At 64.3% G+C, this 55,367-nt stretch carries 58 protein-coding genes; 27 read left to right on the plus strand and 31 right to left on the minus strand.

The window, feature by feature from the left end; genetic code table 11:
- From EQZ23_RS18780 to EQZ23_RS18815, 8 genes are all read right to left on the minus strand, one after another.
- The coding region (locus tag EQZ23_RS18780; RefSeq protein WP_206364321.1) for a type IV secretion system protein at positions 1–265 on the minus strand (265 nt) is incomplete at its 3' end.
- 35 nt (positions 266–300) lie between these two features.
- Entirely contained in the window at positions 301–618 is a 318-nt protein-coding gene (locus EQZ23_RS18785) for a hypothetical protein (RefSeq protein WP_128455999.1), read from the minus strand.
- Positions 618–1,337: a type IV secretion system protein gene (locus tag EQZ23_RS18790; protein ID WP_240663688.1), complete on the minus strand. Its 720-nt coding sequence runs from the start codon at positions 1,335–1,337 to the stop codon at positions 618–620. The genes EQZ23_RS18785 and EQZ23_RS18790 overlap by 1 nt, the downstream gene beginning before the upstream one ends.
- A gap of 30 nt (positions 1,338–1,367) precedes the next feature.
- Positions 1,368–3,758, minus strand: coding sequence for a VirB4 family type IV secretion/conjugal transfer ATPase (locus EQZ23_RS18795; protein WP_128456001.1), 2,391 nt, complete (start codon positions 3,756–3,758; stop codon positions 1,368–1,370).
- A complete protein-coding gene (locus EQZ23_RS18800) occupies positions 3,751–4,074 on the minus strand; it encodes a VirB3 family type IV secretion system protein (protein ID WP_128456002.1) in 324 nt (107 codons plus the stop codon). The genes EQZ23_RS18795 and EQZ23_RS18800 overlap by 8 nt, the downstream gene beginning before the upstream one ends.
- Positions 4,075–4,158: 84 nt before the next feature.
- A complete protein-coding gene (locus tag EQZ23_RS18805; protein WP_240663689.1) occupies positions 4,159–4,524 on the minus strand; it encodes a TrbC/VirB2 family protein in 366 nt (121 codons plus the stop codon).
- On the minus strand, positions 4,521–5,201 hold the full coding sequence (locus EQZ23_RS18810) for a lytic transglycosylase domain-containing protein (RefSeq protein ID WP_128456061.1): 681 nt from the start codon (positions 5,199–5,201) through the stop codon (positions 4,521–4,523). The genes EQZ23_RS18805 and EQZ23_RS18810 overlap by 4 nt, the downstream gene beginning before the upstream one ends.
- A gap of 195 nt (positions 5,202–5,396) precedes the next feature.
- Positions 5,397–5,684, minus strand: coding sequence for a hypothetical protein (locus tag EQZ23_RS18815; RefSeq protein ID WP_128456003.1), 288 nt, complete (start codon positions 5,682–5,684; stop codon positions 5,397–5,399).
- A gap of 92 nt (positions 5,685–5,776) precedes the next feature.
- Between EQZ23_RS18815 and EQZ23_RS18820 the strand changes: the two genes are divergently transcribed.
- From EQZ23_RS18820 to EQZ23_RS18830, 3 genes are all read left to right on the plus strand, one after another.
- Complete coding sequence (locus EQZ23_RS18820; protein ID WP_240663690.1) at positions 5,777–6,658, plus strand: toprim domain-containing protein; 882 nt, start codon at positions 5,777–5,779, stop codon at positions 6,656–6,658.
- Positions 6,655–7,254: a thermonuclease family protein gene (locus tag EQZ23_RS18825; RefSeq protein ID WP_240663691.1), complete on the plus strand. Its 600-nt coding sequence runs from the start codon at positions 6,655–6,657 to the stop codon at positions 7,252–7,254. The genes EQZ23_RS18820 and EQZ23_RS18825 overlap by 4 nt, the downstream gene beginning before the upstream one ends.
- Positions 7,255–7,451: 197 nt before the next feature.
- The gene (locus tag EQZ23_RS18830) at positions 7,452–7,709 is read left to right on the plus strand and encodes a hypothetical protein (RefSeq protein WP_128456004.1); all 258 of its coding nucleotides are present in this window, start codon (positions 7,452–7,454) and stop codon (positions 7,707–7,709) included.
- Between the two features lie 23 nt (positions 7,710–7,732).
- On the opposite strand, the gene EQZ23_RS18835 is transcribed toward EQZ23_RS18830, so the two are convergent.
- Together EQZ23_RS18835 and EQZ23_RS18840 are read right to left on the minus strand one after the other, a co-directional pair.
- Positions 7,733–10,720 carry a TrlF family AAA-like ATPase gene (locus tag EQZ23_RS18835; RefSeq protein WP_128456064.1) on the minus strand — a complete coding sequence of 996 codons (2,988 nt, stop codon included), beginning with the start codon at positions 10,718–10,720 and terminating at the stop codon, positions 7,733–7,735.
- Between the two features lie 103 nt (positions 10,721–10,823).
- On the minus strand, positions 10,824–11,390 hold the full coding sequence (locus EQZ23_RS18840; protein ID WP_128456005.1) for a hypothetical protein: 567 nt from the start codon (positions 11,388–11,390) through the stop codon (positions 10,824–10,826).
- A 68-nt stretch (positions 11,391–11,458) separates the two neighbouring features.
- Here EQZ23_RS18840 and EQZ23_RS18845 point away from each other — a divergent pair, with 68 nt between their 5' ends.
- Both EQZ23_RS18845 and EQZ23_RS18850 read left to right on the plus strand, forming a co-directional pair.
- Entirely contained in the window at positions 11,459–11,782 is a 324-nt protein-coding gene (locus EQZ23_RS18845; RefSeq protein ID WP_128456006.1) for a hypothetical protein, read from the plus strand.
- A gap of 3 nt (positions 11,783–11,785) precedes the next feature.
- Positions 11,786–12,163, plus strand: a complete 378-nt coding sequence (locus EQZ23_RS18850) for a hypothetical protein (protein ID WP_128456007.1) — start codon at positions 11,786–11,788, stop codon at positions 12,161–12,163.
- A gap of 174 nt (positions 12,164–12,337) precedes the next feature.
- Here the strand turns inward: EQZ23_RS18850 and EQZ23_RS18855 are convergent, their stop codons facing one another.
- The 3 genes from EQZ23_RS18855 to EQZ23_RS18865 form a co-directional block, all read right to left on the minus strand.
- On the minus strand, positions 12,338–12,820 hold the full coding sequence (locus tag EQZ23_RS18855) for a type II toxin-antitoxin system PemK/MazF family toxin (RefSeq protein ID WP_128456008.1): 483 nt from the start codon (positions 12,818–12,820) through the stop codon (positions 12,338–12,340).
- Positions 12,820–13,299 carry a helix-turn-helix domain-containing protein gene (locus EQZ23_RS18860; RefSeq protein ID WP_128456009.1) on the minus strand — a complete coding sequence of 160 codons (480 nt, stop codon included), beginning with the start codon at positions 13,297–13,299 and terminating at the stop codon, positions 12,820–12,822. Before EQZ23_RS18860 ends, EQZ23_RS18855 begins: the two co-directional genes overlap by 1 nt.
- A 305-nt stretch (positions 13,300–13,604) precedes the next feature.
- Positions 13,605–13,889 carry a hypothetical protein gene (locus EQZ23_RS18865; RefSeq protein WP_128456010.1) on the minus strand — a complete coding sequence of 95 codons (285 nt, stop codon included), beginning with the start codon at positions 13,887–13,889 and terminating at the stop codon, positions 13,605–13,607.
- 397 nt (positions 13,890–14,286) lie between these two features.
- Here EQZ23_RS18865 and EQZ23_RS18870 point away from each other — a divergent pair, with 397 nt between their 5' ends.
- Positions 14,287–15,219 carry a zincin-like metallopeptidase domain-containing protein gene (locus EQZ23_RS18870; RefSeq protein WP_128456011.1) on the plus strand — a complete coding sequence of 311 codons (933 nt, stop codon included), beginning with the start codon at positions 14,287–14,289 and terminating at the stop codon, positions 15,217–15,219.
- 113 nt (positions 15,220–15,332) lie between these two features.
- On the opposite strand, the gene EQZ23_RS18875 is transcribed toward EQZ23_RS18870, so the two are convergent.
- Positions 15,333–15,602, minus strand: coding sequence for a metal-sensing transcriptional repressor (locus tag EQZ23_RS18875; RefSeq protein ID WP_128456012.1), 270 nt, complete (start codon positions 15,600–15,602; stop codon positions 15,333–15,335).
- Positions 15,603–15,747: 145 nt separating this feature from the next.
- Between EQZ23_RS18875 and EQZ23_RS18880 the strand changes: the two genes are divergently transcribed.
- Complete coding sequence (locus EQZ23_RS18880) at positions 15,748–16,878, plus strand: nickel/cobalt efflux transporter (protein WP_128456013.1); 1,131 nt, start codon at positions 15,748–15,750, stop codon at positions 16,876–16,878.
- A 544-nt stretch (positions 16,879–17,422) separates the two neighbouring features.
- Here EQZ23_RS18880 and EQZ23_RS18885 read toward each other — a convergent pair.
- The 9 genes from EQZ23_RS18885 to EQZ23_RS18925 are packed head-to-tail and all read right to left on the minus strand — an operon-like array spanning position 17,423 to position 28,342.
- Positions 17,423–19,963 carry a heavy metal translocating P-type ATPase gene (locus EQZ23_RS18885; RefSeq protein ID WP_128456065.1) on the minus strand — a complete coding sequence of 847 codons (2,541 nt, stop codon included), beginning with the start codon at positions 19,961–19,963 and terminating at the stop codon, positions 17,423–17,425.
- On the minus strand, positions 19,960–20,568 hold the full coding sequence (locus tag EQZ23_RS18890; protein ID WP_128456014.1) for a cation transporter: 609 nt from the start codon (positions 20,566–20,568) through the stop codon (positions 19,960–19,962). Before EQZ23_RS18890 ends, EQZ23_RS18885 begins: the two co-directional genes overlap by 4 nt.
- Positions 20,565–21,248 (minus strand): transporter, encoded by a 684-nt coding sequence (locus tag EQZ23_RS18895; protein ID WP_128456015.1) that lies wholly within the window; start codon positions 21,246–21,248, stop codon positions 20,565–20,567. The genes EQZ23_RS18890 and EQZ23_RS18895 overlap by 4 nt, the downstream gene beginning before the upstream one ends.
- A 31-nt stretch (positions 21,249–21,279) precedes the next feature.
- The gene (locus EQZ23_RS18900; protein WP_128456016.1) at positions 21,280–21,660 is read right to left on the minus strand and encodes a hypothetical protein; all 381 of its coding nucleotides are present in this window, start codon (positions 21,658–21,660) and stop codon (positions 21,280–21,282) included.
- A complete protein-coding gene (locus EQZ23_RS18905) occupies positions 21,657–22,253 on the minus strand; it encodes an SRPBCC family protein (RefSeq protein WP_128456017.1) in 597 nt (198 codons plus the stop codon). Before EQZ23_RS18905 ends, EQZ23_RS18900 begins: the two co-directional genes overlap by 4 nt.
- The gene (locus EQZ23_RS18910) at positions 22,219–22,560 is read right to left on the minus strand and encodes a DUF190 domain-containing protein (RefSeq protein ID WP_128456018.1); all 342 of its coding nucleotides are present in this window, start codon (positions 22,558–22,560) and stop codon (positions 22,219–22,221) included. The genes EQZ23_RS18905 and EQZ23_RS18910 overlap by 35 nt, the downstream gene beginning before the upstream one ends.
- Positions 22,557–25,802, minus strand: coding sequence for a CusA/CzcA family heavy metal efflux RND transporter (locus EQZ23_RS18915; RefSeq protein WP_128456019.1), 3,246 nt, complete (start codon positions 25,800–25,802; stop codon positions 22,557–22,559). The genes EQZ23_RS18910 and EQZ23_RS18915 overlap by 4 nt, the downstream gene beginning before the upstream one ends.
- Positions 25,803–25,805: 3 nt before the next feature.
- Positions 25,806–26,969, minus strand: coding sequence for an efflux RND transporter periplasmic adaptor subunit (locus EQZ23_RS18920; RefSeq protein WP_206364324.1), 1,164 nt, complete (start codon positions 26,967–26,969; stop codon positions 25,806–25,808).
- Positions 26,969–28,342: a TolC family protein gene (locus EQZ23_RS18925; RefSeq protein ID WP_128456021.1), complete on the minus strand. Its 1,374-nt coding sequence runs from the start codon at positions 28,340–28,342 to the stop codon at positions 26,969–26,971. Before EQZ23_RS18925 ends, EQZ23_RS18920 begins: the two co-directional genes overlap by 1 nt.
- Before the next feature lie 194 nt (positions 28,343–28,536).
- Here EQZ23_RS18925 and EQZ23_RS19995 point away from each other — a divergent pair, with 194 nt between their 5' ends.
- Positions 28,537–28,857 (plus strand): hypothetical protein, encoded by a 321-nt coding sequence (locus tag EQZ23_RS19995; protein ID WP_164913528.1) that lies wholly within the window; start codon positions 28,537–28,539, stop codon positions 28,855–28,857.
- On the opposite strand, the gene EQZ23_RS18935 is transcribed toward EQZ23_RS19995, so the two are convergent.
- Complete coding sequence (locus EQZ23_RS18935) at positions 28,826–29,476, minus strand: cation transporter (RefSeq protein ID WP_128456023.1); 651 nt, start codon at positions 29,474–29,476, stop codon at positions 28,826–28,828. The genes EQZ23_RS19995 and EQZ23_RS18935 overlap by 32 nt on opposite strands.
- A gap of 69 nt (positions 29,477–29,545) precedes the next feature.
- Here EQZ23_RS18935 and EQZ23_RS18940 point away from each other — a divergent pair, with 69 nt between their 5' ends.
- The gene (locus tag EQZ23_RS18940; RefSeq protein WP_128456024.1) at positions 29,546–29,938 is read left to right on the plus strand and encodes a helix-turn-helix domain-containing protein; all 393 of its coding nucleotides are present in this window, start codon (positions 29,546–29,548) and stop codon (positions 29,936–29,938) included.
- A gap of 322 nt (positions 29,939–30,260) precedes the next feature.
- On the opposite strand, the gene EQZ23_RS18945 is transcribed toward EQZ23_RS18940, so the two are convergent.
- The 4 genes from EQZ23_RS18945 to copC form a co-directional block, all read right to left on the minus strand.
- On the minus strand, positions 30,261–30,644 hold the full coding sequence (locus tag EQZ23_RS18945; protein ID WP_128456025.1) for a MerR family DNA-binding protein: 384 nt from the start codon (positions 30,642–30,644) through the stop codon (positions 30,261–30,263).
- Positions 30,641–32,911: a heavy metal translocating P-type ATPase gene (locus EQZ23_RS18950; protein WP_128456026.1), complete on the minus strand. Its 2,271-nt coding sequence runs from the start codon at positions 32,909–32,911 to the stop codon at positions 30,641–30,643. The genes EQZ23_RS18945 and EQZ23_RS18950 overlap by 4 nt, the downstream gene beginning before the upstream one ends.
- Positions 32,912–33,317: 406 nt before the next feature.
- Complete coding sequence (gene copD, locus EQZ23_RS18955; protein ID WP_128456027.1) at positions 33,318–34,244, minus strand: copper homeostasis membrane protein CopD; 927 nt, start codon at positions 34,242–34,244, stop codon at positions 33,318–33,320.
- A gap of 4 nt (positions 34,245–34,248) precedes the next feature.
- Entirely contained in the window at positions 34,249–34,617 is a 369-nt protein-coding gene (gene copC, locus EQZ23_RS18960; protein WP_128456028.1) for a copper homeostasis periplasmic binding protein CopC, read from the minus strand.
- Positions 34,618–34,743: 126 nt separating this feature from the next.
- Here copC and EQZ23_RS18965 point away from each other — a divergent pair, with 126 nt between their 5' ends.
- The 14 genes from EQZ23_RS18965 (at position 34,744) to EQZ23_RS19030 (ending at position 49,669) form a co-directional block, all read left to right on the plus strand.
- Entirely contained in the window at positions 34,744–35,019 is a 276-nt protein-coding gene (locus EQZ23_RS18965; protein ID WP_010165215.1) for a hypothetical protein, read from the plus strand.
- Positions 35,016–35,456: a periplasmic heavy metal sensor gene (locus tag EQZ23_RS18970; RefSeq protein WP_128456029.1), complete on the plus strand. Its 441-nt coding sequence runs from the start codon at positions 35,016–35,018 to the stop codon at positions 35,454–35,456. The genes EQZ23_RS18965 and EQZ23_RS18970 overlap by 4 nt, the downstream gene beginning before the upstream one ends.
- Complete coding sequence (locus EQZ23_RS18975) at positions 35,453–36,022, plus strand: RNA polymerase sigma factor (protein WP_128456030.1); 570 nt, start codon at positions 35,453–35,455, stop codon at positions 36,020–36,022. The genes EQZ23_RS18970 and EQZ23_RS18975 overlap by 4 nt, the downstream gene beginning before the upstream one ends.
- 67 nt (positions 36,023–36,089) lie before the next feature.
- A complete protein-coding gene (locus EQZ23_RS18980; RefSeq protein ID WP_128456031.1) occupies positions 36,090–38,018 on the plus strand; it encodes a copper resistance system multicopper oxidase in 1,929 nt (642 codons plus the stop codon).
- On the plus strand, positions 38,015–39,235 hold the full coding sequence (locus EQZ23_RS18985; protein ID WP_128456032.1) for a copper resistance protein B: 1,221 nt from the start codon (positions 38,015–38,017) through the stop codon (positions 39,233–39,235). The genes EQZ23_RS18980 and EQZ23_RS18985 overlap by 4 nt, the downstream gene beginning before the upstream one ends.
- Before the next feature lie 39 nt (positions 39,236–39,274).
- The gene (locus tag EQZ23_RS18990; protein WP_164913529.1) at positions 39,275–39,859 is read left to right on the plus strand and encodes a DUF305 domain-containing protein; all 585 of its coding nucleotides are present in this window, start codon (positions 39,275–39,277) and stop codon (positions 39,857–39,859) included.
- Positions 39,860–39,936: 77 nt separating this feature from the next.
- Positions 39,937–40,311, plus strand: coding sequence for a DUF305 domain-containing protein (locus EQZ23_RS18995; RefSeq protein ID WP_128456067.1), 375 nt, complete (start codon positions 39,937–39,939; stop codon positions 40,309–40,311).
- 161 nt (positions 40,312–40,472) lie between these two features.
- Positions 40,473–40,817 (plus strand): hypothetical protein, encoded by a 345-nt coding sequence (locus EQZ23_RS19000; RefSeq protein WP_240663693.1) that lies wholly within the window; start codon positions 40,473–40,475, stop codon positions 40,815–40,817.
- A gap of 90 nt (positions 40,818–40,907) precedes the next feature.
- Positions 40,908–42,161, plus strand: a complete 1,254-nt coding sequence (locus EQZ23_RS19005) for a TolC family protein (RefSeq protein ID WP_128456033.1) — start codon at positions 40,908–40,910, stop codon at positions 42,159–42,161.
- Entirely contained in the window at positions 42,158–43,375 is a 1,218-nt protein-coding gene (locus EQZ23_RS19010) for an efflux RND transporter periplasmic adaptor subunit (RefSeq protein ID WP_128456034.1), read from the plus strand. Before EQZ23_RS19005 ends, EQZ23_RS19010 begins: the two co-directional genes overlap by 4 nt.
- Positions 43,372–46,533 (plus strand): efflux RND transporter permease subunit, encoded by a 3,162-nt coding sequence (locus EQZ23_RS19015; protein ID WP_128456035.1) that lies wholly within the window; start codon positions 43,372–43,374, stop codon positions 46,531–46,533. Before EQZ23_RS19010 ends, EQZ23_RS19015 begins: the two co-directional genes overlap by 4 nt.
- Entirely contained in the window at positions 46,530–46,862 is a 333-nt protein-coding gene (locus tag EQZ23_RS19020) for a copper-binding protein (RefSeq protein ID WP_128456036.1), read from the plus strand. The genes EQZ23_RS19015 and EQZ23_RS19020 overlap by 4 nt, the downstream gene beginning before the upstream one ends.
- A 723-nt stretch (positions 46,863–47,585) precedes the next feature.
- On the plus strand, positions 47,586–47,777 hold the full coding sequence (locus EQZ23_RS19025; protein WP_128456037.1) for a hypothetical protein: 192 nt from the start codon (positions 47,586–47,588) through the stop codon (positions 47,775–47,777).
- 44 nt (positions 47,778–47,821) lie between these two features.
- A complete protein-coding gene (locus EQZ23_RS19030) occupies positions 47,822–49,669 on the plus strand; it encodes a ParB/RepB/Spo0J family partition protein (RefSeq protein ID WP_128456038.1) in 1,848 nt (615 codons plus the stop codon).
- A 172-nt stretch (positions 49,670–49,841) separates the two neighbouring features.
- Here the strand turns inward: EQZ23_RS19030 and EQZ23_RS19035 are convergent, their stop codons facing one another.
- Positions 49,842–50,261 (minus strand): hypothetical protein, encoded by a 420-nt coding sequence (locus EQZ23_RS19035; RefSeq protein WP_128456039.1) that lies wholly within the window; start codon positions 50,259–50,261, stop codon positions 49,842–49,844.
- Between the two features lie 443 nt (positions 50,262–50,704).
- Between EQZ23_RS19035 and EQZ23_RS19040 the strand changes: the two genes are divergently transcribed.
- The 4 genes from EQZ23_RS19040 (at position 50,705) to EQZ23_RS19055 (ending at position 53,432) form a co-directional block, all read left to right on the plus strand.
- Positions 50,705–51,091, plus strand: coding sequence for a DUF3768 domain-containing protein (locus tag EQZ23_RS19040; RefSeq protein WP_128456040.1), 387 nt, complete (start codon positions 50,705–50,707; stop codon positions 51,089–51,091).
- Between the two features lie 115 nt (positions 51,092–51,206).
- Positions 51,207–51,464 carry a hypothetical protein gene (locus tag EQZ23_RS19045; RefSeq protein ID WP_128456041.1) on the plus strand — a complete coding sequence of 86 codons (258 nt, stop codon included), beginning with the start codon at positions 51,207–51,209 and terminating at the stop codon, positions 51,462–51,464.
- A gap of 5 nt (positions 51,465–51,469) precedes the next feature.
- A complete protein-coding gene (locus tag EQZ23_RS19050; protein ID WP_128456042.1) occupies positions 51,470–52,747 on the plus strand; it encodes a Fic family protein in 1,278 nt (425 codons plus the stop codon).
- A gap of 16 nt (positions 52,748–52,763) precedes the next feature.
- Positions 52,764–53,432 carry an SOS response-associated peptidase family protein gene (locus EQZ23_RS19055; protein ID WP_128456043.1) on the plus strand — a complete coding sequence of 223 codons (669 nt, stop codon included), beginning with the start codon at positions 52,764–52,766 and terminating at the stop codon, positions 53,430–53,432.
- A gap of 9 nt (positions 53,433–53,441) precedes the next feature.
- Here EQZ23_RS19055 and EQZ23_RS19060 read toward each other — a convergent pair whose 3' ends face one another.
- Positions 53,442–54,704, minus strand: a complete 1,263-nt coding sequence (locus EQZ23_RS19060; RefSeq protein ID WP_164913530.1) for a Y-family DNA polymerase — start codon at positions 54,702–54,704, stop codon at positions 53,442–53,444.
- Between the two features lie 5 nt (positions 54,705–54,709).
- Positions 54,710–55,141: a S24 family peptidase gene (locus EQZ23_RS19065; protein WP_128456044.1), complete on the minus strand. Its 432-nt coding sequence runs from the start codon at positions 55,139–55,141 to the stop codon at positions 54,710–54,712.
- Positions 55,142–55,367 lie beyond the last annotated feature (226 nt).

Raw genomic sequence — 55,367 nt, forward strand, 5'->3', positions numbered from 1 at the left:
CCATCGTGAACAAGCCGGTCGAGGCACCGTAGAGGGTCGTGACCGCAAATACGAGAGCGGCGAGTTTCATTCCACGATAGACGAACTCTCGGAATGGATATTCGACAGCACCCCTGAGTATCGCGATACCCAACAGAATGATGTAGATTGTTACCCCAACGCGAAGCGGTCCTGAAATCCAGCTTACGATACCCGCATACGCTGCAATAATCGCAGCGAGAGCATTGTTCAGGTAGGTGAACATCGTCGCGAATAGATTTGCCATTCTACCTACCCCAAGGGTCGATCACCGTCAGGAGATCAAATGCCCATGCCTTTCTTGAAATCGTCGCGATCCTTTGTGCGACGGATTGCCTCGTTGGCACTGGCGACGTTGTTGCACGTCTCGACTACGACCGACGGCCAGCTAAACGGCGAGCGCTGCGAAGCCTTCCAATTGTCGCAGACACCCTGCATCTCGACCCGGGCGGCCTTGTTGGCGACGTAGTACGCCGTGTCGTGAAGCTGCATGTCAGAGCGCAGTCCATTCCCGGTCTGCTGCTGCTCCGACTTCGAGCAACCTGCGAGGAGGGCAAAACCGGCGATAATTCCGGCCGTGATCGGATATGGGCGGGGCATCAGTTCAGGCCCATCCCAGCCCTGTAGCTCGCGCGATCCGATTTCTGCATGGCGATATACCGTTGGTAATCCGCCTCGGCTTTCGCCCGGCGCTGAATATCGACCGCCTGCAAGGCCATCTGATCGTTCATCATCTGCGCTTGTTCGAGTTGGAGCCTGGCCGACATATCGGCCCGCTCGGATGCCGTGGTGGCGGTCGCCAAGCGGCTACGCAGCTCCTCCAGGCCCTGCCGCCTGCTGGTGACGGAATCGCCGACGTTACCGGCCAGACCGGTCGTCACGGCCGCCTCGCGCGCACCTTGCTCCGCGGCCGATCTGCTCGCATCGCTCGCATCTGCCGGGACACGACCCATCAGGTCCTTATAGACATCGTTCGCCTTGCCGCGCAGGCCGCCCACGACATCGAGGTTTCCGCTGGTGAAGCCGTCGAGGTTCGAGGACGATACGTTGCTGGTCCGCAGCGCGTCCGTCTTGAGTTTATTGGCGATGCTGCTGATGTTGGTCGCATCGTTGACGCTCTGATAAAGCTGCTTCGCCTGCGCGATCTGTTGCAGGCCCTGATCGACCTGCGTCTTGGCGGCTAGAACCTGCTGCCGCGCCTGATCGAGCTGCTGCAACTGTTGAGCGAAAGCCCGCGGATCGAACACGATCCCGCCGAGCTGCGCGTGCGCGGCACTCGTACTCAACAGGGCGATCCCGACCAACAGGCGGGCGGTCATTCTCGCGCTACGCATGTTCCTTCTCCTCCTTCAGCTTGGGCGTCGACGTTGGTGGAAGATCGGCAGCCAGGCCGCCGGATCGGGGCCGAACTCCGCGGCGGTCTCGACGGCGATCGGCGTCGTCTCGGCACGGCCGGACAATACCGCCAGTTCGTCATCGAGGCCGGTCAGGTCCAATTCGACCACTACGCTGTCATGGCCCTGCTTCACCAAGAACTTGCGGGATTCCGGCGACAGCTCCTCGCGGATAAGCTGATATTCGGCGTCGGTCAGGGAGAAGCCCTCGACATAATCGCGCCGCGATCCCTTGGGGTTCGGCAGCATGACCTGCGTCGCAACCTGTTCGAGGATCGAATGCGCGATATCGCTCTTAAGCGCATCCGCAGGCGATTGCGTGGCGAACACCATCATCGCGTTGCGCTTGCGGAATGTCTTGAGACCGTCCTGCGCGAAGCCCCGGAACGCCTCATCCTGAAGGGCCTTCCAGAACTCGTCGATCGCGATGATCGTGCGCTCGCCGGTCAGCAGCTTGTCGATCCTGTGGAACAGGTAGAGCATGAGCGGCGCTCGGACCTCGGCATTGTCGAGGAAATCCGTCATGTCGAAGCCGATAAAACGCGCGTCCAGCGTCAGCTCGTCCGACGGGTTATCGAAAACCCAGCCCATCGAACCGCGCATCGTCCATTTCTCGAGCCGCGCCCCGACGCCACCGGCATCCGCCATGCCGAGCATGGTCCGGAGCGCATCGAACGATCGATCCTCGCGGGGAAGCCGCATGACGGACGCGATCCCTTCGTCGATCAGGCGCTCGTCCTGGACCGTGATCGGGCGACCTTCCGCCCTGACGAGCTGCCGCACGAACAGCGAGAGCCAGGATCGATCCTCCGCGGTGTTCTCCAGCGCCTCGAGCGGCGCAAAGCCTGTCGGGACACCGTTTGCAAGCGTCAGGTACGTGCCGCCCGACGCCAGCACGAAGATCTGTGCGCCGCGGTCCTTGTCGATGAAGATCTGTCGCGCCCCGGTCTTCTCGGCCTGCGCCATCAGGAAGTTGACGATGACCGTCTTGCCGCCTCCGGTCGGGCCGACGATCAGCGTGTGTCCGATGTCCCGCTTGTGGAAGCTGAAGAAATAGGGGCTGCGCGCGCTCGTCTTCATCAGCGCGATCGCATCGCCCCAATGATTCCCGGTCGCGAGCCCGGCCGGATAGGTGTGGAAAGGCGAGAACGCCGCGAAGTTGAGCGACGTGATCGGCGCGGGTCGCGCGCGCCACGCGAAATTGCCGACGAGCTGGCTCCAATAGGCGGCTTCCAGCGCCGCCCCCTCCCGAGCCGCGACCATGCCGGTATCGGCGAGTGCCGCGCGCGCGATCGACATATTGTCGCGCAGGCCCTTGAGCGATTCCGCATAGACCGCGAGCGTGAAATGGTGGTCGCCGAGGACGAAGCGGTTGGACATGAGATCGTCCGCTGCATCGACGAGATCGAGCATCTGGCTGACGGCCCGATCCTCCGCATTCTCCATCTGCTTCTGGCGCAGCCGGAACCGCTCGGAGGCCGCAGCGCGACCGAGGAAGGTGAAGGATTGCGTCAGCACGAAGCTGAAATCGACCGCCAGCAAGGACTCGAACTGGCGCGGCGTCGTGAACGCCGGATACTCGCGGATGCCGAAGATGCCCCCGAAGGCGCTCCGATCGGCGTCACGGACCTCGACCGTCTCGCCACCGAAGATCACCCGTTGGCGGTACAGCGCGCTTCCCAAATGGCCGCGAATGATGGGCACGCGGCGATGCCGGCCCGTCATCACCATTTCTGCGACCTCCATCGTCTCGGAGAATTTGAGGCCGTTGTGACCGTAGATCGACAGCCGGCGCGGCGAGCAGCGATCCATCAGTCGCTCGAAATCGCGCGCCTTGTCCTCCAGTGCCTCCAGCAGGTCGGCGTCGATCGTGTCGGCTTCCGTGTTCGCCCTCGTCTTGTTCTTGAAGAGCTGAACGAGCTTGTCCGCGCCGTGGATCGACGGGCGCAGCACCAGCGTCACGAAAAAGCGATTGATGAACATCCGCTCCTTGTTCATCCGCGCGAAGTAGGCGGCATCGAGGTCGCGGGCGAAGCGCGAGCGGAAGTTGCCGCCCGGATATTGCTCGACTCTCGAGCGAACGAGATGCGTCCAGATCGACAGGCGATCGTCGTGGAGGTTGCGAAGCATCACATTGAGCTTCGCATGCCAGTCGTTCAGGTCGCGCACGTCGGCCGTCTCGAAAGCACGGCCCTGCAGCTCGAACGTCAGCATGATCGCGCCGGAATCGAGCGCCACCACCTCGTCGGTGACGTGGCGCGCATACGGCAGGAACTTGGTCGGCAGCACTTCTTTCAGCGCGATTTTCATCGGCACCTGATCGGAAAGGCGGTTTGCCTTAGCCATTGCGGCCGAACCCCTTGCGCTTGATGCCCTTGAGGGGGAGCGGGGTGTAGCTCGACCCGCCCCAGAACACGCGGTTGCGGTTGGCCGCCTTGGTGCGGCCCCACAGAAAGATCAGCCGAAAGGCGTTGACGTCGTGGCGCACGATGAGGCGCGACAGGCCGAACATCACTGCCGCGACGACGGCGCCGTAAACGGGATTGGACGTTCCGATCAGCGTGATGACCGAGGCGAGCAGCACGACCACTGCCGCCTCGATCGGCACGCCGGCGAACAGCGCAGGCCGCGTCACCGCCAGGAACAGCGGATTGCGTGCCATCAACTCCCGGTCCTCTTCCACGCCTACATACTCCACTCGATACAGACCGAGGCGGACCGCGCAGGGCGGCCCGCCCCAGCAACCTCAGCCGGCGATCTGGTCCACGATCCACGGCGCCGAAAAGATGATCGCGATGCCGATGACGACGGTGACGAGCGCGCCGGTGTTGACGCGACCCGTCAGCCACCCGAGCCCGGCAGCGATGAGCGCGATGATCGCGATCGTGCGCAGCAAGCCGTTGCTCAGCAGGCCCAGCACCTTCGTGCCGAACCCTTCGAGGTTGCTCTGCGCGAACGCCGGCTCGGCCGAGAGCAGCGATGCGAGCGCCACCAAGCCGAACAGCGACAGGACACGGCCCATCTTGCGCTGTCGCGGTGTCATCGCCGTCACCCGGGCGGTGACATGCGAGCGAAGGGCAAGCGCCGGCGCGCCGAGCGATACGAGGTTCATCGGTCTTCTCCTCCTGCGCGAGCTCGCGCGTAAGCTGCCGTCGCGAACACGTCCCACGATGGCGGCGGTGCAATCGGGGCGGTCTGTCGCGGCCCCGCTTCGGACGTGTTTTCTGCCACCAGGTCGGCGAGCTGCGCTGCCGCGCTCGCCGGCTTGCCGGCGTCGGTCGGCGTCAGCGCCGCGATCCTGACCGCTACGGGCCGGATGCCGTCGGAGAAGCCGGCATTGCCGACCACACGGCCGACATAGCCGTTTGCAAAGCCACGCGACTGCGACCCGGTGTTGTACATGGACAAGGCGATGCGCAGCGCCCGTTGGGGATGAAGCCCGTCGCTGACCTTGTGATAGTTGCCCGCGATCACCGCCCCGGCCGCAGCGATGTTCGTGCAGGGATCGAACACATTGTCCCACGTCAGCCCGAGGGCCTTCATGTTCCGCGAGTTGATCTGGCCCAGGCCGAGGTCGACCGAATAGCCCTGCGCCACGTAGCTGCGACCGATCTCGACGGCTTGCGCGACGCTTGTCGGCTGCGCCACCTTTCGGCCGAGCCCGTTGACGTTGATCGCCAGCTCGAAGCCCTGGCTTTCGGTCTGGACGACCGCCGCGATCGTCGCAGGCGCTACATTCGGCGCGCATTGCGCGGCGAGACCCATGACGACTGCGGCAGGGAGCGTCATCACCGCACCGGAATCGAAGAGCCGGGAGGTGTCGCGGATTTCACCCACGCGTCATACGGGGCAAAAAGATCTCCGGACATGAACAAGCGATTTCGCATGTTTTCACTCCTGCGTGAAAACAGTCTAAGTTGCCTTCGCCCCGATTCCTAGCCGGAAAATGACCAAAGTTTCATGATAGCCCTTCGGTCTATCGCGTCAGAATGCCTTCTCGTCTTGCATGTCGGCGCAGGGGTGAACGTGGATCACGCCATCATAGCCGTAGCCCAAGACAATGTGACGAAGTGCCGAGGAAGCCTTTTTATACAGGCGGATGCGCTTCTTGTCGTAAAGACCGACGTGATAGAGCGCGGTGCCGCGCCAGCTTACGCGGACATTGATATACCATTGGCCCGAGTCACGCTGACACACGTGCACGTCGGTCAGCGCACCGCCGGGCGGTCGCATCGTCGTCAGCTCGCGCTCGAGTATCAGCTCCAATTCCATTCGATATCCTAAAAGCGATTATATGTCTTTTCGCTGGTGATTTGCGGCAGCCCCCGGTAGCAAGTATGCCTCTCCAACGAGGGGTGTCTTAGATGGCCGGACGTCAGACCGCCACGATCGAGGAACAGGCTGACCGCATCGTTCGCCAGCTCGGCGGAAAATGGCATGGCAAATCAGCGATGTGTCGCTGCCCGGCGCACGCCGACAGCACGGCGAGCCTGTCGATCCGCGTCGGCGACCGTGCCGTCCTGTTCCATTGCTTTGCCGGCTGTACCGCCGATGCGATCATGGCGGCGCTGCGATCGGGCAAGATCCTAGCCCCCACCGACCACGACCCAGGCCAGCGCCAGGAGAGCAAGTCCGACCTCAACAAGGTCGCCCTCGCCGTCTGGCGCCATGCCGAGCCTTTCGCGGGGACGCTTGCCGACCGCTATCTGCGGTCGCGTGCGATCGTACCCACCGGCGTCGCCGGCAGGTTCGACCCGCGCTGCCAATGCGGCGTGGGCGCGGCCAAGGCGCTCGCTCCCGCGCTGATCGTGCCGATCGAGGAAGATGCCGGTGTCGTCGCGATCCATCGTACCTTCCTGGCCCCCGACGGGCGCAGCAAAGCCGACATGCCCGAACCGAAGCGGATGCTCGGCAATCCCGGCTCCGGTGCGGTGCGCTGGGGCGGCATCCCCGTCGACGGCATCCTGCGGCTCGCCGAGGGCGTCGAGGACGCCGCAAGCGTGATGAACATGCTCGGCGACGGCCGGTTCGTCTGGCCGGTGCTGGGGATCGAACGCTATCAGGCCATCGCCATTCCCGAGAGCATCCACACCGTCGTCATCTATAGTCAGCACGGGGGCGAGGCGGCGCGCGCGATCGAACGCGCCACCCCGCACCTGACGGCCAACGGCCGCCAGCTCGTCAGCAAGCTGCCGCCCCATGCCGGCGACTGGAACGATCTCCTGCGCGAGATACGCGAGATATGAAGCTCTTTCCGAGCGTACCGCGTCACCAGAAGTGGATGATGGGCGCGACGTTCGTGGTCGTCGCGATCTACTCGATTTCGCACAACAAGGAGCAACTCGCCGAAGCGGCCAGAACGCATCTCACCTCGTCGACGCCGACCGTGATCGACGGAGATACGGTCGAGTTCCCCAGTGGGCGGGTGCGGATTGTCGGGATCGACGCGCCGGATGACGATCGGCCACAGCTCAAAGCGTTAGCGACGGATGCGTTGCAGCGTCTGGCAGCGCGTGACGGTGGATTAGACTGTTCGGTGTCGATGTTCGATTATGCGTTGCGGCGTGAAAATCAGTGCCGGACCGATCCCAAGAGCTACGGTCGGTTGAACCTGGCGTGTCGTTTTCCCGCGAACAAGGCGAGTGTCGGCGCCTCGATGGTCGCACAGGGCTATGCCGTCGATTACCGAATGTATTCGGGGGGGGCCTATGTCGGCCTGATGCAGAAGGCGGCAGCGCAGCGCGCGGGCTTGTGGGGTGTCGATTACGAAGGAATGCGGCAGCTCGCGGTCGAACGGGCTACGGTGCCGGACGGATGCGCGGTCGGGACGATCAAGCAATAGGCGGGGCCTGCCTTGCAGCCCGCGCTCTACGCCGCGCCGTACCGGCGCGTCCCGGAACCCCGATGGGTTTCCGCCCTAGCGGGTGACGATCGCTAGGCTGATGCGGACCGCCCTGGTCGGGCGGACGATAGGTGTGCCACGTGGCACACGATGTCTTGCGTACTTAGATAGGTAGGGTCCATCATCCGGAGGATATGATGCCGATCGACCCCTTTGTTCTGATCGTGGCCGACCACGACAATCGCACCTTCTCGATCGAAGGGCCGATGGTGGACGACAATCCGTGGTCCAAACCCGTCGTCGATGCTCAACAGGGCGGCAAGCGGCACATCAACTGCTTCGTGCCCGGCGGTCCGGCCCGGACAAACGCCGATGTCGCTGCCCGCGAGTATCAGCGGGAATATCATTACACCCGCGTCCCTGCTGGTTCGATCGTAAGCCACCCAGGCTGGTAAGCGACTACGAACATGGCTTGGTGCTACAAGTTGACGCGCAGCCGTTTGGCGCGCTCCTTGAAGGCGTCCTCGCCGCCTTCGAGGATGTTGCACACGCTTTCGCGAATGGCCAGATCCTCCAGCCCGCCTGACTGGTAGCGGATCTCGGGAAGCTGCCCCGGACGGTGCGGACCGCAGGATGCCACGATAACCTGATCGGCATCGGTGTTGACGATCAGGTTGGCATTATGCGTGACGATAATGATTTGCCGACGCTGCTTGGCTGATCGGAAGCGCTCCACTAGTTCGACGAAGATCGAGCGGGGATCGAGATTCTCTTCCGGCTGATCGATGATGAGCGGGCGATCATCGTCGGTGTCGATCGCAAGGTAGAGCAGCAGCAGCACGATCCCGCGCGTGCCCGGTGACAGCCGCTCGACGTCGGTCCCGTCATACTGGATGCCATAGGCGATCTGGATATGGTCGGTGCCGTAGAGCCAAGCCGACACGTCACCCGCCCACTGACGGTAATCTGCAGCTTCAGCCGGGTTGCGCCGGTCATAGGGACAGCATTGGATGATGGCCGGGTCATGCGCCTCGCGGAACGCCGCAAGGGCCGTCGATACCTCCTCGGCCGTGCCCGTGCTCCACGCCGGGAGAAGACTGGCGCGTGCGAGATCGGCGAGCGTGCCAGTGCGCAGCTTTGACCCTTTGCGCAGGTCCAGCAATGCTTCTCCCTTCCGCGCCCAAGCGTCGACGTCGACGCGGCGCCGGACGTCGAACGAGAGGTTGCGCGCCGATCCGCTCTCGGCCTCAATGCGGGTGGCGAGCGGCGCATACAGGCTGGACAACTCTGCCTGCTCGGCAACTAGTGCGTCGAACACACGGGTGTAGGCAGTCCGGCGCTCGCCGCGGATCTCCAGCAGGCGCGCGGGCGCCTTGTCCGCCGTCTCGATCTGGCGCTGAAGATTGGCCGCCTGTCCCTCATCGGCCGCGATCTTGCTGTTGAGTGTCCCCAGCGCCTTTGCAGCGGCCCGATCAACCCCAATCAGACCCTCGAGCCTCTGCGTTTCCGCCGCCAGGACCGCGATCGACAGCGTTGCGAGCTGCGCACCTTGCGGGAGGTAGGTAGCGAGGGGCGAGGTTCCGGCCGCTACTGCGACCGGCGTGCCGGAAAGCGCCGTTAACGCCGTCACCACCGCGGCGCGCTCGCCGGCGATAGCGCCGTCAACATCCCCGGCGAACGTCTGCTCGAAACGGGGCCATAGTGCCTCCGGCATCTGCGCAGCCTCATGGCGCTGACGCATCTGCCGAAGGGCGTCAGGGAAGGTTCGCGTGCGCGCCAGCGCCACCTCCCGCGCGAGCGTGTCGAGCGCATTACGGCGTCGTTCGAGCTGTTCCTGCTCAGACCGGCGCTTCTGTAACGCTCCTGCAACGACGTTGTAGGCGTTGAGACGGACCTGATCGCCACCACTTTTCCCCACCAGGGCGGTGCGATCGGCCTGTGCCTTGGCGATGGTCCCTTGCAAAGTTGTCAGCCTGACGCGGAGCGGCGCAACACTAGCCTCTTTCTCGCGCTCGCTGACGAACTCCGTCGACAGGTCGCGCAGTTCGTCCTCCGCCATACCCCGTGCCGTGCGCGCACTCTCTGCACGCAGATCGAGGAGTTGGTCGAAATCCGTGGAGCCAAGCCGTTCTTCCGTTGGATGAGCGAGAAAGATGACACGCTGAATCTCGGTCAGCAGCTCGTCGGTCAGCCCCTCGGCAGAGCATAAGCGGTCAACGAATTGCTGAGAAAGATAGCGCACCTGTGGCGCACCGCCTTCGCTGTCAGCTTCCAAGACGCTGGCGATTGTTTCGCTACAGGCCGAGCCGTCATCCCAATTCAACTCAACCGTCGCGCCGGCGAGGTGGTCACGCGCGCGATGAACGAAGGAGAGTTTGTTTGCCTTCAACGACAACGCGGCACTGCCAGCGGCGATCAGATCGGCAAGCGCCGTCTTGCCCGATCCGCGCGCGCCAATGATCCCAATGAGACCCGGGTTAAGCGGCACGACGGCATCTCGAAGGAAGGGGGCGCCCTTTACTTCCACTTCGGTCATGACTTGCGACGGTTGCGCCGCTGGCGGTGCCGCGGTGCCAACGAAAACTCGCATTTCCGGTTCTAGACATGCCTGGCGTAGCGTCTCGAACGTCACCCGACCTTTTAGCCAACAGCGGCGATCCTGCGCCGGCGCTGCCACCTTGTCGGGACGGTGCGCGTCGCTGCCATGCAGGCATGGCTTGAGGCCATCATATTCGCCGACCAGCGTCTCGCGCGCTACCGGCCCTTTACCGAGCCAAAATTGCCGGTCCGCCGGCCTCCCGGAGAAGATGATTTGCGAAGCGCGTTCGATCTCGCGACGCAACCGTTCCAGCGAAGGATCGCCCTGGAGCCCCGCCGTGCCGTCTCGGTTGCTGGCAGGAACCGCGATTAGGATGTTCGCCCGTGCCCAATCGCTTGCCTTCATCGCCTCGCGGAGGTTGGCGAGATCGACCTTGAACTGATTGGTACCGACTTCAAGGGCGCGCTGATTGCTGGTCGCGTTGGCGTCGTGGGCGCGGCCTAGGCGCGTAATGTCAGCAGGCGTGCAACGGTAACGCTCACCCTTGGCTTCGAACCTGAGGTCGGACAGGAAAGCGTGCAGCCGCGCCAGATGGTCGCCGTCGTCAGGTGAGACGAGAAGGTGAAAGTTGACTGGCGACCCTTTGTCGGTGCCAATCCCAAGACGTAGCTCGACATTGGGGAAGATCAAATCGACATCGGGCATCCGCCCCGCAGCCTTGTACGCAACCGCCTGTTCGTAGGTGGTGGTGCTGTAATAGTCGGTGACGCCGAGAGCGCGGACGCGCGGTTCCGAAGCCTCGATCCGCGTCAGGAATTGCTCCCACCCGTCTGCTGCTGGATATTGGTCGGCTAAGATCGTGCCGGGGGTATGGATATGAGGGTCCCACCGATGCCACACCGATCCCCTACTCAGTAGTCCCGCCATTTTATCCGCCTTTTGGATGCTCTGATCGGCATTTAAACGAGTGATGATGTAAGTCGAAAAGGCAGCAGCAGTAGGAGTAGTTTCTGTCACGGCCGATGGGCGCTCATCGGTCTTTCCGTTTCGCGGCAGCAAACCGCCGTTTGCCGTGAAGAACGCCCTCGGCATTGGGGCTCCAACCACGGTCCGAGTGCCAGATTGCGCTCTCTCCCATGATGAAGCTCAGGCGATCTTGCCCCGTCCACCGCATCGTGCCGACACGAAAATGGCTTGCGAGCAGCCTCATCCCGTCAGCTTCCCGCCCATAGTCGATATGAGCCTCGTCATGCTCGCCCAGCCAGTCGGGAAACACGGCAACTGCCGGGAGCTGCGTGCCGCTCAGCTCAGGCAGTCGCCCGTCGGTAATCCGAGCCAGCCGGTAGTGGATGGCCTGTCGAATGGCAGCGGCAAACTCCTTCTTGAACAGATGCGACCGCTTGAACTCCCACCCAAAGACGTAGCCCGATACGCTACAGCGGCAGACGGCATCGATTCTGAAGCTGTCTCCTTCTGCACTGATCGCTTCGACCTCATCGTAGAACTCGAACGTGTCGTGTAGTAGCGCATACACCGCGGCCCGGGCCGCGCTCTCCTCGCCGTAAAGGCGGAGGCTGTCGTCCTTCGATCTTGCCATAAATTGCGCGCCTAGCTCCAGAACAACATTCACGGTATGTTCTAGGGAAGGCAAATGGCGAGGCAAGCATGAACGACCTAAACTTCTCTCTCGGCGTGCTCGAGGCCATCTACAACGAAGCGAAACGCGACGGCTTATCGTTCGGCGAGTGCGCCGGGCTCTATGCCGCGGCACGCATCCAGTGTGAGGATTTCCGCCGGTACATCGACAGCGACCGAGACGGCTACGGCTATGCTCACGAGAAGGTCAGTCAGTATCAATGGCACATCGGTGCCGCCCTCGGCTTTGACATCACCAACGGCCACGACAAAGCTCAGCATATTGGTTGGGCGCTCAGTGCATTCTGGACTTTGCGGGACGTGCTGACGGAAAATGGCAGGGACGAAGCTTGAGCCATGCTCGACGAATGGAAACGGGAGCACAAGATTCGAAAGGTGCTGCGCGGACTTGCGCGGCAGCGTGTTGCGATGATCCTTCAACCGCAGGGTGTCTGGGTCATCGAGCGGGCGCTACAGCGTGACGAAGAGACTGAAGCGGCGTTGATGACCTGCCATATGCGAGGTTGGGTCGAGCCGCTTCATGACAGCATGCCGACAGGTGACCTGACCTCGGATATGAAGCTGCCATTGGGTCAGCTTTTCACGCGAACCCAAACAGTGTTTCGTTTGACTGAAGGTGGTTGGAGCGCTTTGAATCGTGCGCATGCCTGGACCGTTGCCGGGATTGTGATTGCCGTCTTGTCACTGATCGCGACAATCGCCGTGGCGTCTTAAAACGCAGAGTTCCGGTTGTGGCAGATAAACCAAGGGCCGCCCTTTTGGGGCGGCCCTGGCCATTTAGTTCCCTCTCGGGAAACGGACACTCCCACAGGGGGAGGCCGCGAGTACCCCCCATGTAGAAACCGGGTGATAAAGATTCAACTAAAATCCGAAGCAGCCGCGGGGCTGCTAGGGCGCGGAGGCACCGGGCGCGACCTGTGGCCCCTGCCTCGCGGCCGGAGGCGCAGCGGGCACCGGGGGGACGGGCGCAACTGGCGCAGACGGCACCGGGAGCCACGCCAGCACAAGGCGCAGCATGTCATCAAACTCCGCCTGCGGCATCCGCACGATGCCGCCCTTGTCGGGAACGAGCCTGCTGACCGCGATCGTGGTCGGCTTGTCGCAGATCGCGAACGCGGCGCGGCCGTCGATCGTGGTCTGCAACGGGAACGCCCACTTGTTGCCCGGTTGCGCTTGTGTCGAACAGGGCACCACCGTCACCGCGCCGTGTAGTGTGTTCTTGAACGAGAGGATCACGACCGGGCGTCGCTTCCAGAACTCGGGAAGCTGCGCGTCCTGCGGAAAGTCGCACCAGTAGAGCTGGCGGATGCTCGGTGCCGACGTGACTTGTGGGGCGACCTTAGGTGGCGGTAGCTGCGGCTGGGCGTTCATCAGTCGCCGTCCTTCACCACGCGCAGCTTGGGTGCCCCGCGGCGGTTCTGGCGCAGCTTGTGGATTGCGGTCTTCTCCTCGATCTCGGCCAACTTCTCGTCTGCGAACGGCCTCGCCGCCTTGATGAGCCCATCGAGGTGATAGATGTTGGTTCGGCTTCCGGTTTCGGTCCGCCGCTCCTCGCGGCGGATATACCCCGCCGCCTCGAGCGACGCGATGTGCTTCTGAATCGTCCGCGGGTGGACGTTCATTGCCTTCGCCATCGTGCTCTTCGACGGATAGGGTTTCCCTTCCGCCGTCCACTTGCTCGCGAGATACACAACGATGTTGAGGTCGAGCGGTTCGAGCCCAAGCTGACGCTGGTTCTCGATGATGACGCTCGGCATGGCAGTCCAGCCCGCCTCCATCAGCGGTTTTGTCCACTTCTTCTCGTTCGTTCGCAGATCGGTGCTGCTGTCTGTTTGCGTCTTGGCCGCCATGAGGCTATTCCTCTCTGACAGCGGATATGACCCTCGCGCGACCAGGGTGCAAGTTTGAGGGGTAGCCCCTAGCGCCGCCCCCGCGAGGCATCACCGCCGCCCCCGCGGGAGGCGCTCACGGCCTGGAGCGGGAGCCACACGGGGCCTACAAAGTATAGGCCATCCCATGTAGACACCGCATAGGGATACCCATGGCGTAACAACCGAGTAACCATAGAGGGGAGCCCCCGGCGCCTCCCCCGCCCGTCCTTTTACGCACGAAATGACCAGAGGGTGTGCCACGTGGCACACCTTACGCTGCCGGCTCAGGCGGCCGGCATGTCGCCCAACTTATAGTTGGTGCCGTTGTGCGCAATCCGCAGTTCAAGTTCCACGGCGTCGCCGTGGTGCATCGTCGTCCCCTCAACCTTGCCGGTATGGACTTGATTGCCGGCTGCCAGCCAGGCGCTGATATCGTAAATCGTCTTCCAGCCGATGGGCGCCCACACCGGCTTCCCATCTCTGATCTGATGTTCGTAGACCTTGAATTGCGCGTTCAGGTCTTTGCTGGCGTCCTTCGGACGCGCCCCTACGATACGATACTTCCCCATTGGTCTTCCCCGTTGTCATTGGCCGCGCTTCGATCGCGTTAATGCAAAAGATGGGGAGTCGCTGCCGCTGGCACCAGCGGGTGTGCCACGTGGCACACCTATGGACGCGCCCAAGGCGCGGCGCGCACTCGTCGGCGCCGCAGCCCTCCCCCGGAGGCCCGCCAGCGCTGAGGGAACGCCAAGGGCGGCTGCCCTTTCGTTCCCGAACGACAATCAGACCACCCGTGTAATCCGCCAAGCGCGGCACCCGACGCCTTGTAGGCGCCGGCCGCGCTAGGCGGCTCGCCCGCGCCAGTGGTCAGATTCTCGCCCTCCCTCCCCATCCCGTTCCTCGCCGGAAAGGCAGAGCCGGTTGCTGTTGCGACCGGCTTACTGCCTCAAAGGAAAGGAAGAAATTATGGGACGGATCACCGACAATAGGGCTGACGTCTATCAGGAAATCACCGATCAGATGATCGCCATGATTGAGGCTGGCACCCGGCCTTGGTCGAAATCTTGGAACGGCAGCACTGCGCCAAACATCCCGCTGCGCTCGACCGGCGTTCCCTATCGCGGCATCAACGTCCTGACCCTGTGGGTTGCCGCCATGACGAAGGGTTACGGCTCCCCGCACTGGCTGACATTCAAGCAGGCCCTCGCGCTTGGCGGATGCGTCCGCAAGGGGGAGAAGGGTTCGACCGTCGTCTATGCCAACAAGATCGTGGTGGACGACGCCAAGGGCGATCAGGGCGGCGAGCGGGGCGAGGACGGCAAGCGGCAGGTCGCGTTCCTCAAGCGCTACACCGTGTTCAACGCCGAGCAGATCGACGGCATCGAAGAGAAATATCCCACCCCAGCGCCGATCATCACCGCCACCAATCCCGACGAACGGGACGCCGAGCTCGACGCACTCTTCGGGCGGGTGCCCGTCACCCTCAAGCATTTTGGCTCGCAACCCTATTATCAACCGAGCGGCGATCACGTCGTCATGCCCGAATTTGCCGACTTCCATACCAGCGACGACTATTATTCGACGCTTGCGCACGAGCTTTGCCACGCGACCGGCCACGCCGATCGACTTGCCCGTCCGTCCCTCCTTTCCACGAAGCGCGAGGACTATGCCCGCGAGGAACTGGTCGCCGAGCTAGGGGCCGCGTTCATAAGCGGCGCGATCGGCATCAAGCTCCACGACCGCGAGGATCACGCCGCCTATCTGGCGAATTGGCTCCAGACCCTTCGCGGCGACAAGCGCGCGATTTTCACCGCCGCGACCCAGGCCCAGGCCGCAGCCGATTGGCTGTTGGCCCGGATGGGTGCCGAGATCGTGCAGCAGATGGACGAGGCCGCGTGACCCGATCGGGCGCGGCCTACAGTGCCGCGCCCCTCCCCGGCGCGGCACCTTACGTATCGACTAGGGCCAGAAAATCACGCGCCGCTCCCCCGCAGAGCGAGGGCGCGGCGCTTCTACCAATATTTCGAGATTGCTCGGAACTGCTCTACCGCAGCCTTGGTCCCTTCGCCCTCTTCTGCGTGGACAAGGCAATGATCGATATGGTCGTTGATCAGCGCGCGCTTGGCGCTGGCGATCGCATTCTCGACCGCCTGAAGCTGCTGCGCGATGTCGACGCACGGGCGTTCCTCCTCGATCATGCTGACGATGCTCCGTAGATGGCCGGTCGCACGGTTCAGCCGCTTGATGATCGCAGGATGACTGGAATGATCGTTGTGGGCCATGTCACCCCATGTAGGACATTCCCTTAACGATTGTCGAGTATCCCCCCAGGGGGATGGAATCTATCCCCCTGGGGGGATATGGGAGCCCGACCTTGGCACCCAAGCACAGCTATCGTTTGGACGCCCTGAAACATCGGGAAGCATGATGACCTCGTTTGCAGACCTCATTCAGCAGGGTAGCACCAACCTGTGGCTGTTCATCCCGAGCGCGTTGTTGCTGGGCGCTTTGCATGGTTTGGAACCGGGTCATTCCAAAACGATGATGGCCGCGTTCATTATCGCGGTGCGCGGTACGGTCGGCCAAGCCGTGCTGCTCGGTCTTTGCGCGGCCTTGTCGCATACTGCGATCGTTTGGGGGATCGCGCTCGGCGGCCAGTATCTCGGCCGCGGCATCAACACCGAGACGACCGAGCCTTACCTGTTACTCGGCTCTGCGGTCATCGTGCTCGGCATCGGCCTTTGGATGGTCTGGCGCACGCGTGCGGACCAGAAGGCGGAAGCGGCGCACGATCACCATCATCATCATGGCGAGGATGAGGTCCGCTCAATCGATACCGGCCACGGCATGATGCGTCTCGAAATCTTCGAAGACGGCGTACCGCCTCGCTGGCGCGCGCACTTCGGCAAGGGCGGCTGGAAGGCGGATGACGTGACCGTCACCACGACCCGCGACGAGGGACGGTCGCAGACCTTCCGCTTCGTCGATCGCGGCGACTTTATCGAGAGCGTTGAAGAGATCCCCGAGCCGCACGCCTTTGCAGCGCGGGTGTCGCTCGGACATGGCGGTCACAGCCACGACTATGATCTCACATTCGCCGAACACGATCACGGTCACGACCATGGGGCGCCGACGGACGGCCTCAAGGTGACGGGTGACGATGCCTACATGGACGCCCACGAGCGTGCCCATGCCTCCGACATCAGTCGCCGTTTCGCCGATCGGAAGGTGACGACCGGCCAGATCGCGCTGTTTGGCCTAACGGGTGGGCTTATCCCCTGCCCCGCAGCCGTCACAGTTCTCCTGCTCTGCCTCCAACTCAAGCGCCTCTCGCTGGGTGTCGTGTTGGTCAGCGCGTTCAGCGTCGGCTTGGCGGTGACAATGGTCAGCGCCGGTGTGATCGCCGCGCTCAGCGTCAACCAGATTCAGAAGCGCTGGTCCGGCTTCGGCGATTTCGCGCGCAAGGCTCCGTACGCATCCGCCGGCCTGATGATCGTGATCGCGAGCTACATGGCCTATTCCGGCTTGAGCGACCTCAGCCGCATCGGCACAATCTGATGAACCTCGCGCATCTCTTGGCCGATATGCGTAGGCTGATGGTTGCACAGCAGACCGGATCGACCACGTCGTTCAAACCGACAGTCGCGCCACGTCGGTGATGGTGGTGGCAGCAATAGCCATAGTGTCCCTCGAACCGGCAGCGGACCCGCTCGTCTTCTGATCGTCGCTATCGTCCATCGTTGCGTCCCGCGCGATATGTACAGTCGAGCCCGAACCGAAGTGCGACCGATCTCGTCCCGCGCCGCGAATCAGCGCGCAAACACCCTGAACAGCTAGGGCGCTCACACAATCCGGCAACGAGCCTAAAAGGCTTCGAACGTTGCACCATGTTGCTCAGCCTGTTCACGCATACTTCTCAGCAGGCCCTACCTGCCAATCCCCTCGGGGGAACCAGCGTGATTGTGGGAGAGCGGTATCCATTTCGAGCGGCTCTGCCTTTCATCGATAACGATGACACGCGGTGATATACGGTAAGATAGATCGCTGCCGTCACGCCCCCCCGGTTCGCCGCCGACGATTAATGCTTCGCAGCGATCCGCCGTCATGCTGCTCGCTCTGCCGGATCGCGGTAGGCGAGCAGGCGCAGCGCATTAAAGACGACTAGCAGCGTCGAGCCTTCGTGCATCGCGACGGCCGGGCCGATCCCAAGGCCGAGGATCGTCGCTGGCACGAGTAACGCGACGACGCCGAGGCTGACGAACACGTTCTGCCGGATGATGCCGCGGGTATGGCGGCTCAAGCCGATGGCGAACGGCAGATGGGCGAGATCGTCGGCCATCAGCGCAACGTCGGCGGTTTCCAGCGCGACATCTGATCCCGCAGCGCCCATCGCGATGCCAACCGTCGCACTCGCCATCGCCGGCGCGTCGTTGACGCCATCGCCGACCATCGCAACCTTGTCTTCGCCGGCGAGCTTCTTGATCGAGGCAACCTTGTCCTCCGGCATCAGGTCGCCCCATGCCTCGTCGAGCCCGACATCCTTTGCGATGGCATCGGCCACCATTTGATGATCGCCCGAGATCATAATCATACGGGTGATCCCCATCTCGCGCAGCCGCTTGAGCGCAACCTTGGCCGCTTCGCGCGGCGTGTCCATTAGCCCGATCGCTCCGATGTCCTTATCGCCCTTGCGGACCACCATCGTCGTGCGCCCGCCCTCGCGCAGGGTGGCGATGGCGTCGGTTGCGTTAGCGTTCAGCGACGGGATGCCTTCCACGCCGAACATCTCGGCCTTGCCGATCCATACCGTCTCGCCATCGACCGTCGCGGTGACGCCGCGCCCGGTCAGGCTCTTAAGATCGGTCGCGGTCGGCAGCTCCCGACCGCCCAGGCGCTCGCGTCCATCCTTCACGATCGCCTGCGCCAACGGGTGATCGCTAAGCCCCTCGACCGAGACGGCGAGCGCTAACAGATCCCCTTCGCTCGCCCCGTCGACGGGAATGACATCGGTGATGCGGGGTTTGCCTTCTGTCAGCGTACCCGTCTTGTCGAACGCGATCGCCTTCAGCGAACCCAGGTTCTCGAGCGGCGCCCCGCCCTTTACCAGCACTCCGCCGCGTGCGGCGCGTGCGACGCCCGATAGCACCGCGCTGGGGGTGGCGATCGCCAGCGCACAAGGGCTGGCTGCAACTAGCACCGCCATCGCGCGATAGAAGCTGTCGCGGAACGGTTCGTCGACTACGACCCAAGCGAACAGCAGGAGAAACGAGAGGGCCAGCACCGCGGGGACGAAGATGCGCTCAAACCGATCGGTAAACCGCTGCGTGGGGGATTTTTGCGTCTCCGCCTCGCTCACCATCTTTACGACCTTGGCGAGCGCGCTTTCATCGGAACGCCGCGTCACCTCTATCTCGATCGCGGCACCACCATTGATCGTGCCAGCGAACACCCGCGACGTCGCCTCGACCGTATCGGGCTTCGCTCGAGCTACCTCGACATCGCGAACAGGCTCCTTGTCGACGGGGATGCTCTCGCCGGTAACAGGCGCCTGGTTGATTGCGCTAGATCCTTTGATGACGAAGCCATCGGCGGGTAGGCGCTCATTCGGACGCACGATCACAACGTCGCCAACCACCAGCTCCTCGACGGCCAGCTCCGTGGTTTGCCCGTCACGGCGCACCGTCGCCGTTGCGGGCGCAAGTTCGGCAAGTGCCTCGATAGCGCGCTTGGCGCGCCCCATCGCATAATGCTCGAGCGCATGGCCGAGGCTGAACAGAAACAGCAGCAGCGCGCCTTCCGCCCAGGCTCCCAGCGCCGCAGCGCCGGCGGCCGCGACGAGCATCAGCGTGTCGATCTCGAATTTCTTAAGCCTTAGGTTGTCGATCGCTTCACGCAGCGTGAAGAAGCCGCCGAAGAGGTAGGCGCCGATATAGAAGGCCGTCGGCAGCCAGTCGGACGCGCCAGCAGCCAGCTTCTCGATGGCGAAGCCGATCGCCAGCAACGCGCCGCACGCCAGCGCGAATATCAGCTCAGTATAAGGACCGAGGAAATTAGCGTGCGCGTGATCGTGACCATCACCCGGTCCATGCTTTTCCGGACCTTCGGCATGGCCGCGATCACCGTGATCGTGCCCCGCATGGTCCCCGGCAACGTGATCGTATCCGGCATAGTCGCCGGCATAATCGGATCCAATCCGCTTACCAGGCTTGACCTTGAGCTTACCCAGGATCGCGACGATGGTCGCCTCGTCGATGCGTTCCTTGTCATATTCGACCCGGAGGCTGCCTGAGGCGTTGGCCTCAGCCTGTAGCACGCCCGGCGCACGGCACAGCGTTTCGCAGACAGTGCGGGCGCGACGTTCATGGCTTATACCCTCGACCTGCCAGGTCGCATGACCATATCGCCCGCTGATCTCAGCGCCCGCCGCCCGCACCATCTCGCGCACGCGCGGCAGCGGTAGCGCGGCCCCATCGAAATGAATGCAGAGCTTCGCCGGACTGTCACCATCGGCAGGCAGGACGTGCGCGCGCTCGACGCCGGGTTTAGCGCTCAACGTCGAGACGAGACGCCCGACACAGGCATCGGCCGCGTCGGGGACCTTTGGCAGAAGGACAGGAATATCGAGTTCAAGCTTGTCGGTCATCGCGTCGTCTCCGCATTGGTCTTGGTTTCTGCGCGTGCGTCGCGCAGGATCTCGATGCCGCCTTTGATCGCGATAAGAGCGGTGGCCAGGCCGACCAGAAGATCGGGCCAATTCGTCCCCAGCCATAGCACTAGCGCGCCCGCGATCAGGATGCCGCCGTTGGAAATGAAATCGTTGAAGCTGAAGGTCGTCGCGGCACGCAGGTTCACGTCGGGCTTTTTGATCCGCTGAAGCAGGCGCAGGCAGATATAATTCACAACGCCAGCGATCGCCGACATGACCATCATCGTTGGCCCGATCGGATCACTGCCCTGGACGTAGCGACGACCGACGTCGAGCAAGATGCCCCCGGCAAACAGGAGCAGCATTACACCGGATGCCATCGCGGCCCGGGTCTTCCACGTGCGTCCGTGGCTGAGAGCGGCGAGACTCAGCCCATAGACAGCCGTGTCGGAAAGATTATCGACGCCGTTGGCAATAAGCGCGCTCGAGTCGCCGATCAGGCCGGTGGCGAAGAAACCGGCGGCGATCGCCGCGTTGAGCAGCAGCACGATCCAAAGTGTGCGCCGCTCGTCAAGAACCTTCCCGCCCGGTGAAGCCGTCATGCCATGACCTCCTCGATCAGGAGCAGCGCGAGAAAACCGACGAAGAACATGGCGCTGATGAGCGGCGAGTCAGGCTTCTCATGCGCCTCGACCAGCAGTTCCTCGGTGACGAGGTAGAGCAGCGCCATCAGGCCGAAGCTCAGGAACCCGGTGATCCACACCGGTGACAGGAGCGCCACCGGTTGCGCGATGAGCGCGCCGATCGGCATCAGCAATGCCAGCGCGCAGGTCAGGCCGATCGCCTTCACCTTGCGATATCGGCTCGCCAGATCGTTGGTGAGCGTCAGGGCCAGGAACAGCACTTCGAGCGTCAGCGCGACGGCCAGCAACGTTCCCGCCTTCTCGCCAGCGATGAAGGCGAGGCCCAGCACCAGGCCGTCGATCGCCAGATCAAGCCCTATCGCCGCGAGCAGCGCCACGGGGCCTTCAAACCGGCTTTCCGCCGCCTTGAGGCCGAGCATCACCGCCACACCGATCGCGCCGCCGATCAGCGTCGCTGTCGGCGATCCGCCGTGCATCACCAGCGGCAGGATCTCGGTCGCTGCCGCGGCGAACACCACGCCGGCTGCGAGGTGCTGCATGGCCGCGACCAGCTTCTCGCCGGGCGTGCGCCACCCAGCGATGAGCGCGCCGATGATGATCGCCATCATGGGAATCAGGGAGAACTTGAGCGCTGCCATTGTCAGCGCTCCCAGCCATAGAGCGTTGCGATCACGAGGCGTTTTCCTTCGTGCAGAGGATCGGGCGCTTGCCCGGTGCCTCGATCTTGATCTGGTCGCCGGCGAAGGTCGCGCTTTTCGCGACGCCGACATATTGGAGGCCCTGCATGGGCGCGGTCAGGACGGTCGGCGCCGCGCGCGCGTCGCGCCGGAACTCGACCGTGAGGCCCTGATCCCTGTAATCAACGATGAGCGTCTGGTCATCGTCGCATCGGTAGAGATGGCGGCCAGGCGCCCCACTCGCCACGCCGCTGTCACCTGCGTGAATTTCCTGTTCGGTTGGCGGCCCCTTCTGGGGTTGCTCGGAACAGGCGGCGAGCGCCAGCGCGAGACAGGCACCGGTACGGGTAAATCCGGTTCGAAAGGGTATCATTTGTGCCCCCGGGTTTTCCGACCGCCGTGACGCGGCGACGCAGGAAGCGGCTTCGCGCCGGGTTGCACTGCCAACCGCCGCAATTGGCGGTCCAGGCACCGATCTGATTGCACGAGTCCGGCCTGTAGCTTCCGGCGCAGCAGCGCAGTCCACATCCCGCTAAGGAAGCCATGGAAGCGCAAGCGATGTCGCAAGCGAGTGCCGACAGGATCGCGCTCCAGCTCATAAATCTCTTCGAACTGCAGAAGCTTTGCCACCCCCGCGGTCCAAGCAAACGCGACCGGCTTTTCGACACGGGTGATGTCGGCCGCCGTCGTGACAGGTTTCCCAAGCCCCCCGATGCGGAAGCTGTACGTTGCCTCGCCACCCTCGACCGCTTCACCCGCGAGTTGAGTGAACGGCTTCCATTGCGAATGCGCGGCGAAGTCCGTGAGGACCGACCACACGCGCAGCGGCGATGCCGTCAGGATCACGACATTCTCGATCGCGGCGCGCCCGGTATCCGCCGGGCGCGCACTATCAGGGGAAGCGCCAACTGGACCAATCGCTACGCCATGCTCAACGTCCGTCATCGTCCGCGTCCGCGTCGGCATGGAGGTCGATGATTTCCACCGCCTCCAGCGTTATCAGGCCGATTCCCTTCAAGTCGTGCAAGCCCGTCATGAAGGTCCGAAGTTTCGCGTCGTCGTCGACGATCTCGATCACCACCGATCGGTCGTTCTCGAGGATATGACGACGGTGTGTGTGCGCCGATCGCCCGATCCCGATCATCGCCTCGATCACCGTCGCACCGCCGAGACGGGCGTCGCGCGCCCGCTCGGCTATGAGTTCAAAGACCTTGCGGTCCCCAAAATACGCATTCTCGTCGGTATACACCCGCAGCAGTTTCATCATCGTCATGCCGTGGCCCCCTCGTGTGCGTCGGTCAGTTGGTCGTCATCCTTTGTTCGTTTGCCTGACGTCGCCCCCAAGACGACCTTGGCGATGGCTGGAAGCACCAGCAGGGTCAGGATGGTCGCGGCAACGAGGCCACCGATCACGGTCACGGCGAGCGGCTTCTGCACCTCCGCGCCGGTGCCGTGCGCGAGCGCCATCGGCACGAAGCCGATCGCGGGCACGAACCCCGTCATGATGACCGCCCGCATCTTGTCGGCCATGCCTGCCCGGATCGCCTCCGCGATCGGCATCCCAGCTTCGCTGTGATCCCGGATCGCGGTCATCACCACGAGCCCGTTCAACACCGCCACACCGGCGAGGCAGATAAACCCGACCGCCGCCGACACCGAGAAGTTGATGCCGGTCAGCGCCAGTGTGAACACGCCGCCAGCCAGCCCCAGCGGCACCGCCAGGAACACCGATGCCGCCCGGCCGAACCCGCCGAGCGCCATGTAGAGCAGCCCGAAGATCGCGAGGAAGCAGAGCGGTACGACGATCGACAAGCGTGCCGAGGCCGCCTGCAGGTTCTCGAACTGACCACCCCATTCGAGATAGTAGCCGGCCGGCAGCTTCACTTTCGCGATCTTTGCCTGCGCTTCTGCCACGAACGAGCCCGCATCGCGTCCGCCAAGGTTTACCTGAACGACGACACGACGCTTTCCATTCTCCCGGCTGATCTGGTTCAGCCCCTCGGTCAGCCGGATTTGTGCCACCTGTGCAAGCGGCACCTGTGCCCGGGGACGTCCTTCGACTTCCGGCAGCAGCACTGGCAGCGACCGAATGTCGTCGAGGTTGGCACGCGTCGCCTCGGGCACTCGCACGGTGACGTCGAACCGACGATCGCCCTCGTATACCAATCCCGATTCACGCCCGCCCAGGCCCGCCGCGATCGTATCGGATACATCGCGCACCGTGAGGCCGAGCCGCGCGATGGCCGCACGGTCGAGCTTCACGTCAAGCGCCGGCGCGCCACCGACCTGTTCAGCCTTGACGCTTGTGGCACCAGGGATGGTCTGCAGGACACGCACCATCTCATTCGCGGTCTGCGACATCTTGTCGAGATCGTCACCGTAGAGCTTGATCGCGACGTCGCCGCGGACGCCGGCAATCAGCTCGTTGAAGCGAAGCTGGATCGGCTGGCTGACCTCGTAAAGGTTACCGAGCAGTCCACCCGTCGCCTTCTCAATCTTGGCGACGACATCGGCTTTGGTAACGCCCTCGGCCCATTCATCCTGAGGCTTCAGGATAACAAAGCCGTCCGAGACGTTCGGCGGCATCGGGTCGGTCGCAACTTCCGCGGTACCTGTCTTGGAGAACATCAAGGAAACCTCGGGGATTTTCTTCACCGCCTCCTCGACCTTGCGCTCCATCAGCAGCGATTGTTCGAGACTGACCGAGGGCACGCGCGTGGACGCGAAAGCCAGGTTCTTTTCGTCAAGCTGGGGGATAAATTCCGATCCCAGCAACCCGAACGCCGGGATCGCCGCCAGGAAGAAGGCAAGTCCGCCGAGGATAAACGGCCACGGCCGCGCAATCGCCTTGTCCAGCAGCGGTAGGTAGCCCGCCTTGGACTTGCGGATCAGCCACACGTCCTTTTCCGCGACCTTGCCGCTGATCAGGATAGCAACCAGTGCGGGAACAAGCGTGATCGCCAGCACGAATGCCGCCACCAGCGCGAGCATGATCGTGATCGCCATCGGCGAGAACGTCTTGCCTTCGGTGCCGGTGAAGGTCAGCAGCGGGGCAAACGCGAGCAGGATGATCGCCTGGCCGAATACGGTCGGCTTGATCATCTCCTGCGCCGCCCGCATCGTCTCTTCAAGCCGTTCCCGAAGCGCGAGCAACCGGCCTTCATGTTCCTGTCGATGCGCCAATCTTGCGAGACAGTTTTCGATGATGATGACTGCGCCGTCCACGATCAGACCAAAGTCGAGCGCTCCCAGGCTCATCAAATTGCCGGGGACGTTGAACGCGTTCATTCCCATGGCCATCATCAGGAACGAGAAGGGGATCACCAGCACCGCGATCACTGCGGCACGCCAGTTACCCAGCAGCAAGAACAGCGCAACCGCAACGAGGATCGCGCCCTCGGTCAGGTTGCGCTGTACCGTAGCCACCGTAGCGCCGACCAGCTCGGCGCGGTTCAGCACTACCTTTACCTGTATCCCGTTTGGCAGGGTCTTGGTTATCTGATCGAGCTTGGTCGACGCCTGCTCGGCAACGACGCGGCTGTTCTGCCCGATCAGCATCAGCACCGTGCCGATCACCGCTTCCCGCCCGTTCATGCTCCCCGCACCCGTGCGCAGATCGCCGCCGATGCGGACGTTGGCGATCTGGCCGATCGTAATCGGCGTTCCACCCCGCGTTGCCGCGACGGCATTTCGGATTTCATCGACGGTTCGCACGCGAGAGTCGACGCGGACCAGATAGGCTTCGCCGCCCTTGTTATAATAGTTAGCGCCGACCGCGAGGTTGGCGTTTTCGAGCGCTTGTCCGAGCTCGCTGTACGAGATGCCGAAGCTGGCGAGCTTCGTCGGATCGGGTTCGACCACGAACGTCTTGGCAAAGCCACCGATGGAATCGACGCCTGCCACGCCTTTCACCGAGCGAAGCTGCGGACCGATGATCCAGTCCTGCACGGTACGCAGATAACCGGCTTTCTCGACAGCGTCGGTCAACCGTTCGCCTTCCGGCGTCAGGTAGCTGCCATCTGGCTGCCAGCCGGGTTGGCCCGCCACCTTCTTCGCGCCTTTTCCGTCCGGATTGGCGTAGCCGACCGTGTACATGACGATCTCGCCGAGACCGGTTGTAACCGGCCCGATCTGCGGTTCCACGCCGTCCGGCAGGTTCTCAGCGGCCTGCCGCAGACGTTCGCCGACCTGCTGCCGCGCGAAGTAGAGGTCGGTGCTGTCGGTGAAGATCGCGCTGACCTGGCTGAAGCCGTTGCGCGAGATGGAGCGCGTCGTCTCCAGGCCGGGGATGCCGGCGAGCGATATTTCTACCGGGTAGGTTACGAGCTTTTCGATCTCGACCGGTGAAAGCCGCGGATCGACCGTATTGATCTGAACCTGTTTGGTGGTGATGTCGGGCACCGCGTCGATCGGCAGCTTGGTAAGCTGCCACACGCCGAGGCCGGCGATGACGAGGAACAAGGCTAGGACCGTCCAGCGGGCGCGGACGGAAAGCGCCATGAGGTTGGCTATCATGGTCTATTCTTCCTCACCCGCGCCCTTGCCGAGTTCGGCTTTGAGCAGGAATGCGTTCTTGGTCGCGACCTGGCTGCCGCCCGCTAGACCCTTCAGGATCTCGACGCGGCCATTGCTGCGCTGTCCGATCGTGATGTTTTGCGCGCGGAAGCCCTTGGCAGTCCGTACGAACACGACATCGCGCCCTTCGAGCGTCTGGACCGCATCTTCCGGCACCACGATCGCGTTTGACGTGCTGCCCCGGCTCGGGAGTAGACGCACTCGCACCGCGAGACCCGGTTGCAGCGTTCCCGTCACATCGAGGACCGCGGTCGCCGAGCGAGTGTCGTTGGCCAGGCCCGGCGTGATGGCGCGCACCCGCGCCTCCACGGTCCGGCCATCAGGCAGCTCGATGATCGCCCGATCGCCTGGCGATAGCCGCTGCGCATCGGTCGGCCCGACTGCCGCCTCGACCTGGATCTTCGACGCATCCGCGACGCGCATCAACTCGGTCTCGGGTTGGACGAAGGCACCAAGGCTGACGTTCTCCGAGGTGACGCGGCCCGAAATTGGACTCGACACCAGCACGCCGCGCCCATCAGATGTAATCCGTGCGGCACCTGCCGCGACGCTGGCGCGCCGCGCTTCGGCCGCGGCAGACGCAGCTTCAGCCTGCGCCTGTTCCAGCTCGACGCGGGCAGAGACCTTCTGGCGATACAGGTAACTTTCGCGCGCGAGCGCCTTTTGCGCCAGCGTCGACTTGGCAGCAGCAGCGCTGCGATCGGCCGCGATCTGTGCCGCATCGCGACTTTCAACGATCGCCAGCGTCTCGCCGGCGCGCACCGGGTCGCCGAGCCGCTTCATCAGCCGCGTGACGGCGCCAGCTGCGCGGGCGTTGACGATCGCTTCCCCTTGTGGCGATGCACTGACGGTCGCTTGCGCAACGATCTCTGCACCCAGCCCGCCGGGATTGATCGTCTCGGTTGCGATGCCAGCCTGCTCGATCGCCTGCGCTGTCATCGCTACCGTGTCGGGTGCTTTCTCTTCGGGGGCGGGAGCGGCCGTATTACCGTCTGCGGCTTCACTGGCAGCAGGTTTGTCCGCGGTGCAGCGTGCAACGCCGAAACCACCAAGAGCGGCGACGAGCGCGACGGCTGCGCCGCCGCCAAGCAGGCGCTTATCCTTCATCATCGTTCATCTCCGGAAATCGTGGGGGCCGGCGTCGTGAGCCGGTCGAGCCGAGCCTGCGCGTCGTGATACAAGGCGAGTGCATCGACATAGGTCTGGCGGGTCTGTGAGAGTGTGCGCTCGGCATCGAGGAGCGCGATCTGGTCGAACTTGCCCTGGCTCCAGCCGATCCGCGCGATGCGCGCGGCTTCCTGTGCCGCGGCGAGGCCAGGACCACCCGCCGCTCGTGCCGTGGCGGCAGCATTCGCAACCTCGGTCTGCGCGCTGGCGATCTGCTGACGGGTGTCGACGACCGCCAGACTGCGCAGCGCCTGTGCCTGGGTCTGTTCAGCCTGCGACTGCGCGACGAACGCGCTGCCGTTGTTGAAGAACGGTATCGGGATCGAAAGGCCGACGACGGCCGCAGTGTCGTTGGTCGCCGCCAGCCGTCGCGCGAATGCGCTGACCGTCAGGTCCGGAACACGCAACGAGCGGGCCACGCGAACTTGCGCATCGGCAGTGCGGACGTCGGCTTGTGCCGCAACGAGTGCCAGCGTTCCTTCGATATCGACGGGGCGCTGTGGTCCATAGCCATCGATCCGCTCGAACCAGGCGCGGTCGAGCGGTCCCGTTACAACTGTATTGAGCAATGTCTCGAGATTGGTACGCGCTGCCTGTGCCTGCCGGGTCGCGCTATCGGCCGCGACCTGCGCATTGATACGCAGCACGTCCGCGCGCTGTTGCTCGATCGGGCTGACATCACCGGCCTTCACGCGCTCGCTCGATACGCGGAACGCGTTATTGGCAATCCCCACCTGCTCCGCCAGTACCTCAGAACGACGTTCGGTCGCAGCGGCCTCGATATAGAGTTGCGTGACCCGTAAGCGCAGATCCGCCCGCGCGATCTTGGACTGGATCTGTGCGCGGGTCAGACGAGCAGTCGCAAGGGCGACACGCGCGGGGCGCTTACCGCCCAGCTCGAGCGGCAGCGCCACGCCGACTGTGGTCTCCGAACTCCGGACACCCCTGTAGGCACCGCTGCCGCCGATATTTTCGACCTGCGTCTGAAACTCGGGATTGGGGCGCAGCCCCGCCACGCGCCTAGCGGCGGTTGCGGCCGCGACGTTTGCGGTCGCGGCGCCGATAGAAGGCAGCGCGGGTTGCGTGCTACCGTCAGGACCAGGCGTTGCCCCCCCGGAATTGATGCTGCTCGTCGACGGCGTGCCGGCAGCCGCTGGCATGCCAGCAGCGCCGAGGGCGGCGTCGAGTGAGAAGGCGGGCATTGCCTGTGGCGAAGTAGTCGCCGCCGGGATACCGGTCGGCGGTGATGTTTGCGCCCCGGCCACACTGGCCAGGGACGCCGCGACCATGAAGGTCGCGATTGTACGTTGCATCGATGATGACTCCTGACGAACCTCGTTCGCCCCGCGCGGCAGCAGCCGGCGGGGTCAGCGGGTCGTCAGGCTTGCGGGGGTCTCAACGCGGGATCGGCCGTGGACAGCGGCAGCATCGACCGGCCCGCAGACGTGGGAGCAAGGCGAAGGTCACGCATTACGGTGCTGCTTGCGACCTTTATCGGCGCCGCGACATGATCGCCGTGGCACCCGCCATGGTGGTGAGGATATCCTTTGTCGCCATCGGCAGGGACTTCGTCGGCATCGCCGGGGGAATGACCCTCCGCGATCTGCTCGCCGGGCGTCTCGACAGCGCTGATGCTCGCATCCGGTCGCTCCAGCGCGTGCGCCGTCGCCGTCCCCCCAAGGGAGAGGACGAGCATCAGGCAGGCAAGGATGTTCAACAGGCGTCGCACGTTCAGCATGATAGCAAGAGTGTCGGGGTTAGGATAGCGGTGCCGTCGGGACAGGCTTCGATGACGATCATCGCAAAGCTTCCGGCGCTACCGGCTTAGCTTTGCGCCATGCGTGAATCGCTTCCGACAGAACGTGCCACGACGAGCGCAGGAAGATCATGGCGATAATGCCGCCTACTGCTATGTCCGGCCATGCCGCGCCGGTCATCGCAACCAGCCCGGCCGCGATCAGCACGCCGACGTTGGAGGCGACGTCGTTGCGCGAACACTCGAACGTGCTCGACATATTCACGTTCTCCGACCGGAAGCGCCACAACATGGCGAGGCAGGTCAGGTTGGCAACCAGCGCGGCGCTGCCGAACGCCAGCATCAGCGTCGACGAGGGTGGCACGCCGTTCATGATCTTGTCGAAGATCTCGAACACGACCGCGATGCCGAACGCAAGAATGATGCCGCCCTTGGCGAGCGCCGCCCCCGCTTCCCAGCGTGGGCCGCGGCTCAGCGCATATAGGCTGAGGGCATAGACGAACGCATCGCCGAGCATGTCGACCGAATCCGCCATCAGCGCCGAAGAGCGGGCGAAGACGCCCCCGCCGAACTCGGCGACGAACATGACGAAGTTGATGATCATGACGGCGATCAGCACGCGCCGCTGATCGGCCTTGCGGCCGAGCTGCGCGATCGTGTCGCTTTTCCTGGAACAGCAATCGTCCGCCATCTTACCACTCGATTCGTGTGTCGGACCCCCCATATGCACCCTCATGTCACTAGAGGGTCAAGGGCTCGCATGAAGATCGGAGAAGTCGCGAAACTAACCGGTCTGAAGGTCGAGACCGTCCGATATTATGAAGGCGAAGGGTTGATCGGCGCGCCTCGCCGCAATGGCGGTAATTACCGCCTTTACGACCGGTCTCACCTAGAACGCCTGACATTCATCAAGCGCTCGCGCGACCTCGGCTTCACGCTCGATCAGGTGCGTGACCTGCTTCGCCTGGCGGACGATCCGCGCGGATCGTGCGATGCGGTCGACAAGATAGCAGTGGTGCATATTGAGGAAATCGATCGCAAGCTCGCTGACCTCCACGCGTTACGCGATGAGGTTGCCACATGGGGTCGCTGTGACGCGACCACGATCGCCGAATGCCGGTTGATTGACGCTTTATCTTCACCGCGACCTTGAGGGGTGACCCGACATTGTCATCAGCGATATCTTTGTTCTTTCCCCTGAGGCCGGGTCAAAAACCACTCGGCAACGAACGCAAGTCCCACCAGGAGATATCGAGTTGACCGGGCAGCGTGGCGTACGCTGGACCGATGAGACCGACGCCGACCTGAGACGGCGCGTTGCGGCTAAGCAGACGATTGCGCAGATCGCACGCGAGATGGGACGAACGATGGACGCGATCCGGGGCCGGGCAGCGTCTCTGCGGATCACGCTTCGCTCGTCACAACGACCCTGGCGCGATGGCGTTACTCATCGCCGTAGCGAGTAAGGCCCAGATTCAAGCTTCCATGCGGCGAAGAATCGGGCAGTCCGGTCGATCATCTCCGTGGCAGCGGTTTACCAATTCCAGCAGCGTCGATCGCATGTCTTCGAGCGTCGCCGCCTTACGCCCAAGTTCATCAGCGCGCGCTTGGGCAAGCATTTTGACTTCACCGCTGGATCGGCTGCGATCAGACCACAGCCCGAGCAGCGTCCTAATCTCCTCGATCGGAAAGCCCAGGTCACGCGCGTTGGCAATGAAGCGAAGGCGGTGAACGTCGGGGTCGGCATAGTCGCGGTAACTCCCACGCCGGGGCGGCGCGGGCACGAGACCGATCTTCTCGTAATGGCGGATCATGCGCTGCGAGACGCCGCTGGCATCCGATGCCGCTCCGATGTTCATAGCTTTACCGTGTTCAACCGTAGCGCGTTAAGGACCACGGTAAGGGACGAGAGCGCCATCGCCGCGCCGGCCAGCATCGGCGAGAGGAGGATGCCCGCCACGGGGTAGAGCACCCCGGCCGCGACCGGCACGCCGATCCCGTTGAACAGGAACGAGAAGAACAGGTTCTGACGGATATTCCGCATCGTCGCCTGAGCGAGCTTCCGCGCACGCACGATCGCCGACAGATCGCCGCGCGTGAGCGTTATGCCGGCACTTTCGATCGCTACGTCTGTTCCCGTGCCCATCGCGAGGCCCACGTCCGCAGCCGCCAGAGCGGGCGCATCGTTGATTCCGTCGCCGGCCATCGCGACCTTGGCACCGGACGTTTTCAGTTCGCCGATGATACGCGCCTTGTCCTCCGGGCGCAGGCCAGCGCGCACGTCGTCAAGTCCGCCGACGGCGCGGCCGACCGCATCGGCAGTCGTCTGATTGTCACCGGTCAGCATGATGACGCGGAGCCCCTGTTGGCGAAGCGCGGCGATTGCCTCTCCGGCGTCGGCGCGCACCGGATCGGCGACCGCGAGCAGGCCGGCAAGAGCGGCGTCGATCGCCACCAAGATTACGCCTGCACCCTCGCCGCGATGACGATCAGCAGCGTCATCGAGGGGCTTGGGATCAGCGCCGATCCGGCTCATCTGCGCTGCGTTCCCAATCACGACCGAGCGACCACCCACCGTTGCGCTGACACCTAGACCGGTTTGCGAGGCGAAGTCCGTGACCGTGCCGAGCTGCAATGCCCGTTCTTTGGCGGCAACGACGATCGCGTGTGCGAGCGGGTGTTCCGATTGCCCTTCGACGGCCGCAGCAAGCGCGAGTAGGTCGTTCTCTACGACCGCGCCGATCGTCTGGACCGCGATGAGCTTGGGTTTGCCTTCCGTGAGCGTGCCCGTCTTGTCGATGACCAGTGTGTCGACTTTCTCTAGCCCCTGTAGCGCTTCCGCGTTCTTCACCAGAACGCCGGCCTGGGCGCCACGTCCGGTGCCGACCATGATCGACATGGGCGTAGCGAGACCCAGCGCGCAGGGGCAGGCAATGACGAGCACGGCTATGGCATTGAGCATGGCATGGCCCATGCGCGGCTCAGGGCCCACCAGCGACCACACCACGAACGTCGCGATAGAAACCAGCACGACCAACGGCACGAACCAGCCAGACACCTGATCGGCGACTGCCTGGATCGGGGCACGGCTGCGCTGCGCGTCCGCGACCATGCGGACGATCCGCGCCAGCATCGTATCCGACCCGACCGCGCGCGCTTCCATGACCAGGCTGCCCGTGCCGTTGACTGTTCCACCCGTGACGGCCGCCTCAACCTCCTTGAGGACAGGAGCCGGCTCGCCGGTGAGCATCGATTCATCGACCGAGGAGCGACCCTCGACGACCACGCCATCGACGGGGATCGCATCACCGGGACGAACCCGCAGCCGATCGCCGGCCGCCACGTCGGCAAGGCCGACTTCTTCCTCGGACCCGTCCGATCGCACCCGGCGCGCCGTCTTCGGGGCAAGGTCCATGAGGGCGCGGATCGCGCGTCCTGTTGCCGCCCTCGCTCGCAGTTCGAGGACCTGTCCGAGCAGCACCAAGGCTACCACCACTCCGGCCGCCTCGTAATAGACCGGGACCACACCGCCGTGCATGCGGAAAGTCGGCGGGAAGATGCCGGGCGCGACCGTCGCGACCAGGCTGTAAAGGAAGGCGGCACCGACCCCGATCGAGATCAGCGTGAACATGTTGAGATGGCGGGTGCGAAGCGAGGTCCATCCCCGCTGGAAAAACGGCAAGCCCGCCCACAGTACGATCGGGGCGCTGAGCGCAAGCTGTACCCAAGGCGATGCGGCAGCACTGACGACATGGATGCCGAGCATTTCGGCGACCATCGAGATCGCCAGCAGCGGCACGGCGAGCACGCCCGCCACCCACAGCCGCCGCGTGAAATCGACCAGCTCGGGATTAGGCCCATCATCGAGCGAAGGTTCTTCCGGTTCGAGCGCCATACCGCAAATCGGACACGTTCCCGGTCCCTCCTGACGGATTTGCGGGTGCATAGGACACGTCCAGATACCTCCCGGCGTCGCCGTTGGCTCAGGCTTCGGCTTTTCACCGAGATAGGCGTCAGGGTTGGCGACGAATTTGGTCCGGCAACCGGCGCTGCAAAAATGGTAGGTTTGGCCGGCGTGCTCGGCATGATGCGTCGTTTTCGCCGGATCGACCGTCATCCCGCACACCGGGTCCGTAACCGTCGCTGCGCCTTCAGAGACTTTGCCGCCAGCGCAGCAACCTTCAGCCTCAGGGTGATGCTCGTTGTGTTTGGCCGTCTCGGGCCCCTCAGCCGCTTCACCCGAGCAGCAGGCCGCTGGCGCGGGAGAGACAGTCGCGGCCGCAGGCTCAGTGGTACTCTGCCCGGAACAGCCGCACCCGCTGGCTTGAGGCGTATGGGAATGAGGGTCGTTCATGGCGTGAGACTCCTTCTACCCGAGGGCATGTAGGGTCTGACATCGTGTCAAGGTCAAGCCCGCCTACCTAGACTCTACGCGGCCGGGGCCGGTTGCCCTTGGAAACAAGCGGCGGTGGTACGCCGATTGATCAATAAGAGCAGGAGGCCGGGAGCCACGAGGACCGCCCGGCCGATCATCACAGCGCCGATGCAGGGGGAGCGAGCGTGCCCAGCCAAGCGACGAGTCCAAGGATGGCGATGATGCACCCGGTCTCGATTACGAGGCTCGCGCGCAACGCACCAAGAGCCTTGCGGTGATCGGCACTGGCGATCGATCGCTCGAAAGTCGGCGTCAACCGAAAGCGGTTGACGGCGGCAAGACCGAGCATGGCTGCGAACAGCATCAGCTTGGCGAGCAGGAGCTGACCATAGAGCGACTTGCCGAGGTCCGTGAGGTGGTCGACACCGACCAACATCCAGCCGTTGACCAAGCCGGTGACGACGATCGTAGCGACCACGACCGTTCCGACCATCCCGAACCCGTGCAGTGCCCGGTGCGTCAGTTCAAGGTGTGCTGCATCGACCCGCGCAGCGGGCCGCGAGACGAGAAGGATCAGCCCGAACAAGGCCCCGACCCAAGTCGCCGAAGCGACGAGGTGCAGAATATCGGCACCGAGGTGAACCCAGCCGATCGCGGCGTCATCCATCGCACCGTGCCCGGTCCATGCCAGCGTGCCGATCGCAACGACGCCGCAAAGGGCGACGATGCACAGCCAGATTCCGTGGCGAGCAATCATCATTGCCGCCACCCCAGCGACGATGAGTGCGACCATGCGGAGCTTCCAGGCCACCCCGATCGCAGAGCCGGTGAGCAGCGCGCCGATCGCTTCGCCATCGATCGGCCACGCTGGCGTTCCCGCCATCGAGGATGCCATCAGCACGATCCAGGCGGCCGAGAATAAGAGGCCGAGGGCGGCGCTGCCGACCAGCCATGCGCGCAGCGCGAGCGCATCACCGCGCTCGTCAGCTCGCAGCCCATAGATGCCGAATGCAGCGAGGCCGAACAGCGCCGCCAGCGTCAGGTAGAGCGCGAAGCGGATGCCGATCAGCGACCAATCGGTCATCGTCTCACTTCACCGCAAAGGCATAGCTTCCGGCGACCTTGTGCGTGTCTGTCGAGACCACCTGCCATGCCACGCTATAGCGGCCGTGCGGGAGCGAGCCGTTGGGAGTGACGATCAGCGTACGGCCATCAGGCCCCAGTTTTGCTACGCTGGCCATCTTCATGGCTGCCATCCCGGGCATGGCAGCCATAGTCAGCTCGGCCTTGGAAAAGGCTGGCATCAGCTTTTCGCTGAAATGCAGCTCGATATGCGTCGGCTTGGCAACGGTCGCATTCGCGGACGGGCTCGCGGACAGCAGTTTGGGGTGCGCGTAGGCGGTGCTGGCGAGTGCAAGGCTTGCGGCAGTGGCGATCAGGACATGGAAGCGGCGCATGGATGGCTCCTTCGTGATGGGGACTATCCTTCGTTACGCGCCCCAATCGACTACCCCTCGAAAGGTCGTGTTGAGGGATTGGGCTGCGGCATGCGTAACCTATGCTAGAGGGGTGGAGTGAACGACATGGATGACCTCGACGCAGTATTGACGAGGATGGCGCACGCTCCCGTGCCCGCCAGCCTCGACGGAATGGAAGCCAGAGTGCTTGCGCGCATCGCGGCGCGGCCAGCGGCGCGAGCCGGCACGGGCATCGGCGCAGTGACGATCGCCGTAGCGCTCGTCATGGGCGTATTTGGCGCGGGCTTTCCGGCCAGAGAGGCCGGGGCTGTGTCTGCGCTCTCGCCACTCGGGCCAATGTCGCCGCTCGCCCCGTCGATCTTGCTTGCCGGCGCGCCATGAGCGGTCGCGTCCGGCTGATAGTGTGCGTGATCGCCTGCTTTGTTGCGGCGATCGGCGGTGTGTTCATCGGGCGGGCACTTCTTCCTTCGCCGGTGCAGCCCGGCGCGGAGCTGCACGAGGTGTTGCATCATAAGCTGGCGCTGGACGCAGACCAGCAGGCACGCCTGCAAGTCTTGGAACAGCGCTTCGCGGTCCAACGACGCGCCTTCGAGCGGGAGTTGCGGGCCGACAATGCCCGTCTCGCGGAGGCTATCGAAGTCGAACACGGCAACGGACCGCGCGTTGTCGCGGCAGTCGATCGGAGCCACGCCGTCATGGGCGAGCTTCAGAAGGCTACGCTCGCGCATATATTCGCCATGCGACAGCTTCTCCGGCCGAACCAGACCGGGCAGTTCGACCAGGCGGTGGTGAAGGCGCTCACCGACGATCAGCGTTGAGTCTAGACTGGACCTCGCTCACCGAGGCCGAGCTTGCGACGCTCAGCATCGCGGGGCGGGAAGCGGCCTTTGCCGAGATCATGCGTCGCCATCAGCAACCGATTTTCCGGATGGTCCGCGCCTGCGTCGGTGAACCCGACGAGGCGCTGGACTTGTTGCAGGAGACCTTCGTTGCTGCCCACCAAGCCATGCCGCGTTACGATGGCAATCGGTCGATGCGCGCGTGGCTTTCCACGATCGCGCTCAACAAATGCCGTGATTGGGGACGCAAGCGGACCGTGCGCCGCTTCCTCTCATTCGCGATCCCGGTCGGCATCGAGGCCGAGGCAGTTACGGACGATCAGGTGCCGATCGACGACGCCGCCAGCGATCGGCAGGAGCTGGACCGGGTGACGCGCGCCATCGCTGCCCTCCCCGTTGCCTTGAAGGAGCCGCTGGTATTGCGGACGATCGAAGGCTTGAGCCAGGCGGAAACCGCTGCGGTGTTGTCGATCAGCGAGAAGGCTGTGGAAACGCGGCTTTATCGCGCGCGTGCCAAGCTGCTCGAGCAATTAGGCGATCGTTGAGGGGTAGCACGACGCACCGCGTATCAAGGCTAGGGGGACATCCCCGATCGAAAGCCTTGAGGATCGTATGAGCCGCATTATCGACCGCCGCCAGATGCTACGCGGTGCCGCCCTTGCAGGCGGCGGAATCGCGCTGTCGGCCTACATGCCGGCATGGGCGCAGACCAATTCGGCAGGCATCATCACGCCGCTGCCGACCGTCACCGGCAGCGACATTACGCTCCGCATCGCGCGCCAGACGATGATGATCGATGGCCGCGCGTCCAAGGCGATCGGCATCAACGGCACCGTGCCGGCCCCGCTGATCCGGTTGCGCGAGGGGCAGACCGTTCGTCTCAATGTCATCAATGATCTCGACGAGGACAGCTCGATCCACTGGCATGGCCTGCTCGTTCCCCCGCAGTTCGATGGGGTGCCCGGCATCTCGTTCCCCGGCATCAAGGCGCGATCGAACTTCCTGTATGAGTTTCCGATACGGCAGAACGGCACGTATTGGTATCACAGCCATTCCGGGCTTCAGGAACAGCTCGGGCATTACGGGCCGATCGTGATCGATCCTGCCGGCGCCGATCCGGTGCAGTCCGACCGCGAACATGTCATCGTGCTGTCCGACCACAGCCAGCTGAGCCCGGCTACCATCTTCCGCGACATGAAAGTCGACCCCGGTCACTTCAACTATCAGCGTCAGACCCTGGCCGGCCTGCTTTCCGGCAAGGATCAGCCGCTCAAGGACCGCGTCGATTGGGGCAAGATGCGGATGGACCCCACCGATATTTCCGACGCGACCGGCCCCGCCTATACCTATCTCGTCAACGGTCACGGCCCGCGCGACAACTGGACCGCGCTGTTCACGCCCGGGCAGCGCGTACGACTACGCGTCATCAATGCATCGTCGATGACAACCTTCAATGTTCGCATCCCCGGTCTCAAGCTCAGCATCGTCCAGGCCGACGGGCAAAACGTCATGCCGGTCGAGGTGGACGAGTTCCAGATCGGTGTTGCCGAAACCTACGACGCAATCGTTACCCCGATCGACGACCGAGCTTACACGCTTGTCGGCGAGGCGATCGACCGATCCGGCTTGGCGCGCGCCACGCTCGCCCCGCGCCCCGGCATGGCGGCCGAGGTGCCTGCGCTTCGTCCGCGCTCGCTCGCGACGATGAAGGACATGGGCATGGATATGTCGAGCGGCGGGATGCGCGGCCCCGACCCGACCAATGAGAAAAACCCGTCCGCCGGTCTCACCACCCCCGGCGCCGGCATGGCAGCAGGCGCGATGGCAATGGGCGGAATGCCGCAAGGCGGCACGATGTCAGGGATGGATCATTCGGCGATGAACCACGGTGCGATGGCGACGGGCGGCAGCGCGGGCGGCATGGCGGGGATGGACCATAGTTCGATGGGCGGCGAGCAGGGCATGGCCGGCATGGACATGGGGTCCATGAAGATGCGCGACTTCTCCAAAGCCCCGCAGGTCAAAAAGGGGCCGGGTGTCCAGACGATCTCGCCGATGCCGATGGATCGCACCGGCGACCCCGGTCAGGGGCTTGAGAATGTCGGCCACAAGGTGCTGGTCTACCGGGACTTGATGGCGCTGGAACGCAACCCGGACGTGCGGGCTCCCAGCCGCAGCCTCGACATTCACCTGACCGGCAACATGGAGCGCTTCATGTGGTCGTTCGACGGCGTGAAGATGTCCGACATGATGGAGCCGATCCCCTTCCTCGAAGGTGAGCGCGTGCGGATCAACCTCATCAACGACAGCATGATGGGGCACCCGATCCATATCCACGGCCACTTTTTCGAGCTGGTTACGGGGCACGGCGATCATGCACCGCGCAAACACACCGTCATCGTCCAGCCAGGCGGCAAGGTGACGTGGGATTTTACCGCCGATGCGGTCGGCGATTGGGCGTTCCACTGCCATCTCCTCTACCACATGCACGCCGGCATGATGCGAACCGTGAGTGTCCGTCCGCGGGGAGACGCCGCATGACGCGCCTTGCTCCCCTGTTGGCGTCGGCCGCCATGCTCACCCTCGCATCTCCGGTCGCTGCGCAGTCGATGCAGGGCATGAATATGCCCGGCATGACGATGCCGGCTCAGAAGAAACCTGCGGCCAAATCGTCCGCGCCAGCCAAGCGCGCCAAGGCAAAACCCGTTGCCGCGAAGCGCAAGGCGCCCGCGAAAGCCACGGCTGACCCGATGGCCGGCATGGCGGGCATGGACCATTTGGCAATGCCGGGCATGACCATGCCCGGCGATGCCTCAAAGCCAGCGCCGGGCGCGTCCCAATCCATGCCGGGAATGGAGATGCCCGCGAGCGGCCAAACGGCTCCACAGGGCGCTCAGCAGGCAATGCCGGGGATGAATATGTCCGGCGACCAGCACAGCGGCCATGATATGCAGGCCATGCCGGGCATGGTCGGGATGGCGATGCCTGGAATGGAGCAGACCGGCACGGCGCTTTCCGCCGGGAACGCACCGGCTCCCGCGCCGCCGATGGATCATTACGCCGATCGTCAGTTCGCGCCGGCCGATATGGCCAAGGCGCGGCACGACATGATGTTCGAGCAAGGCGGCCAGCCCTTCTACCAGGTCATGTTCAATCTCGCCGAATATCAGGCACGCCAAGGCCGCGACGGATATCGTTGGGATGGCGAGGCGTGGTTCGGCGGTGACATCAATCGCTTGTGGCTGAAGAGCGAGGGCGAGGGCGCGTTACGCGAGGGTGTCGAAAGTGCCGAAGTTCAGGCGCTCTACAGTCGAGCCATCGGGCCGTACTTTAACCTTCAGGCAGGCGTCCGCCACGACTTCCAGCCGTCACCGAACCGCACCTATGCGACCGTCGGGTTCGAGGGTCTTTCGCCTTATATGTTCGAGGTCGAGGGCGCTTTGTTCCTGTCGACCAAGGGGGATCTGCTCGGTCGCCTCGAGGGGTATTACGACCAGCGCATCACGCAGCGGCTGATCCTTCAGCCGCGGGTCGAGTTCAATCTATCGGCGCAGGACGTGCCCGAAAACCGGCTTGGCGCGGGGCTGACCGACGCCGAGCTGGGGCTCCGGCTCCGCTACGACATCAGGCGGCAGTTCGCGCCGTACATCGGCGTCTCCTATGTCGCACAGACCGGACGTACCGCCGATTTCACACGCGCCGAGGGCAAAGATCCGACCACTACCAGCTTCGTGGCCGGTGTGCGGGTGTGGTTCTGACGATGAAAGACGCGGGGGCGCAAATAGGGAAACACGAAGATGGATAACCAGGAGAAAAGTAGCGGAACGGGTTACGGTCGTTTTGCCGCGATGATCGCGACTTCGACCATCGTGATGTTCGGTCTGATGTATCTGAACACCTACACGTGGAGTCACGTCGAATATAGCCAGACCCGAATGTGGATGGCCGTCGTCATGGGAGCGACGATGGGCGTCATCATGCTCGGCTTCATGTGGTCGATGTATAAGAACCGGACCGTCAATTTGGCGATTCTGGCCGGTAGCGTCGTAGTCTTCGCGCTCGCCTTATGGCTGGTCCGCAGCCAGGAGACGGTCGACGACGTGAGCTATATGAAGGCGATGATCCCACACCACTCGATCGCGATCATGACGAGCGAGCGGGCGCACATCAAAGATCCCGAAGTTCGCCGACTGGCCGATGGGATCATCGATGCCCAGGTTCGCGAAATCACAGACATGAAGCGGATGATTGCGCGGCTGGAAGCGCACCCCACGCCGAACGGCGCGCCGGACCTACCGTCTTACCGCGACAAGCAGGTTCCCCCTCCCCCGCCCGAAACCGACGAGAGCGCCGGGGTGAACACCCTACAGCCGATCCGCTGAAGGCGTGAGGGATGCGATGCTTTGCCGCGTAGAAGGTTGAGTAATCACCGAGGAGATCGAGAATGCGTTTGATACCGATGTTTGCAGCCTTTGCGATCCTCGCCACCCCCGCGCTCGCGCAGCAGGGCGGGATGCAGGGCATGGATCATAGCCAGATGAAGGGCATGAACCACGGCGACATGGCCACGATGATGGCCGGCAATCCCTACGGGCAGGCCGAGATGGACATGCACCAGAAGATGATGGCCGCCAAGCAGGGCGACCCATCGGAAATGTGGACCCGCAAGATGATCGAGCATCACCGCGGCGCGATCACCATGTCGCGTGTCGCGGTGCGCGACGCCAAGGATGCCGAGACGCGGCAGATGGCGCAGATGACGATCACCAAGCAGGAAAAGGATATTGCAGAGCTACAGGCGTGGCTCCGCAAGCACGGTAAGCGCCCGCAATAACGGGTGTTGCCCCGCCCTGTTTTCCCAAGGACGGGCAACAGGGCGGGGCTTTCGATTTCACATGTAACCAAATTGATGATCTCGCGAAAAAGACTTGGCCGATTGACAGTTTCAAAGGCGCCCCGCAGGAAATGCATGTGAAGCGCCTATTTCTTTTCCTGATGCTGATCGGCGTGATGGCCGGGCTTGCTGTGCAGCAGCCGGCCCAGGCGCTTGCCGCCCCGGCAGGTGCGATGGACATGTCAGCGATGGCAACGAGCGACATGGCGTCGATGCCGGATTGCATGTCGGCGATGGAGAAGGACGCATCTCACAAGCCGTGCAAGTGCGGCTTGGCCGGCTGCATCGCTATGATGGCGTCGGGCGGATCGATGATGCTGTCCGACGCATCGATGGTTCTCCAGGCTGCGGCCCGCTCCGATCGTGATGAGCAGATCGGTATCTTCGCAGCCTTGCGCGGCCGTTCGACCGCCCCCGAGCCAGAACCTCCTTCGATCCTGATCTGATTTCAAGTCCGCGCGCGTGCTCGTCACGCGACCCGGCGCGCATGCGCCGGGTACGACGCGATGTGAACTCAAGGATCAGGACATGATGAAATGCGAACCCCCTTACGCCGCCGCGCGTCGCGCGCGCTGGTATGGCTCGCGCTCGCGTCGGTCAGTATGCCGGCGATTGCCGGACCGCTGACCTTCGACGCGGCGCTGCAAAAAGCCGCTGCCGACGCGCCGTCCATCAAGGCGAAGTCGCTCGGTGCGGATGCTATGCGTTCGGCGCGAAGCGCCGCAGGACAGTTGCCCGATCCCAAGCTCGCGCTCGGGATCGACAGCTTTCCGATCTCGGGACCGCTCGCGTTCGCGCCACAGCGCGATAACTTCACCTGGGCGCGCGTCGGTGTCTCGCAGGACATTCCCAATCTTGCCAAGCGTCGCGCGCAACGTGGTCGCGCCGAAGCGGACATAGGCGTCGCCGACGCAGAGACCGGTGTGGAGGCCCGCATCGTCAAGGTCCAGGCCGCGCTTGCATGGATCAGTCTCGCATATGCCGAGCGTAGACTTACGGCGCTCGACACGGTGCTCCACCGGCTCGACCGCTTCGTCAAAGCGTCACCCGGTGCGGTCGCGTCGGGTGCATCGCGGCCAGCGCAGGTGCTCGCCGGGCGCGAAGCCGTTGCGAAATTACAGGACCGTCGCGACGAGCTGGTGTCGATGGTCGGCCGCGCGCGCGCCGACCTCACGCGCTGGACGGGCGAAGCCGACCCCGACATCGCAGGTCCGATCCCGGACTTCACGGTAGAGCCTGCGCGCCTGCGCGCGTCGCTTCGCGAGCATCCGACGCTGGTGTTGGCCGGTGCCACCATCGGTCGCGCGGATGCCGACCTCCGCATGGCCGAGGCCGAACGGCGTCCCGATTTCGGCGTCGATCTGTCCTACCAACGCCGCGATCCCCGGTTCGGCGATTATGTGTCTGCCGGGGTCACGATCGGCCTGCCGTTGTTCAAAAAGCGGCGTCAGGAACCGTTGATCGCGGCCCGCGCTGCCGATGCTAACAGTGCACGCGCCGGCGCAGATGCGAGTTTGCGCGAACTGACCGCCGATCTCGAAGCAGGTCTTGCCGATCACGCGATGCACCACGCGCAATGGTCGCGCGCCCGCGACGTGCTGCAGCCGCTCGCCGAGCAGCGGGTGACGCTCGAGACCGGCAGTTACAGCGCCGGGCGCGCCACCCTCACCGACATCGCCGACGCGCATGCCGCGCTTGCCGATGCGGTCCTCACCACGCTCGATCGCGAGGCGACTGTCGCCGCGGATGGCGCGCGGCTCATTCTTCTGTTCGGGAGCACCGACCAATGACCCTCACGTCACTTCAACGGTCGCAGCTCGCGGCGACGTTTGCCGCTGTCGCCCTCGTGGCGGGCGCTGGAGGCTATTATCTGGCCGGTTCGCATGATGGGGCACCTGCCGCCGGGACGACGGACACCCCTCGCAAGCCTCTCTATTATTACGACCCGATGGTGCCGCAGGAGCATTACGACAATCCGGATTCCCTGTCGTCGATGGGGATGAAGACGGTCCCCAAATATGCCGACGCGAGTAGCGGCCCAACGGCAAAGCCAGGCGTCACGATCGACCCTTCGGCGATGCAGAACCTCGGCATCCGGCTTGCGACCGCGACCACCGGCACGTTGGCCGGCACGCTCGATGTGACCGGCGCAATCGACTTCAATCAGCGCGACATCGCAATCGTGCAGGCACGTGCCGCTGGCTTCATCCAGCGGGTCTATGGCCGCGCACCGGGCGACATAATCCGTGCCGGGGCGCCGATCGCCGACGTGCTGGTCCCCGAATGGGGCGGCGCTCAGGGGGAATATGAAGCGGTGCGCAAGACCGGCGACCCGTCGTTGATCGCTGCCGCACGCCAGCGTCTTCGACTGATCGGCATTCCGGGCGGCGTGGCGGGCGGGCGCGGGATGAGCACCATCCGCAGCCCGATCGGGGGCGTTATCCAGACACTCGATGCCCGCGCCGGCGTTACGCTCGCACCCGGTCAGACGCTGGCGCAGGTCAATGGCCTCGCCACGGTTTGGTTGAACGCTGCAGTGCCGGAAGTCCGCGCAACCGCAGTCAAAGTCGGGCAGACCGCGAATGCCGAGCTGGCGGGGTTTCCTGGCGAGCGCTTCACCGGCCGCGTCATCGCCGTCTTGCCGACGACGCAGGCGGACAGCCGGACGCTCACGGTACGGATCGAGCTGCGTAACCCGGGCGGTCGCCTGCGCCCCGGCATGTTCGCGACCGTCCATCTGGGCGGCACGTCCGACACCGCGCTGCTGGTGCCGAGCGAAGCCGTGATCCGCACCGGCAAGCGTACGCTGGTCATGCTTGCCGACGGCAAGGGTCGTTTCCGACCGGCCGAGGTCCGTATCGGGCGCGAGGCGGGCGGCCAGACCGAAATTCTCGCCGGATTGGCATCAGGCGAGAAGGTCGTCGCATCGGGCCAGTTCCTGCTCGATAGCGAGGCGAGCCTGACCGGAATCGCCGCGCGCCCGATCACGGGGGACACGAAGTGATCGCGCGGATTATCGAGGCGTCCGTCAAGGCGCGCTTCCTCGTCCTGCTCGCAGCTCTCGCGCTGATCGTCGTCGGGGTGGGCGCTTTGCGCTCGACCGCGGTCGATGCGCTGCCCGACCTGTCCGACCTCCAGGTCATCATCCGCACCACCTATCCGGGCCAAGCCCCGCAGATCGTCGAGAACCAGGTCACGTATCCGCTCGCGACGACGATGCTGTCCGTGCCGGGCGCACGCGTGGTGCGCGGCTATTCGTTCGTCGGCGACAGCTTCGTCTATGTCCTGTTCGACGACGCGACCGATCTCTATTGGGCGCGCAGCCGCGTCCTCGAATATCTGAGCCAGGTGCAAAGCCGCCTCCCCGAGGGTGCGAAGGCATCGCTCGGCCCGGATGCTACCGGGGTGGGCTGGGTCTATGAATATGCGCTGGTCGACCGGACCGGGCGTCACGACCTCGCACAGCTCCGCAGCATCCAGGACTGGTTCCTGCGCTACGAATTGAAGACCGTGCCGGGGGTCGCCGAGGTCGCGAGCATCGGCGGGATGGTGAAAGAGTATCAGGTCGTCCTCGATCCGCAGAAGCTGGCCGCTTACGGGATCACCCACGAGGCGGTGACCGAGGCACTGAAGCGCGGCAACCAGGAGAGCGGCGGATCGGTCCTCGAGATGGCCGAGGCGGAATATATCGTCCGCGCGACCGGCTATCTGAAGACGCTCGACGACTTCCGCGGCGTTCCGCTCAAGACGGTTGGCGGCGTCCCCGTGACACTCGGCGACGTCGCCACAATTCAGATCGGTCCGGAAATGCGGCGCGGGTTGGCAGAGCTCAATGGCGAGGGTGAGGTTGCAGGCGGCGTCATCGTGATGCGCCAGGGCAAGAACGCGCGCGAGGTGATCGACGGGGTACGCACACGGCTCGAGGAATTGAAGAAGAGCCTGCCACCCGGCGTGGAGGTCGTCACCACCTATGACCGGTCGGGCCTGATCGATCGCGCGGTCAACAATCTGACCGCCAAGCTGATCGAGGAGTTCATCGTCGTGGCGCTCGTCTGCGCGCTGTTCCTCTGGCACGTCCGTTCCGCGCTGGTTGCCATTCTCACGCTCCCGCTCGGTATCCTGATCGCCTTTATCGCGATGCGCGTGCAGGGACTGAACGCCAATATCCTCTCGCTGGGCGGCATCGCCATCGCCATCGGCGCAATGGTCGATGCGGCCGTCGTCATGATCGAAAACGCGCACAAACATCTCGAGCATTGGGCGCAAGATCATCCCGATGAGACATTAGCGGGTGGCGAGCGCTGGCGCGTCATCACCGCGGCAGCGGTCGAGGTCGGCCCGGCGCTGTTCCTCAGCCTTCTCATTATCACTTTCTCGTTCGTGCCGATCTTCTCGCTTCAGGGTCAGGAGGGGAGGCTGTTCGCGCCACTCGCCTTTACCAAGACCTATGCGATGGCGGGCGCTGCGATCCTGTCGATCACGCTGATCCCGGTGCTGATGGGGCTACTGATCCGCGGGCGCATTCCGTCCGAGAATGCCAATCCGATCAACCGCGTCCTCACCCGCATCTACCGTCCCGCGCTCGACTGGGTACTGGCGCGGCCGAAACAGGCGCTGGTTATCGCCGGCCTCGTGTTTGCGACCAGCCTCTGGCCGATCAGCCAGCTAGGCGGCGAGTTCATCCCGCAGATGAACGAGGGCGACCTGCTCTACATGCCTTCCGCGCTGCCCGGCATCTCGACCGCCAAGGCCGGCCAGCTTCTTCAGCTAACCGACCGGCTCATCAAGACCGTACCCGAAGTGGAAAGCGTGTTCGGCAAGGCTGGCCGCGCCGACACCGCGACCGACCCTGCCCCGCTCGAAATGTTCGAGACCACGATCCGCTTCAAGCCCAAGGATCAGTGGCGCGCGGGCATGACGCAGGACAAATTGATCGATCAGCTCGACAAGGCGGTGAAGGTGCCGGGCCTCGCCAATTTCTGGATTCCCCCGATCCGTAATCGGATCGAGATGCTGTCGACCGGCATCAAGAGTCCGATTGGCATCAAGGTGGCAGGCGCGAACCTCGCCGAGATCGATGCAGCCGCGCGCGAGATCGAACAGGTCGCGAAAACCGTGCCCGGGGTCGGATCGGCGCTGGCCGAACGGCTCACCGGCGGGCGGTATATCGATGTCGATATCAACCGGGCCGCCGCGGCACGCTATGGCCTCAACGTCGCCGACGTGCAGTCGATCGTGTCGGGCGCGATCGGCGGAGAGACGATCGGCCAGACCGTCGAAGGCCTCGCGCGTTATCCGATTAGCGTGCGTTATCCGCGCGAGCTGCGCGACAGCATCGATGGCTTGCGAAACCTGGCCGTGCTGACGCCGGCAGGGCAGCAGATCACGCTCGGCACCGTCGCCGACGTTCGCATCACCGATGGACCGCCGATGCTGCGCAGCGAGAACGGTCGACCGGTGACGTGGATCTACATCGACGGACGCGGCGCGCCACTCACCACCATCGTTCGTGATCTGCAAAACGCGATCGCCGCCAAGGTAAAACTGCCGCCCGGCGTCAGTGTCACCTATACCGGCCAGTTCGAGTATCTGGAGCGCGCAGTCGAGCGATTGAAGATCGTCGTTCCGGCGACCTTGGTCATCATCTTCCTGCTGCTCTACGCGACCTTTCGCCGGCTCGATGAAGCCGCGCTGGTGATGGGCACGCTCCCGTTCGCGCTCACCGGCGGTCTATGGCTGCTCTATCTGCTCGGCTACAACCAATCGGTCGCAACCGGTGTCGGGTTCATCGCGCTCGCGGGTGTTTCGGCCGAGTTCGGCGTGGTGATGCTGATCTACCTCAAGCATGCGCTGGATGCCCGAGGCCCGGTGCCGGACGATGCCGAAGTCGAGGCTGCCGTGCGCGAAGGCGCCCTCCTTCGTGTCCGGCCCAAGGCTATGACGGTCGCGGTGATCCTGGCTGGCCTGGTTCCGATCCTGATCGGTACAGGCACCGGCTCCGAAGTGATGAGCCGGATCGCGGCTCCCATGATCGGAGGCATGCTCACCGCACCGTTGCTCTCGATGCTGGTACTGCCGGCAGCGTTCCTGCTGCTGCGGCGCTCCCGGCGTTCCCCTCACCCTTCGACCCCAGTCCCACCGCTGCAAAGGAATACGCTATGAAGAAGACCCTGTTGGCACTCGCCGCCCTCGCGGGCCTGACAACGACCACAGCATCGGCGCAGTCGAGCGCTTCCATGCAGGGCATGCCGATGAAGGGGGCCGTGAAGGTCGGTCGCGGCAGTGGCGTCGTGACCGCGATCGATCCCAAGGCCGCCAAGGTGACGATCCAGCATGGGCCGATCGCGGCACTGGGCTGGCCTGCGATGACGATGGCGTTCACGGCAATCCCACCGGCACTGCTCAAGACCGTGAAAGTCGGGCAGAGGGTCGACTTTGCCATGAGGATGCGCGGCTCCGTGGCGGAGGTTACTTCCATCCACGCTCGTTGATCCCGGGCACGATCGTCAGCACGTCAGGCGCGTGCCGTGACGGTCGTGCGTCTTTCATATCTGCCAGCACCGTCAGCCGATCCGACTTTCGCATCTCTTGATCGCATCGATGCCCGACTACCGAAAAGTCATCGCGCGAACATCCGGATGACCAGATTGATAGCCCAGAGAGCCATTCCAGCAGCGCCCAGCCCCGCGACGCAGAGTAACACCACAAGCACGCTTCGTTTCAAGATGAGAGGCATGTGATCTCCGGTTCGCCGCTGTTGACCATGTGAAGCCCGAACAAGCCTGCTGACAATAGGGCGCGCGACCCTGCCGGGCACGGCTCTATCGGCACGCTGACGCGCGCCGACCGAGCCACCGTGCCGGCGTCTCGTCCCTGCCGGGTGACGATCCTCGCGTGAGGTGTGCCACGTGGCACACCTGAGGACGCGCAGCGCGCGAGCAATGTCCGATCGGCGTCGATGCCCTCCCCCGGAGGCCATCCGCCGCGGGGAACACCAAGGGCTGCTGCCCTTTCGTTCCCGAAGGAAAATAGACAGCCCCGTGTTGTCCGCCAAGCGCGGCACCCGACACCCTTTGGGGGTGTCGGCCGCACTAGGCGGCCTGCCCGCGCCAGGCCGTCGATTTTCCTCCTCCCTCCCCATCCCGCTCCTCGCCGGAGAGGCAGAGCCGGTTGCAGCAGCGACCGGCTGCGCCTCGAAAGAAGGAGAAAGGACAATGACTTACACCCGATATACCGGCGATCCGTACTGGAAACGGGCGAAAGCCCAAGGGACCAGCGCCGACGGCACCCCCTACCGCAAGGGCGAGCGCGTGTTCTTCTATCCCCGTACCGGCGTCACCTACGCGGGCGGCAGCGCGACGCGCGCATCGGCCGAGTTCGACGAACTCGCGAGCCTCGAAGGCTGACCCCCTCCCCGACATCGAACCATTCCAGATCAAGGAACATCGTCATGGCTATCATCCATCCCCGTCTGTCACAGCTTCGTCTCTCCCCGCTCAATCAGCGCCGCGTGAAACCGGCAGCGATCGAGGCAATGGCCGACGACATCGACGCGCACGGCTTGTTGCAGAACCTCGTCGCCTATGAGGAAGACGGCCTGTTGTACGTGTTCGCCGGAGGGCGGCGCTATCGCGGCCTCAAAGTCTTGGTGAAGCGCAAGCGGGTCAAGAACAGCGACACCTTCCCGGTCGAGTTGCGGAGCAAGGAAGAGGCGATCGAACTGTCGCTCGCCGAGAACTTCCAGCGTGAGGACATGCACCCCGCCGACAGCATCCGCGCCTTCGCCGCACTCCGCGACACCGGCATGGACGCCGAGGAAATCGCCGCCCGGTTCGGTCAGGCAGTCAGCTTCGTCTACAAGATGCTCCGCCTTTCCGCGCTCGCTCCGTCTCTGATCGACCTGATCGCCAAGGACCAGTTGTCGCTCGAGGCCGCGCGCGCGCTCACCCTCACAGACGACCACGACCAGCAGATGAAGGTCGCCAAGGCGGCGAACGGCCACGCCCACACCATCCGCCGGATGCTCACCACCGAGAAGGTCGACACGACCCACGGCGCATTCCTGTTCGTCGGTCGCGATGCCTATGTCGAGAAGGGCGGCACCATTACCGTCGACCTGTTCAGCCAAGGCGCGGAAGGCTTCGCCGACCAGCCCAAACTCGTGCAGGAACTCGCCGAGGAAAAGCTGGACGCCATCGCCGACGAATATCGCAGCATCGGTTGGCATGAGGTCCGCGCCCAACTGGACCGCCCTTACGACCTCTACATGAAGGGCAGCATGTATCCGGCCACGCGCGAGCCGACCGAGGCCGAAGCGGCACGGATGGACGCCATCGACGCCGAGATCGAGCGGATCGCGGAAGCCGAGGGCGAAGACAGCGAGAGGATCGAGCCGCTGTCCGCCGAGCGCGATGCGATCACCGAGAGCTTGCGCGCTTTCAACCGCGAGCAGGTGGCGGTCGGGGGCGTGGCACTGTGGGTTTCGCAGGACGGATCGATCGGCAAGAGCTTCTATCGGGCAAAGGCCGAACCCAAGCCCAAGGCGACCCACGACGGCCCGACGCCGTTCTACAGCAACAGCCTGATCGCCGACCTGTCGCGCATCAAGACGCAGATCGTGCAGGAAGCGGTCGCGTCCGACCCGGCGCTGGCGCTCGACATCATGCTCGACAGCCTTGCGGGTCAGTTGCTGCACGGCGCGCACAGCTACCAGATGGCGATCGACGTTCAGGCCAAAACGGTCGCGATCGACGTGGCGCAGGAGTTGATGGCGACCAGCGACGTTCGTCCGGTCGAGGACACGATGGCGACCCGCTTCGCATCGATCCCCGCCGAAGGCCGGTTCGAGGCGATCCGCGCGATGGAGGCCGACGACAAGATGGCGTTGCTCGCCGGGTTGGTCGCGATGACTGTGGACGGCACCCTGTTCGCGGGCGGTTCCCCCGGGCAACGGCACCATCGGTTCGAGCAGATCGCACGGGCGAGCGGGGTGGACATCGCCGCACGTTGGAGTGCCCCCATCGGCCTGTTCGACAAGATGCGCCGCGCCGCGATGATCGACCTCTTACGTGAGGAAGTCGGTGGCCCCAGCGCCGAGAATTGCGCGAGCATCAAGAAGAAGGCCGACCTTGCGGTAAACGTGTCGGGACGGTTGCCTGCGAACTGGCTTCCCGCCCCGATGAAGATCGGTGCGTTCGATCAGCCCGAGCATGACCCGGTGGATTTCGACGCCGACATCCACGGCGATGATATCGAGGGAGCGGAAGACGATCAGATGGCGGACGACGAGATGGCGTGAGGCGTTATCGGGGGCCGGTGCAGATCGGCCCCCTCTCTGCCAGCGTTGCGTCCATGAGCGGCCCCGTCGCCGGCGCGACAGCCATGCCCCGCATGGCCGTCGCGCCCGCGGCCCTTTCAGGCCCGCGGGCGCCGCCCGACCGAGGCCGGGCGGCGCCGTGGCGACTTCGAGTTTACGACAGGAGCGCCAGCAGGTCGCCGAGCGCGCGACGTCGGTAGGCGTTGAACCAGCGCCGTCGCCGATGCTCGGCCGCATCGTGGATCATGTGACAGCGCTGGCAAAGCGCAGCCAGGTTGCGCGCCGCATTGTCTGTCGGATCGTGGTTGAGGTGCGCGCACGCGATATAAACTCGGGTCACGCGCACGATCGTCGCCACCCCGTGTTCGGGCGGGCGGACCCGCCGCCCCCGCCCGTTGCGCCAGTGCCGACGATCGGTGTCCCACCATCGCCCGTCGCCCAGATGGAACACGCGCCGACCGTGCGGACGCCGGCAATGCTCGCATCGCCCCTTGGCACGACCGAAGCGGATCAGCTTCGACAGCTCGGGCCAGTCGATCGGATAGAGCCAGCGATGTTCGGCCATGATCGGCATGACGATTCTATGAGTCAGCCGAGCCGAGAACGAAAGCAGAAAATCGCCTAGTACGCCGAGAGCCTTCGGCTATGCCGCGCCACCGGCGAAGGCCCTCGTCCCAAGCGGGTTCTCACGCCAGCATGACGATCGCCGCGCGGGGCGTCGCCGCCCAGATCAGCAGCCGCGCGGAGATCCGCGCCGCGCCATAGTGCGCCGATCGCCGTCGCGAGCGGCGCGAGGGGAACGCCAAGGGTGCTGCCCTTTCGTTCCCGAACGACAATCGACCGCCCGTGTAATCCGCCGAGCGCGGCACCCGACGCCCTGCAGGGCATCGGCCGCGCTAGGGCGGCTCGCCCGCGCCAGCGGTAGATTCTCGCTCCCCCTCCCCATCCCGTCCTCGCCGGACAGGCAGGGCCGTGAGGCCGAGTGGCCTTGCGGCCCATGCCAGAAGGAGGACAACCATGCCGACCCCCGAGCAGATCGACACCATCCGTCGCCTCAACGACGCCGCGCGCGAGCGTCCCGGACACACCTCAATCGCCAACGTGACGAGCGGCTTTTACGCCCTCGCCGACACCGATCGCCTTGCTGCGCTGGCCGCGATCATCGGCTTTTCCGCGTTCGGGGAGGACAACGACCCTTATGGAGAGCATGATTTCGGCGCAGTGTATCGCCTCGCGTCGGGGCAGTGGACGCAGGAACGACCGGATGATGCCGCGCAGATCGCCGCGTCCGTTTTCTGGAAAGTCGATTGTTACGACACCACGCTCACCTATGGCAGCGACGCACCTTGGGACGAGCAGCGGACCAAGCGGGTGCTGACGATCATGCTGGCGAGCGAATACTGATCGTCCCCCCCATGCGCCGCGCCCGGAACGGCACGGCGCACGGTTACAAACCGGCAGTGATTTATTGAGAAATCACGCCGTTGGGTGTAGTGTATGAGCGAGAAAGGATGACGCGATGGCCCAGATCGATATCGAAACGCTGCGCGAGCGCATCCGGCTGATGGACTTCGAGCGCGGGACACCCGAGCAGGTCGCCTTGTGGCGCGAGGATGTGGCGGAGGCGCGAGCCAACCTCGACATCGAGGACATGACGCCAACGCCCGACGAGGACGCGATGTTCGCGATGATGCTCGACGAGGGCGTCCCGCCAGCGGTGATGCCGTCTATCATCCTCGGTCTCTATAAGCCCGGATCGCGCCAGATCGCCGCCTGACGCCGGTGAGCGATCCTTATACCTATCCGGGCACGGACACCCTTCGAAACCGGCTCGGCATCACCGAGGAAAAGACGCTCACCGAAGCTGAGCGGCGCCTTACCCAGGCGCGCGGCGCCGAGGCCGCGCGCCTGACCTTTCCCGCGACCGCAGACGGCTATCGCTCACTCCACCGGCACCTGTTCCAGGACCTCTACGATTGGGCGGGCCAGGACCGCACCGTCAACATCGCCAAGGGTGGATCGAGCTTCGCTGCCGTCCCCTACCTCGCGCGCGAATTGGACAAGCTGTTCGCCGATGCGCGGGCGAAGGAAGGCTTTCGCGGCCTTCCCCGAGACGAGTTCTTCGACCGGCTCGGCAATCACATCAACGAGATCAACGCCATCCATCCCTTTCGCGAAGGGAACGGGCGCACGATGCGTCATCACGCGGCGCAGCTCGCGCGCGATGCCGGTCATCCGATCCGGATCGCCTTGATCGACAAGACTGCATGGATGGAGGCCTCCCGCCACGGCTTCCTGACCGGCGATCACCGCGGCATGACCGCGGTCCTTGCCGGCGCGGCGATCCGGCGAGACCCTGCGCCCGAAGCGCGGATCGGTCCCGCCGGGATCGCCATGCTTCCGCAACGCGCCCCGCCTGAAGGGCAGCGGTACAGGGTGACGCTCGCCAAGGCGCGCGAAGAGCTCGAACGCTACCTGCCCGCTGCGCGCCAGCAAGCGGCCGACCGGTTGCGCGGGATGATTAAGGAGGGTGCGCCGTCCGCTGCTATCGCGAACGCCCGCACCGAGCTGGCCTATGTCCGCCACGCCAAGGGGCCGGTCTACCAGACGCACCTTCTCACCTATCTCGGCGTCCGGCAGGTCGATGCCGTCGTCGGCCCCCAGCAGACCCCGCTCGAGCGCGTTCGCGAGATCGGCGCGGCGCTCGGCGTACAGATCAATGGCCAGCAGCCGACGCACGTCCAGCGCGCGGTCCGCGCGCTGGAGCGCCCCGTCCTGCCACCCGGACATTCGCCGGGCCAGGAGCGGCTTGCCGAGCAGTTCGTCAAGAACACGCCCGAGAAGAACCACGCCGATCCGCGCCTCGCGCCCGCGCAGGCGATCGTCGACGCCGCGATGCAGACGGCGCGGGATCGAGGCGAGAGTAGCCGCATGATCGGAACGATCGGGGAGTCGACCCGTCAGCTCGTCGCCGATCGGATCAAGACGGGCGGCGCGTTGGACACCGAACTGGGACGCGCAGCAAGCCCGGCACCGCGCGATAAGGACCGGAGCCGATAGCGGCAGGGAGAGCAGCATGTGCAACAGGTATCGGCTTTCGGCGAAGCAGGCCGCCGTGATGCGCGCGGCCGGGTTCGATCCGCCCTACCCTGAAGAGGAGAACCATCCGGTGCCGCGCGAGATCTTCCCCACGGGGAAGAAGACAGCGCGGCACGGTCTCGTCGTGCGACTATCGGCCCAAGGCAACCGGCCCTTGGAGCCGGTCGCGATGGAGTGGGGTTTCCCAACCCAGGTGCCGAGCAAGCGCGATCCGGCGGTGAAGCTCGACAAGTACGTGACCAACGCCCGCAACCTCGCATCTTCGATGTGGCGGCCGTCGATCGCTAGCGCCGATCGCCGCTGCCTAGTCCCGTTCACGCACTTTGCCGAGCCGCACCCGGAAGGCGGTATGGGCGACGACGGCAAGCCCCGGCAGATGTGGTTTTCCATCCCCGACAAGCCGATCGCGTTCTTCGCCGGGTTATGGCGGCCGACCGGGCTCGGCGACGCCTATGCCTTCGTCACGACGGCACCCAACGCGATCGTATCGCCGTGGCATCCCAAGGCGATGCCGGCGATCCTTCATCCCCGAGATTTTACGACCTGGCTCGACGGCTCGCAGGACGAGGCGCTGGCGTTGGTTCGGCCTTACGACGGGCCGATGATCGAGCAGGTCGAGACACCCGGCGACGAGCTGGTCGGCTAGCTCGCAGCCCTATTTAGCGATCGGGATCTCTCCGATCTTGGTCGTCCACGCCGGGCTTTTCTGACTGCGCTTGGTGTCGAACGATCGTGTTCCGCAGCCCTGTGCTGCCAGGACGACAGTATCCCGCCCGAACCGCGTGTTCAGGCCGTCCATTGCGGCAAGCAGCGCCGGCGCCTTCGGGTCCGCCACGGCAAAGAGGTCGGTTTGCCCCTCCCCTTCGGGCGACAAATCCTCCAGCAGCACGCCGCATTTCGTATAGACGCCCCCCGGCTGAAACATCGCCTCCATCATCTTTGTCGCGATCCCGACGATGACGCGGGGATCGTTGGTCGGAGGGGAAAGCCGCGCGGATCGCGATGCGGACGGCGGATTGGGCCGGTATCGAGACCCGTGTGCGAACGCGATCAGGCGGCTCGCCGCCAGCCCTTGCGCCCGTATCTTCTCGGTCGCGCGTGCCGCGCGTCGTGCCATCGCCTCGCGCAGCTCGTCGAGCGCGGTGACAGGTTCACCGAACTGGCGTGTGACCGCGGTCGCCTTGAGTGGTTCGGGCGCAACCTTGAAGTCGTCGCATTCGACCCCGCCCAGCTCGCGCACGAGCCGTTCGAGCACGACCGTTCCCACGTCGCGGGCAACCGCGGGCGGCAGGGCGGTCAGATCCGCCGTCGTCTTCACGCCAAGGGGCCGCAGCCGTGCTTCGAGCGCGGGTCCGATCCCCCACACCTCTCCCACCGGCCACTGCTCGAACAGTCGCCGACGCAGCTCCACATCGTGCAGGTCGACCACGCCCCCCCAGACTTTCTCGGTCGCTTTCGCCAAGGCGTTCGCGACCTTCGACAACGTGCGCGTCGGCCCCAGCCCGATCCGGGTCGGCAAGCCGACCGAACGCGCGATGTCCTCGCGGACCAAGTGCGCGGCCTTAACATCGCCGAGGCCGTTCGGCAGCGTTGGTAGGCGGAAGAAACTCTCGTCGATCGAGTAGATCTCCACCATGTCGGCATGATCGGCGATGACGGCGTTGAAACGCCGGTTGAGGTCTGCATACAGCTCGTAATTGCTCGATCGGAGCTGGATACCGTGGCGCTTGATCCGGTCGCGGATTTTGAACACCGGTTCGCCCATCCGAACGTGCAGCGCCTTTGCTTCCTCGCTCCGGGCGACCGCGCAGCCATCGTTGTTGGACAGGACGATGACGGGAACGCCGCGCAGGCTGGGATCGAACAATCGCTCCGCACTGACGTAGAAGTTGGAAACGTCGACGATCGCCCACGACATACCGCCTAGCGCCGGTAGTCGCGGACGCCGGTCCGCACGACGCCCCATATCTCTATGCCTTCCGCCGGGGTCGCCTCGTAGCTCTGCTGGCTGTTCCTCGCCTCGAGGAACGTTGCGCCCCGGCGTTGGACGAGCTGGCGACAGACGAACCCTCCATCGACGATCGCGATCACGATATGCCCTTGCGCAGGACGGGTGTCGCGATCGACCACCACGACGTCGTTATCGTGGATGCCGGCCTCGATCATGCTGGTACCGCTGATCCGGAACACGAAGCTCGCCGCCCGATCGAGCCGAAGCAGCTCGATCAAGCTGATCGCGTCATCCTGCCAATCTTGGGCAGGGCTTGGAAAGCCGGCGCCGGCTGCACCGACGATGCGTAGAAGAATCCCCTTCGGCACCTCGGCGATCGGCACCGGCTGCATCAGTGGCAGCATGGTGATTCCCTTCGGTGCCCTTGTAACGCACCATAGAACGAAAAGGGAACGGGGTAGATGCTCGGTTCGACGCATCGCGCAGCGGACCATGTGCGCCGTCTAAAAGCACTGTCTAAGAAACGGTCGTATTCTGGACATCGCAGCGACGCCGGATCTGACAACGACGTTCCTAGCGCGTTCGTGCTGGCGATCGTCCACCTTTCAGTCTAGGTATCAGCGTCTAGCC

This window comes from Sphingomonas sp. UV9, assembly GCF_004101245.1.
Taxonomy (GTDB): domain Bacteria; phylum Pseudomonadota; class Alphaproteobacteria; order Sphingomonadales; family Sphingomonadaceae; genus Sphingomonas.

Bases quoted from the DNA above. Each gene is read 5' to 3' on its own strand.
- EQZ23_RS18785 (WP_128455999.1), bottom strand. From the start codon at position 618: ATGCCCCGCCCATATCCGATCACGGCCGGAATTATCGCCGGTTTTGCC.
- EQZ23_RS18790 (WP_240663688.1), bottom strand. From the start codon at position 1,337: ATGACCGCCCGCCTGTTGGTCGGGATCGCCCTGTTGAGTACGAGTGCC.
- EQZ23_RS18795 (WP_128456001.1), bottom strand. From the start codon at position 3,758: ATGGCTAAGGCAAACCGCCTTTCCGATCAGGTGCCGATGAAAATCGCG.
- EQZ23_RS18800 (WP_128456002.1), bottom strand. From the start codon at position 4,074: ATGGCACGCAATCCGCTGTTCCTGGCGGTGACGCGGCCTGCGCTGTTC.
- EQZ23_RS18805 (WP_240663689.1), bottom strand. From the start codon at position 4,524: ATGAACCTCGTATCGCTCGGCGCGCCGGCGCTTGCCCTTCGCTCGCAT.
- EQZ23_RS18810 (WP_128456061.1), bottom strand. From the start codon at position 5,201: ATGACGCTCCCTGCCGCAGTCGTCATGGGTCTCGCCGCGCAATGCGCG.
- EQZ23_RS18815 (WP_128456003.1), bottom strand. From the start codon at position 5,684: ATGGAATTGGAGCTGATACTCGAGCGCGAGCTGACGACGATGCGACCG.
- EQZ23_RS18820 (WP_240663690.1), top strand. From the start codon at position 5,777: ATGGCCGGACGTCAGACCGCCACGATCGAGGAACAGGCTGACCGCATC.
- EQZ23_RS18825 (WP_240663691.1), top strand. From the start codon at position 6,655: ATGAAGCTCTTTCCGAGCGTACCGCGTCACCAGAAGTGGATGATGGGC.
- EQZ23_RS18830 (WP_128456004.1), top strand. From the start codon at position 7,452: ATGCCGATCGACCCCTTTGTTCTGATCGTGGCCGACCACGACAATCGC.
- EQZ23_RS18835 (WP_128456064.1), bottom strand. From the start codon at position 10,720: ATGGCGGGACTACTGAGTAGGGGATCGGTGTGGCATCGGTGGGACCCT.
- EQZ23_RS18840 (WP_128456005.1), bottom strand. From the start codon at position 11,390: ATGGCAAGATCGAAGGACGACAGCCTCCGCCTTTACGGCGAGGAGAGC.
- EQZ23_RS18845 (WP_128456006.1), top strand. From the start codon at position 11,459: ATGAACGACCTAAACTTCTCTCTCGGCGTGCTCGAGGCCATCTACAAC.
- EQZ23_RS18850 (WP_128456007.1), top strand. From the start codon at position 11,786: ATGCTCGACGAATGGAAACGGGAGCACAAGATTCGAAAGGTGCTGCGC.
- EQZ23_RS18855 (WP_128456008.1), bottom strand. From the start codon at position 12,820: ATGAACGCCCAGCCGCAGCTACCGCCACCTAAGGTCGCCCCACAAGTC.
- EQZ23_RS18860 (WP_128456009.1), bottom strand. From the start codon at position 13,299: ATGGCGGCCAAGACGCAAACAGACAGCAGCACCGATCTGCGAACGAAC.
- EQZ23_RS18865 (WP_128456010.1), bottom strand. From the start codon at position 13,889: ATGGGGAAGTATCGTATCGTAGGGGCGCGTCCGAAGGACGCCAGCAAA.
- EQZ23_RS18870 (WP_128456011.1), top strand. From the start codon at position 14,287: ATGGGACGGATCACCGACAATAGGGCTGACGTCTATCAGGAAATCACC.
- EQZ23_RS18875 (WP_128456012.1), bottom strand. From the start codon at position 15,602: ATGGCCCACAACGATCATTCCAGTCATCCTGCGATCATCAAGCGGCTG.
- EQZ23_RS18880 (WP_128456013.1), top strand. From the start codon at position 15,748: ATGACCTCGTTTGCAGACCTCATTCAGCAGGGTAGCACCAACCTGTGG.
- EQZ23_RS18885 (WP_128456065.1), bottom strand. From the start codon at position 19,963: ATGACCGACAAGCTTGAACTCGATATTCCTGTCCTTCTGCCAAAGGTC.
- EQZ23_RS18890 (WP_128456014.1), bottom strand. From the start codon at position 20,568: ATGACGGCTTCACCGGGCGGGAAGGTTCTTGACGAGCGGCGCACACTT.
- EQZ23_RS18895 (WP_128456015.1), bottom strand. From the start codon at position 21,248: ATGGCAGCGCTCAAGTTCTCCCTGATTCCCATGATGGCGATCATCATC.
- EQZ23_RS18900 (WP_128456016.1), bottom strand. From the start codon at position 21,660: ATGATACCCTTTCGAACCGGATTTACCCGTACCGGTGCCTGTCTCGCG.
- EQZ23_RS18905 (WP_128456017.1), bottom strand. From the start codon at position 22,253: ATGCCGACGCGGACGCGGACGATGACGGACGTTGAGCATGGCGTAGCG.
- EQZ23_RS18910 (WP_128456018.1), bottom strand. From the start codon at position 22,560: ATGACGATGATGAAACTGCTGCGGGTGTATACCGACGAGAATGCGTAT.
- EQZ23_RS18915 (WP_128456019.1), bottom strand. From the start codon at position 25,802: ATGATAGCCAACCTCATGGCGCTTTCCGTCCGCGCCCGCTGGACGGTC.
- EQZ23_RS18920 (WP_206364324.1), bottom strand. From the start codon at position 26,969: ATGAAGGATAAGCGCCTGCTTGGCGGCGGCGCAGCCGTCGCGCTCGTC.
- EQZ23_RS18925 (WP_128456021.1), bottom strand. From the start codon at position 28,342: ATGCAACGTACAATCGCGACCTTCATGGTCGCGGCGTCCCTGGCCAGT.
- EQZ23_RS19995 (WP_164913528.1), top strand. From the start codon at position 28,537: ATGATCGCCGTGGCACCCGCCATGGTGGTGAGGATATCCTTTGTCGCC.
- EQZ23_RS18935 (WP_128456023.1), bottom strand. From the start codon at position 29,476: ATGGCGGACGATTGCTGTTCCAGGAAAAGCGACACGATCGCGCAGCTC.
- EQZ23_RS18940 (WP_128456024.1), top strand. From the start codon at position 29,546: ATGAAGATCGGAGAAGTCGCGAAACTAACCGGTCTGAAGGTCGAGACC.
- EQZ23_RS18945 (WP_128456025.1), bottom strand. From the start codon at position 30,644: ATGAACATCGGAGCGGCATCGGATGCCAGCGGCGTCTCGCAGCGCATG.
- copD (WP_128456027.1), bottom strand. From the start codon at position 34,244: ATGACCGATTGGTCGCTGATCGGCATCCGCTTCGCGCTCTACCTGACG.
- copC (WP_128456028.1), bottom strand. From the start codon at position 34,617: ATGCGCCGCTTCCATGTCCTGATCGCCACTGCCGCAAGCCTTGCACTC.
- EQZ23_RS18965 (WP_010165215.1), top strand. From the start codon at position 34,744: ATGGATGACCTCGACGCAGTATTGACGAGGATGGCGCACGCTCCCGTG.
- EQZ23_RS18970 (WP_128456029.1), top strand. From the start codon at position 35,016: ATGAGCGGTCGCGTCCGGCTGATAGTGTGCGTGATCGCCTGCTTTGTT.
- EQZ23_RS18980 (WP_128456031.1), top strand. From the start codon at position 36,090: ATGAGCCGCATTATCGACCGCCGCCAGATGCTACGCGGTGCCGCCCTT.
- EQZ23_RS18985 (WP_128456032.1), top strand. From the start codon at position 38,015: ATGACGCGCCTTGCTCCCCTGTTGGCGTCGGCCGCCATGCTCACCCTC.
- EQZ23_RS18990 (WP_164913529.1), top strand. From the start codon at position 39,275: ATGGATAACCAGGAGAAAAGTAGCGGAACGGGTTACGGTCGTTTTGCC.
- EQZ23_RS18995 (WP_128456067.1), top strand. From the start codon at position 39,937: ATGTTTGCAGCCTTTGCGATCCTCGCCACCCCCGCGCTCGCGCAGCAG.
- EQZ23_RS19000 (WP_240663693.1), top strand. From the start codon at position 40,473: ATGCTGATCGGCGTGATGGCCGGGCTTGCTGTGCAGCAGCCGGCCCAG.
- EQZ23_RS19005 (WP_128456033.1), top strand. From the start codon at position 40,908: ATGCGAACCCCCTTACGCCGCCGCGCGTCGCGCGCGCTGGTATGGCTC.
- EQZ23_RS19010 (WP_128456034.1), top strand. From the start codon at position 42,158: ATGACCCTCACGTCACTTCAACGGTCGCAGCTCGCGGCGACGTTTGCC.
- EQZ23_RS19020 (WP_128456036.1), top strand. From the start codon at position 46,530: ATGAAGAAGACCCTGTTGGCACTCGCCGCCCTCGCGGGCCTGACAACG.
- EQZ23_RS19025 (WP_128456037.1), top strand. From the start codon at position 47,586: ATGACTTACACCCGATATACCGGCGATCCGTACTGGAAACGGGCGAAA.
- EQZ23_RS19030 (WP_128456038.1), top strand. From the start codon at position 47,822: ATGGCTATCATCCATCCCCGTCTGTCACAGCTTCGTCTCTCCCCGCTC.
- EQZ23_RS19035 (WP_128456039.1), bottom strand. From the start codon at position 50,261: ATGCCGATCATGGCCGAACATCGCTGGCTCTATCCGATCGACTGGCCC.
- EQZ23_RS19040 (WP_128456040.1), top strand. From the start codon at position 50,705: ATGCCGACCCCCGAGCAGATCGACACCATCCGTCGCCTCAACGACGCC.
- EQZ23_RS19045 (WP_128456041.1), top strand. From the start codon at position 51,207: ATGGCCCAGATCGATATCGAAACGCTGCGCGAGCGCATCCGGCTGATG.
- EQZ23_RS19055 (WP_128456043.1), top strand. From the start codon at position 52,764: ATGTGCAACAGGTATCGGCTTTCGGCGAAGCAGGCCGCCGTGATGCGC.
- EQZ23_RS19060 (WP_164913530.1), bottom strand. From the start codon at position 54,704: ATGTCGTGGGCGATCGTCGACGTTTCCAACTTCTACGTCAGTGCGGAG.
- EQZ23_RS19065 (WP_128456044.1), bottom strand. From the start codon at position 55,141: ATGCTGCCACTGATGCAGCCGGTGCCGATCGCCGAGGTGCCGAAGGGG.